58 protein-coding genes (1 of these 58 running past the window's edge) are annotated in these 53,255 nt (G+C 72.3%); 27 read left to right on the forward strand and 31 right to left on the reverse strand.

The window, feature by feature from the left end:
* Positions 1-59: 59 nt before the first annotated feature.
* Positions 60-974: a hypothetical protein gene (locus ACFWYM_RS10300; protein ID WP_384833049.1), complete on the reverse strand. Its 915-nt coding sequence runs from the start codon at positions 972-974 to the stop codon at positions 60-62.
* 147 nt (positions 975-1,121) lie between these two features.
* Here ACFWYM_RS10300 and ACFWYM_RS10305 point away from each other — a divergent pair, with 147 nt between their 5' ends.
* Complete coding sequence (locus ACFWYM_RS10305; protein WP_384833052.1) at positions 1,122-1,664, forward strand: DUF4240 domain-containing protein; 543 nt, start codon at positions 1,122-1,124, stop codon at positions 1,662-1,664.
* A 31-nt stretch (positions 1,665-1,695) separates the two neighbouring features.
* Here ACFWYM_RS10305 and ACFWYM_RS10310 read toward each other — a convergent pair whose 3' ends face one another.
* Both ACFWYM_RS10310 and ACFWYM_RS10315 read right to left on the reverse strand, forming a co-directional pair.
* A complete protein-coding gene (locus ACFWYM_RS10310) occupies positions 1,696-2,139 on the reverse strand; it encodes a hypothetical protein (RefSeq protein ID WP_384833054.1) in 444 nt (147 codons plus the stop codon).
* On the reverse strand, positions 2,136-2,528 hold the full coding sequence (locus tag ACFWYM_RS10315; RefSeq protein ID WP_384833057.1) for a cytosine permease: 393 nt from the start codon (positions 2,526-2,528) through the stop codon (positions 2,136-2,138). The genes ACFWYM_RS10310 and ACFWYM_RS10315 overlap by 4 nt, the downstream gene beginning before the upstream one ends.
* A gap of 885 nt (positions 2,529-3,413) precedes the next feature.
* On the opposite strand from ACFWYM_RS10315, the gene ACFWYM_RS10320 reads away from it, so the two are divergent.
* Positions 3,414-4,700, forward strand: coding sequence for an acyltransferase family protein (locus ACFWYM_RS10320; RefSeq protein WP_384833060.1), 1,287 nt, complete (start codon positions 3,414-3,416; stop codon positions 4,698-4,700).
* Between the two features lie 132 nt (positions 4,701-4,832).
* Here the strand turns inward: ACFWYM_RS10320 and ACFWYM_RS10325 are convergent, their stop codons facing one another.
* From ACFWYM_RS10325 to ACFWYM_RS10335, 3 genes are all read right to left on the reverse strand, one after another.
* Complete coding sequence (locus tag ACFWYM_RS10325) at positions 4,833-5,198, reverse strand: DUF3592 domain-containing protein (protein ID WP_384833063.1); 366 nt, start codon at positions 5,196-5,198, stop codon at positions 4,833-4,835.
* Entirely contained in the window at positions 5,081-6,682 is a 1,602-nt protein-coding gene (locus ACFWYM_RS10330; protein WP_384833066.1) for an MFS transporter, read from the reverse strand. Before ACFWYM_RS10330 ends, ACFWYM_RS10325 begins: the two co-directional genes overlap by 118 nt.
* A 150-nt stretch (positions 6,683-6,832) precedes the next feature.
* A complete protein-coding gene (locus ACFWYM_RS10335) occupies positions 6,833-7,903 on the reverse strand; it encodes an NAD(P)/FAD-dependent oxidoreductase (RefSeq protein WP_384833069.1) in 1,071 nt (356 codons plus the stop codon).
* 98 nt (positions 7,904-8,001) lie between these two features.
* Here ACFWYM_RS10335 and ACFWYM_RS10340 point away from each other — a divergent pair, with 98 nt between their 5' ends.
* Together ACFWYM_RS10340 and ACFWYM_RS10345 are read left to right on the forward strand one after the other, a co-directional pair.
* Complete coding sequence (locus ACFWYM_RS10340; RefSeq protein ID WP_384833072.1) at positions 8,002-8,568, forward strand: helix-turn-helix domain-containing protein; 567 nt, start codon at positions 8,002-8,004, stop codon at positions 8,566-8,568.
* A gap of 61 nt (positions 8,569-8,629) precedes the next feature.
* Positions 8,630-8,989, forward strand: coding sequence for a M15 family metallopeptidase (locus tag ACFWYM_RS10345; protein ID WP_384833075.1), 360 nt, complete (start codon positions 8,630-8,632; stop codon positions 8,987-8,989).
* 40 nt (positions 8,990-9,029) lie between these two features.
* Here the strand turns inward: ACFWYM_RS10345 and ACFWYM_RS10350 are convergent, their stop codons facing one another.
* The 3 genes from ACFWYM_RS10350 to ACFWYM_RS10360 all read right to left on the reverse strand — a co-directional run bounded on the left by ACFWYM_RS10350 (position 9,030) and on the right by ACFWYM_RS10360 (position 10,465).
* On the reverse strand, positions 9,030-9,380 hold the full coding sequence (locus tag ACFWYM_RS10350) for a DUF1036 domain-containing protein (RefSeq protein WP_384833078.1): 351 nt from the start codon (positions 9,378-9,380) through the stop codon (positions 9,030-9,032).
* Positions 9,380-9,649, reverse strand: coding sequence for a hypothetical protein (locus ACFWYM_RS10355; RefSeq protein ID WP_384833081.1), 270 nt, complete (start codon positions 9,647-9,649; stop codon positions 9,380-9,382). Before ACFWYM_RS10355 ends, ACFWYM_RS10350 begins: the two co-directional genes overlap by 1 nt.
* An 84-nt stretch (positions 9,650-9,733) precedes the next feature.
* On the reverse strand, positions 9,734-10,465 hold the full coding sequence (locus ACFWYM_RS10360; protein WP_384833083.1) for a class I SAM-dependent methyltransferase: 732 nt from the start codon (positions 10,463-10,465) through the stop codon (positions 9,734-9,736).
* Between the two features lie 237 nt (positions 10,466-10,702).
* Here ACFWYM_RS10360 and ACFWYM_RS10365 point away from each other — a divergent pair, with 237 nt between their 5' ends.
* From ACFWYM_RS10365 to ACFWYM_RS10380, 4 genes are all read left to right on the forward strand, one after another.
* Complete coding sequence (locus tag ACFWYM_RS10365; RefSeq protein WP_384833086.1) at positions 10,703-11,086, forward strand: hypothetical protein; 384 nt, start codon at positions 10,703-10,705, stop codon at positions 11,084-11,086.
* A 2-nt stretch (positions 11,087-11,088) separates the two neighbouring features.
* Positions 11,089-11,358 (forward strand): terpene synthase family protein, encoded by a 270-nt coding sequence (locus ACFWYM_RS10370; protein ID WP_384833089.1) that lies wholly within the window; start codon positions 11,089-11,091, stop codon positions 11,356-11,358.
* Positions 11,340-11,582 (forward strand): hypothetical protein, encoded by a 243-nt coding sequence (locus ACFWYM_RS10375; RefSeq protein ID WP_384833092.1) that lies wholly within the window; start codon positions 11,340-11,342, stop codon positions 11,580-11,582. Before ACFWYM_RS10370 ends, ACFWYM_RS10375 begins: the two co-directional genes overlap by 19 nt.
* A gap of 330 nt (positions 11,583-11,912) precedes the next feature.
* On the forward strand, positions 11,913-12,794 hold the full coding sequence (locus tag ACFWYM_RS10380) for a hypothetical protein (protein ID WP_384833095.1): 882 nt from the start codon (positions 11,913-11,915) through the stop codon (positions 12,792-12,794).
* A gap of 79 nt (positions 12,795-12,873) precedes the next feature.
* On the opposite strand, the gene ACFWYM_RS10385 is transcribed toward ACFWYM_RS10380, so the two are convergent.
* Positions 12,874-13,557, reverse strand: coding sequence for an alpha/beta fold hydrolase (locus ACFWYM_RS10385; protein WP_384833097.1), 684 nt, complete (start codon positions 13,555-13,557; stop codon positions 12,874-12,876).
* A 287-nt stretch (positions 13,558-13,844) separates the two neighbouring features.
* Between ACFWYM_RS10385 and ACFWYM_RS10390 the strand changes: the two genes are divergently transcribed.
* Together ACFWYM_RS10390 and ACFWYM_RS10395 are read left to right on the forward strand one after the other, a co-directional pair.
* Positions 13,845-16,307 (forward strand): polysaccharide lyase 8 family protein, encoded by a 2,463-nt coding sequence (locus ACFWYM_RS10390; RefSeq protein ID WP_384833100.1) that lies wholly within the window; start codon positions 13,845-13,847, stop codon positions 16,305-16,307.
* A 23-nt stretch (positions 16,308-16,330) separates the two neighbouring features.
* Positions 16,331-17,062, forward strand: coding sequence for a hypothetical protein (locus ACFWYM_RS10395; protein ID WP_384833103.1), 732 nt, complete (start codon positions 16,331-16,333; stop codon positions 17,060-17,062).
* On the opposite strand, the gene ACFWYM_RS10400 is transcribed toward ACFWYM_RS10395, so the two are convergent.
* Positions 17,059-18,006: a LysR family transcriptional regulator gene (locus ACFWYM_RS10400; protein ID WP_384833106.1), complete on the reverse strand. Its 948-nt coding sequence runs from the start codon at positions 18,004-18,006 to the stop codon at positions 17,059-17,061. The genes ACFWYM_RS10395 and ACFWYM_RS10400 overlap by 4 nt on opposite strands.
* A 99-nt stretch (positions 18,007-18,105) precedes the next feature.
* Here ACFWYM_RS10400 and ACFWYM_RS10405 point away from each other — a divergent pair, with 99 nt between their 5' ends.
* Positions 18,106-19,212, forward strand: coding sequence for a diaminopropionate ammonia-lyase (locus tag ACFWYM_RS10405; protein ID WP_384833109.1), 1,107 nt, complete (start codon positions 18,106-18,108; stop codon positions 19,210-19,212).
* Between the two features lie 7 nt (positions 19,213-19,219).
* On the opposite strand, the gene ACFWYM_RS10410 is transcribed toward ACFWYM_RS10405, so the two are convergent.
* Positions 19,220-20,317: a methyltransferase gene (locus ACFWYM_RS10410; protein WP_384833112.1), complete on the reverse strand. Its 1,098-nt coding sequence runs from the start codon at positions 20,315-20,317 to the stop codon at positions 19,220-19,222.
* Between the two features lie 450 nt (positions 20,318-20,767).
* Here ACFWYM_RS10410 and ACFWYM_RS10415 point away from each other — a divergent pair, with 450 nt between their 5' ends.
* The 3 genes from ACFWYM_RS10415 to ACFWYM_RS10425 all read left to right on the forward strand — a co-directional run bounded on the left by ACFWYM_RS10415 (position 20,768) and on the right by ACFWYM_RS10425 (position 22,911).
* The gene (locus ACFWYM_RS10415) at positions 20,768-21,205 is read left to right on the forward strand and encodes a subtilase-type protease inhibitor (protein WP_384833115.1); all 438 of its coding nucleotides are present in this window, start codon (positions 20,768-20,770) and stop codon (positions 21,203-21,205) included.
* Positions 21,206-21,454: 249 nt separating this feature from the next.
* On the forward strand, positions 21,455-22,144 hold the full coding sequence (locus ACFWYM_RS10420; protein WP_384833118.1) for a GNAT family N-acetyltransferase: 690 nt from the start codon (positions 21,455-21,457) through the stop codon (positions 22,142-22,144).
* A gap of 128 nt (positions 22,145-22,272) precedes the next feature.
* Complete coding sequence (locus ACFWYM_RS10425; RefSeq protein WP_384833121.1) at positions 22,273-22,911, forward strand: response regulator; 639 nt, start codon at positions 22,273-22,275, stop codon at positions 22,909-22,911.
* A 183-nt stretch (positions 22,912-23,094) separates the two neighbouring features.
* Here the strand turns inward: ACFWYM_RS10425 and ACFWYM_RS10430 are convergent, their stop codons facing one another.
* The 9 genes from ACFWYM_RS10430 to ACFWYM_RS10470 all read right to left on the reverse strand — a co-directional run bounded on the left by ACFWYM_RS10430 (position 23,095) and on the right by ACFWYM_RS10470 (position 31,338).
* Positions 23,095-24,162, reverse strand: coding sequence for an LLM class flavin-dependent oxidoreductase (locus tag ACFWYM_RS10430; RefSeq protein WP_384833124.1), 1,068 nt, complete (start codon positions 24,160-24,162; stop codon positions 23,095-23,097).
* A gap of 67 nt (positions 24,163-24,229) precedes the next feature.
* Positions 24,230-25,087, reverse strand: coding sequence for a type II CAAX prenyl endopeptidase Rce1 family protein (locus tag ACFWYM_RS10435; RefSeq protein ID WP_384833126.1), 858 nt, complete (start codon positions 25,085-25,087; stop codon positions 24,230-24,232).
* A complete protein-coding gene (locus ACFWYM_RS10440) occupies positions 25,084-25,908 on the reverse strand; it encodes a CPBP family intramembrane glutamic endopeptidase (protein WP_384833129.1) in 825 nt (274 codons plus the stop codon). The genes ACFWYM_RS10435 and ACFWYM_RS10440 overlap by 4 nt, the downstream gene beginning before the upstream one ends.
* Positions 25,886-27,244 (reverse strand): YcaO-like family protein, encoded by a 1,359-nt coding sequence (locus ACFWYM_RS10445; RefSeq protein ID WP_384833132.1) that lies wholly within the window; start codon positions 27,242-27,244, stop codon positions 25,886-25,888. The genes ACFWYM_RS10440 and ACFWYM_RS10445 overlap by 23 nt, the downstream gene beginning before the upstream one ends.
* On the reverse strand, positions 27,237-28,280 hold the full coding sequence (locus tag ACFWYM_RS10450) for a TOMM precursor leader peptide-binding protein (RefSeq protein WP_384833135.1): 1,044 nt from the start codon (positions 28,278-28,280) through the stop codon (positions 27,237-27,239). The genes ACFWYM_RS10445 and ACFWYM_RS10450 overlap by 8 nt, the downstream gene beginning before the upstream one ends.
* Before the next feature lie 23 nt (positions 28,281-28,303).
* The gene (locus tag ACFWYM_RS10455) at positions 28,304-29,557 is read right to left on the reverse strand and encodes a coproporphyrinogen-III oxidase family protein (protein WP_384833138.1); all 1,254 of its coding nucleotides are present in this window, start codon (positions 29,555-29,557) and stop codon (positions 28,304-28,306) included.
* Positions 29,554-30,480 carry a SagB/ThcOx family dehydrogenase gene (locus tag ACFWYM_RS10460; protein WP_384833141.1) on the reverse strand — a complete coding sequence of 309 codons (927 nt, stop codon included), beginning with the start codon at positions 30,478-30,480 and terminating at the stop codon, positions 29,554-29,556. Before ACFWYM_RS10460 ends, ACFWYM_RS10455 begins: the two co-directional genes overlap by 4 nt.
* Positions 30,477-31,097 (reverse strand): VOC family protein, encoded by a 621-nt coding sequence (locus ACFWYM_RS10465; protein ID WP_384833144.1) that lies wholly within the window; start codon positions 31,095-31,097, stop codon positions 30,477-30,479. The genes ACFWYM_RS10460 and ACFWYM_RS10465 overlap by 4 nt, the downstream gene beginning before the upstream one ends.
* A 70-nt stretch (positions 31,098-31,167) precedes the next feature.
* Entirely contained in the window at positions 31,168-31,338 is a 171-nt protein-coding gene (locus ACFWYM_RS10470) for a hypothetical protein (RefSeq protein WP_384833147.1), read from the reverse strand.
* Between the two features lie 243 nt (positions 31,339-31,581).
* Here ACFWYM_RS10470 and ACFWYM_RS10475 point away from each other — a divergent pair, with 243 nt between their 5' ends.
* Both ACFWYM_RS10475 and ACFWYM_RS10480 read left to right on the forward strand, forming a co-directional pair.
* Positions 31,582-32,568, forward strand: coding sequence for an ATP-binding cassette domain-containing protein (locus ACFWYM_RS10475; protein ID WP_384833150.1), 987 nt, complete (start codon positions 31,582-31,584; stop codon positions 32,566-32,568).
* A 1-nt stretch (position 32,569) separates the two neighbouring features.
* Positions 32,570-33,310 carry an ABC transporter permease gene (locus tag ACFWYM_RS10480; RefSeq protein WP_384833153.1) on the forward strand — a complete coding sequence of 247 codons (741 nt, stop codon included), beginning with the start codon at positions 32,570-32,572 and terminating at the stop codon, positions 33,308-33,310.
* A 46-nt stretch (positions 33,311-33,356) separates the two neighbouring features.
* On the opposite strand, the gene ACFWYM_RS10485 is transcribed toward ACFWYM_RS10480, so the two are convergent.
* Positions 33,357-34,208 (reverse strand): SAM-dependent methyltransferase, encoded by an 852-nt coding sequence (locus tag ACFWYM_RS10485; protein WP_384833156.1) that lies wholly within the window; start codon positions 34,206-34,208, stop codon positions 33,357-33,359.
* Between the two features lie 237 nt (positions 34,209-34,445).
* On the opposite strand from ACFWYM_RS10485, the gene lpdA reads away from it, so the two are divergent.
* Together lpdA and ACFWYM_RS10495 are read left to right on the forward strand one after the other, a co-directional pair.
* Complete coding sequence (gene lpdA, locus ACFWYM_RS10490; RefSeq protein ID WP_384833159.1) at positions 34,446-35,849, forward strand: dihydrolipoyl dehydrogenase; 1,404 nt, start codon at positions 34,446-34,448, stop codon at positions 35,847-35,849.
* Between the two features lie 140 nt (positions 35,850-35,989).
* Complete coding sequence (locus ACFWYM_RS10495; RefSeq protein WP_384833162.1) at positions 35,990-38,179, forward strand: MMPL family transporter; 2,190 nt, start codon at positions 35,990-35,992, stop codon at positions 38,177-38,179.
* Here ACFWYM_RS10495 and ACFWYM_RS10500 read toward each other — a convergent pair.
* Positions 38,136-39,506, reverse strand: a complete 1,371-nt coding sequence (locus tag ACFWYM_RS10500; RefSeq protein WP_384833165.1) for an MFS transporter — start codon at positions 39,504-39,506, stop codon at positions 38,136-38,138. The two genes, ACFWYM_RS10495 and ACFWYM_RS10500, sit on opposite strands and share 44 nt — an antisense overlap.
* A gap of 11 nt (positions 39,507-39,517) precedes the next feature.
* Between ACFWYM_RS10500 and ACFWYM_RS10505 the strand changes: the two genes are divergently transcribed.
* From ACFWYM_RS10505 to ACFWYM_RS10515, 3 genes are all read left to right on the forward strand, one after another.
* Positions 39,518-40,081, forward strand: a complete 564-nt coding sequence (locus tag ACFWYM_RS10505) for a GNAT family N-acetyltransferase (protein ID WP_384833170.1) — start codon at positions 39,518-39,520, stop codon at positions 40,079-40,081.
* Positions 40,078-40,365 (forward strand): SgcJ/EcaC family oxidoreductase, encoded by a 288-nt coding sequence (locus tag ACFWYM_RS10510; RefSeq protein ID WP_384833173.1) that lies wholly within the window; start codon positions 40,078-40,080, stop codon positions 40,363-40,365. Before ACFWYM_RS10505 ends, ACFWYM_RS10510 begins: the two co-directional genes overlap by 4 nt.
* 326 nt (positions 40,366-40,691) lie before the next feature.
* Positions 40,692-41,375 carry a glycerophosphodiester phosphodiesterase gene (locus tag ACFWYM_RS10515; protein WP_384833175.1) on the forward strand — a complete coding sequence of 228 codons (684 nt, stop codon included), beginning with the start codon at positions 40,692-40,694 and terminating at the stop codon, positions 41,373-41,375.
* Between the two features lie 12 nt (positions 41,376-41,387).
* Here ACFWYM_RS10515 and ACFWYM_RS10520 read toward each other — a convergent pair whose 3' ends face one another.
* A complete protein-coding gene (locus tag ACFWYM_RS10520) occupies positions 41,388-41,939 on the reverse strand; it encodes a GNAT family N-acetyltransferase (protein ID WP_384833349.1) in 552 nt (183 codons plus the stop codon).
* A 107-nt stretch (positions 41,940-42,046) separates the two neighbouring features.
* On the opposite strand from ACFWYM_RS10520, the gene ACFWYM_RS10525 reads away from it, so the two are divergent.
* A complete protein-coding gene (locus ACFWYM_RS10525; RefSeq protein ID WP_384833178.1) occupies positions 42,047-42,433 on the forward strand; it encodes a VOC family protein in 387 nt (128 codons plus the stop codon).
* Positions 42,434-42,507: 74 nt separating this feature from the next.
* Here ACFWYM_RS10525 and ACFWYM_RS10530 read toward each other — a convergent pair whose 3' ends face one another.
* Positions 42,508-43,887, reverse strand: coding sequence for an FtsW/RodA/SpoVE family cell cycle protein (locus ACFWYM_RS10530; protein WP_384833181.1), 1,380 nt, complete (start codon positions 43,885-43,887; stop codon positions 42,508-42,510).
* Positions 43,888-44,099: 212 nt separating this feature from the next.
* Here ACFWYM_RS10530 and ACFWYM_RS10535 point away from each other — a divergent pair, with 212 nt between their 5' ends.
* A complete protein-coding gene (locus ACFWYM_RS10535; protein ID WP_384833184.1) occupies positions 44,100-45,473 on the forward strand; it encodes an NAD(P)/FAD-dependent oxidoreductase in 1,374 nt (457 codons plus the stop codon).
* An 18-nt stretch (positions 45,474-45,491) separates the two neighbouring features.
* On the opposite strand, the gene ACFWYM_RS10540 is transcribed toward ACFWYM_RS10535, so the two are convergent.
* Entirely contained in the window at positions 45,492-46,313 is an 822-nt protein-coding gene (locus ACFWYM_RS10540) for an SDR family NAD(P)-dependent oxidoreductase (protein WP_384833187.1), read from the reverse strand.
* 17 nt (positions 46,314-46,330) lie between these two features.
* Positions 46,331-47,560, reverse strand: coding sequence for a M20 family metallopeptidase (locus ACFWYM_RS10545; RefSeq protein WP_384833190.1), 1,230 nt, complete (start codon positions 47,558-47,560; stop codon positions 46,331-46,333).
* Between the two features lie 138 nt (positions 47,561-47,698).
* Here ACFWYM_RS10545 and ACFWYM_RS10550 point away from each other — a divergent pair, with 138 nt between their 5' ends.
* The gene (locus ACFWYM_RS10550) at positions 47,699-48,631 is read left to right on the forward strand and encodes an SMP-30/gluconolactonase/LRE family protein (RefSeq protein WP_384833193.1); all 933 of its coding nucleotides are present in this window, start codon (positions 47,699-47,701) and stop codon (positions 48,629-48,631) included.
* A 12-nt stretch (positions 48,632-48,643) separates the two neighbouring features.
* On the opposite strand, the gene ACFWYM_RS10555 is transcribed toward ACFWYM_RS10550, so the two are convergent.
* Together ACFWYM_RS10555 and ACFWYM_RS10560 are read right to left on the reverse strand one after the other, a co-directional pair.
* Positions 48,644-49,192 (reverse strand): MarR family winged helix-turn-helix transcriptional regulator, encoded by a 549-nt coding sequence (locus ACFWYM_RS10555; protein ID WP_384833195.1) that lies wholly within the window; start codon positions 49,190-49,192, stop codon positions 48,644-48,646.
* Positions 49,189-50,856 carry an FUSC family protein gene (locus ACFWYM_RS10560; RefSeq protein ID WP_384833198.1) on the reverse strand — a complete coding sequence of 556 codons (1,668 nt, stop codon included), beginning with the start codon at positions 50,854-50,856 and terminating at the stop codon, positions 49,189-49,191. Before ACFWYM_RS10560 ends, ACFWYM_RS10555 begins: the two co-directional genes overlap by 4 nt.
* A gap of 146 nt (positions 50,857-51,002) precedes the next feature.
* On the opposite strand from ACFWYM_RS10560, the gene ACFWYM_RS10565 reads away from it, so the two are divergent.
* Both ACFWYM_RS10565 and ACFWYM_RS10570 read left to right on the forward strand, forming a co-directional pair.
* Entirely contained in the window at positions 51,003-51,584 is a 582-nt protein-coding gene (locus ACFWYM_RS10565; RefSeq protein WP_384833352.1) for a DUF5134 domain-containing protein, read from the forward strand.
* A gap of 84 nt (positions 51,585-51,668) precedes the next feature.
* Positions 51,669-51,881, forward strand: a complete 213-nt coding sequence (locus ACFWYM_RS10570) for a hypothetical protein (RefSeq protein WP_384833201.1) — start codon at positions 51,669-51,671, stop codon at positions 51,879-51,881.
* Between the two features lie 37 nt (positions 51,882-51,918).
* Here ACFWYM_RS10570 and ACFWYM_RS10575 read toward each other — a convergent pair whose 3' ends face one another.
* Positions 51,919-52,266, reverse strand: a complete 348-nt coding sequence (locus ACFWYM_RS10575) for a VOC family protein (RefSeq protein ID WP_384833204.1) — start codon at positions 52,264-52,266, stop codon at positions 51,919-51,921.
* Positions 52,266-52,583 carry an antibiotic biosynthesis monooxygenase family protein gene (locus tag ACFWYM_RS10580; protein WP_384833206.1) on the reverse strand — a complete coding sequence of 106 codons (318 nt, stop codon included), beginning with the start codon at positions 52,581-52,583 and terminating at the stop codon, positions 52,266-52,268. The genes ACFWYM_RS10575 and ACFWYM_RS10580 overlap by 1 nt, the downstream gene beginning before the upstream one ends.
* 209 nt (positions 52,584-52,792) lie before the next feature.
* Here ACFWYM_RS10580 and ACFWYM_RS10585 point away from each other — a divergent pair, with 209 nt between their 5' ends.
* Positions 52,793-53,255: the 5' portion of a M56 family metallopeptidase gene (locus ACFWYM_RS10585; RefSeq protein WP_384833209.1), read on the forward strand. It continues 473 nt past the right edge of the window; 463 of the gene's 936 nt are visible here — the first part of the coding sequence; the start codon lies at positions 52,793-52,795; its stop codon lies beyond the right edge, outside the window.

Below are 53,255 nucleotides of genomic sequence, written 5' to 3' on the forward strand. Positions count from 1 at the left end.
GCGCGACCGCGCACGGCCCGCACGGACCGCACGGCTCGCATGGCGCAGACCGTCGGCACTCAATCCCGGTCGTCGGGCTGCCAGTTCGGCACGTGGGACGACGCCAGGTGCCGCCATGCCCGCGGGCCGCCGTCGAGGGGCCAGGCGCGGGTCAGCTCCGGGGACGTCGTCAGGTCGCGCAGATCCGTGGCCAGGCGTCGGCTCTCCACGGACATGCGGTGGGCCGCCAACGGGTCGCCCGCGGCGCGCTGTTCACCGAGGACGCGCATGCGGTGTTCGTACGCCGTCACACGCGGGCCCGCCGCCCACTCCGCCCAGCCCTCGGGGCTCGCCCGGCTCAGGACGAAGACGTCGGGGCGGGTCCCTTCCGCCAATGCTGCCGTGATGCGGTCGTGGCCGTCCAGCACGACCAGGGTGTTGAGGCCGCTGATCCACCACAGCACCGCCGGTGGCAGGACGCCTTCGCGGAGCTGTCTGCGATACGCCCGCACGCGCGCCGTGCCGGTCGGCGACAGCGTGCGCAGTGGGAGGACGTCACGGGCCTCCTCGACCGGGTCGCCGTAGCCGAACCATGTCAGGTGGCCTCGGGGCGGGTCGTACGAGAGGAAGCTGTCCCAGTGCGCGTCCACCGACCATGGGGGCATTCCGGACGTCAGCTGCCAACTACCGGCGTGGAGGGGGCCGTTCACCGCGATACGGAGCGCCTGAGCCACGTGGTGGGCCCAGCGTTCGTACCAGTCCTCCTGCGTGGGGCTTGCCTCGCGCAGGGCGCGGGCGGTCGTGGCGCGCGGGGGCGGCACGGGCGAGGTGCAGGTGTCCGTGCGGGCGTAGTGCACGCCGCGGTGGCTTGCTCGTTGCACGGCGAACAGCACCGGCGCCCCGCCCTGCCGCAGCACGAGGCGGCGGCCTTCGGCGGCTTCCACGCGGAGCGGCGGCGGCCGGTCCGGGCCGTTCACGTGCAGGGCCGTCTTCATGGTCGGGAACGGTAGCAAGGGGGTGCCATCAGCGGTTCCCCCCGGGCCTCTGGGGCCTGCGTGACGACCGGCGGTCGTACCCACTCACGACCGGTCGTCATACCCGCTGACGACCGGCTGTCATACCCGCGTGGCAGGCTCTCGCCCATGGATACAGGTGAGTTCTGGGATCTGGTCGAGCAGGCCCGGCGGCAGACGGATGACGTGACGGACACCGAAGCCATGGCCGAGGCGGCGACCGGCCTGCTGGCCGCCCGGCCGGTCGAGGACATCGTCGCTGCCGAGCAGGTCCTCGACCGGTTGCTCGCGGAGTCATATCGCGCGCCTCTGTGGGGCGCCGCCTACATGATCAATGGCGGGTGTTCCGACGACGGCTTCGACCATTTCCGCGGCTGGCTGATCATGCAGGGGCGCGAGGTGTTCGAGCGGGCCGTGGGCGATCCCGAAGCCCTGGCCGACTTGCGCGTCGTCCGCGACGCCGAGGCGGAGGGCTTCGACCTCATGTGTGAGGACGCGCTCGGCATCGTCTGGAACGCCCATCTGTCCGCCACCGGGCATGAACTCCCCGCCGCCGCACCGACGGACGGCCTCCCGGAGCTCGACCCCGCGTGGGACTTCGACTTCGACGACAGCGACGAGCTCGCCCGGCGGCTCCCGCGTCTCTCCGCCCTCTTCGAGCTGGAGCACTGACGGGCGGCGACGGGCGACGGGCCGCGGGACGTCACGGACACGGCCGGTCCGTGGCCGCCAGCACCCGCCAGGTCCGGGCGCCGATGTCTGCCGGTGTTCCGTCCAGGATCCGGGCCGTGCGCGTCGGCGGGTCCAGAGTGACGGTGGCGAGACTGGCCCGGCGTCGGCCGAGGGGCCCCGCCGGGTCGGGGAGCCAGGTCACCGGAGGCTCGCCCGCTCCGGTGATCAGGAGGGAGGCCAACGCGTCCATGCCGTCGGGGAGTTGTGTGATCTCGGCCAGGCGCGCGGCCGTGAAGGCGCGGCGTCCGCAGGAGTCCGGCTGATGGAGCCAGGTCTTTTCGTCGGCGGTGAGGGAGCGGGTCAGGGAGTGATTGGTCCGTGGGAGCGGGTCCGTGCCCGTCCGGTCATGCGTGCCGGTGGGGGCCTCGCCGGGGTGGTCGTGGTGGCTCAGCGTCTCGATGTGACGGGCCGTCACGATGACGTCGGCGTACGCAGGTTCCTGCCTTTCGTGGGGGCTTCGGCGGGCGCGGCGAAGCCGATGGTGCGGAGGGTGCGGGCCAGGCCCCGATAGACGAGGGCGGCGACGCCCATGCCGACCGGGACGGTCGGGTCCACGCCGCCCGTCGCGGTGGCGAGGAGGCCGGTCCAGAGGGTGGCGCTCACCCACATCAGGGCGGCGAGTCCGCCGGTGAGCAGGGCGGACAGGCCCGGCCAGTGCAGGCCGCCGCGGTACCAGAAGGGGCCGCCGCGCTGCTGCTCGAGCAGCTCCTCCCCGTGGTAGCGGTTGCGGCGCAGCGCCAGGCCCGTGGCGGCCACCGCCATCGCCATCGCCGGTCCGGTGATGACGACGATGAGCCGGAGCATCGTGTTGACGCTGGTGAGGAAGTCGAAGACGAGGATCGCCTAGAGCGTCATCGCCGTGCCGAGAGCACCGATCACGAGGACCGCCGGGATCCGGGTGATGCGCACGCCCACCGACCGGATGGAGAGGCCGGTGCTGTGTGCCGTCATCCCGTTGTTCGCGGCCGTGTTGGAGTGACCCACGATGCGCTGGCCGCGCTGATCGACGCGGGCGAATTCGGGAGCGGCGCAGGGGAATTCACGACCTCGCCGACCTGGTCACCGAGACGGCCGAGTCCAGGCTGGGGCTGCCCCGGGGACACTCCGTGACCGGGCGCGGGCACATGGGGTGGAGTGAAGTCCTGCGCCTCCAGGGCGAGTTGCGTGTGCGCGGGACGACATTTCCATTCTTCGTGACACATACAAGTTGTGACGCTCCGTCAGCCACTCAAGAAGGCTGCAATGAACACGGATTCTCGTCCAATTACGAACCATTCTTGAGGGATCACGACGAGGCGCCCTGACGTGGATCACGCAAAGCTCCTTATTGCGCAGAGTTGGCAATAAGAGAAATCCGCGCGCGCTGGCCAATCGGCCCCAAAAGGCTGGATGTTGGTATGTTTCTTGGCAGGTGGCGGCCCGATTCTTCGAATCGTCCGGCCGCCCCGCGTTCCACTGCTCGGAACGAACAGTTGAACTGACGCGTGGCGCTGCCGAGTCATTCGGAATTCGAGATTCGGAATCGACAATTCGGCGACTCTGTCGATGTGCTGCTCTCGCCGCAATCGCGGAACTGTGCCACCGTCATGCCCCTGCTGTTTCGTGCACTTCCCGAACCGAATGACGGCTCTGCCGTCACCGAGTCATGCCCTTTTCGCTTCCCCAACCGATGAACGGGGGTTCATTGTCATGACGAGTTCGATCGAAAAGCCCGTCGTCGCCGAAAGGCCCATGGCCGAAGCGACGGCGAGACCACAGAGCGGCGCAGCGGTTCTGGTCCGCTCCCAACGGAATTTCGAGCCGGCCATCGACGGTCTGCGCGCGCTCGCGACGTTCATGGTCGTGTTCGCGCACACGGCCCAGTGGACGGGCAGCCTGGTCGACAGCACCGGAAAGGAAGGCCCGTTCGCGCCGGTCATGACCGGCTTCCTCTCCGCCATACCGATCTTTCTGATCGTCAGCGGCTATCTGCTCTACCGGCCCTGGGTCGACGCGGCCCTTGGTGGCCGCAGCCGCCCCAAGGCGACGCACTACTACTGGCATCGCGTTCTGCGCATCTTCCCCGCCTACTGGCTGTTCATCCTGACCGCGCTCTTCGTCTTCGACCGCGACGGCATGAGCGACACCTGGCGCACGGTGCGGCTGCTCACCGTGCAGCACGTGCAGCACTGGGCGGACCTGCGCTCCGACCCCGGCGAGCTGAGCAACTGGGCGCAGACCTGGAGCCTGGCCACCGAGGTCCACTTCTACCTGGCCCTGCCCGTGGTGGCGTTCGTCCTGCACCGGATCCTGAAGCTGCGGCACGGGGTGCGCGCCGCCCTCGTCCTGCTCGGCGGCATCGTCGTGGCCGACTTCACCTGGCTGTTCGTGACCACCCCGTCGAGCCCGCTCGCCCCGCCCCACCTGTGGTGGCTGCGCGGCTACCTGGGCTTCCTCGCGGCGGGCATGGCCCTGGCCATCCTCGCCGGGCAGGCCGCGACCGGCCGGGCGTCCGGCTTCGCGCGGCTGGTCGGCCGCCACCCGTGGGCGTGCTGGGGGCTCGCCCTGCTTGCCTTCGCCGTGGCCAACACCGACCACGCCGGCAGCATCGCCTCGATCACGCTCACCCAGAGCGAGGTCACCATCAAGTACATCTGCCATCTGGTGATCGCGGTCGGGCTCGCGGCGCCCCTGATCCTGGCCCGGGGCCGCGGTCCCGAACAGCTCCTGTCCAAGCCGCTGCCACTCTGGCTCGGACGCCATTCGTGCGGGGTGTTCCTCTGGCACCTGATCGTCCTGCAGGTGGCGGTGCGCCACCTCATGGGCGGCCACTTCGCCCAGCTGGGCACCGGGGCGTACTTCGTCCTGCTGCCGTTCGTGCTCGTGCTGTCCATCGCGGCGGGCTGGGCCTCGTACACCTTCGTCGAGCGGCCGGTCATGCGCCGCTTCCGCATCAAACCGCTCGTGGAGGACACCAAGCAGCGACACAAGCAATGACACAAGCAGTGACAACGGCCTGAACCGGGTTCGCATGGGTGGTCTGTGTGCAGGCCACCCATGCGACCTGCATCTTTCTTCCGGCCGGGGGCTCAGGAGCGCGGGAGCCCAGGAGCGCGGGAACACGGGAACCTAGGAGCTGCGCCGCATCGCCACCGCGACGCCCGTCGCGATCCCCGCGATCACCAGCCCGATCCCGCCGAAGATCAGCGGCAGCAGCCACAGCGAGGCGAAGCCGTTGATGCGCGCGTCCTCGGGGGAATCGGCGCGGTACAGCACCTCGACCCGGTCCCCCCTCTCGTACGACGGCGGATTGGAGCCCGTCGGGCTGCGGAACGTGCGTGTCCCCCTCGCTGGTCCGAAGCGAGGGGGACGCTGTCTCAAAGGCCCTGGTCGCAGACCTCCGCCCCCGGCTGGTCGGCCGCGCGGACCGGACGTTCGGGGCCACGGGTGACGATGTGGAGGAAGAGGGCGCCCATGACGATCACGCCCGCCCACATGGCCTGCTGCCAGCCGTCGACGAACGACTGCTGGGCGGCGTGGACCAGGTCCGGTGCGTGGGGGCCCGCCGTGCGGGAGGCGTCGATGGCGTTGGCGACGCCCTCGCGCGCGGTGTCGGCACTGTGGCGGGGGACGCCGTCGAGGCGGGTGTCGATGGCGTTGCGGTATCCGGCGGACAGGAGTGCGCCGAGGAGCGCGACGCCGAGCGCGGTGCCGAATTCGCGGGTGACGTCGTTCAGGGCCGAGGCCACGCCCTGGCGTTCCTGCGGCAGCGAGCTGGTGATGGCCTCGGTGGAGGGGGTCATCGCCAGGCCCATGCCGAGACCCATGGCGAGCATGCCGGGCAGGACGGAGAGGTAGCCGCCGTCGACGGAGACGGTGGCGGCCATCAGGGCGAGACCGGCTCCGGCCAGGGCGATTCCCGTGGCCATCGTCGCCCGGGGGCCGACCCGCACGGCCAGCTTGGGGGCGAGGCCGGAGGCCAGCATCATCAGGACGGCCATGGGCATGAGCGCCACGGTGGACAGCAGCCCCGACCAGCCCAGGACGGCTTGGAAGAAGGGGAAGAGGACGACGAAGATCCCCGCCTGGACGCCGAAGACGGCCAGGAGCGTGATCGACCCCCCGGCGAGACCGCGCTCGCGGAACAGGCGCACGTCCAGGAGTGCGGCGCCCCGGCGGCGCAGCTCCCAGGCCACGAAACCGGCGCCCGCGACGGCCCCGGCGGCGAGGCCGGCGAGCGTGACGGGCGCACCCCACCCGCGCTCGGGGCCCTCCTGGAGGAAGAAGATCAGCCCGACCACGGCGACGACGGAGGTCAGGGCGCCCACGGTGTCGTACGCGTGGCGGGCGTTCTCACGGGAGTTGGGGACCGAGCGCAGCGCCATGGCGAGGGCGACGCCGACCAGGACGACGGGCAGCACGAACAGCCAGCGCCAGTTCGCCACGTCGACGAGGGCGGCGGAGAGGAACATGCCCAGGATGCCGCCGCCACCGGCGACTCCGGTCCACACGCCGATCGCCCGGCCACGCTCCTCCTCGGGGAACGTGGAGGTGATGACGGCGAGGGTGATCGGCATGATCATCGCCGCGCCGACTCCGCTCAACAGCCGTGCGGCGAGCATGACTTCGGACGACGGGGCGAGTCCCGCGACGGCGCCGGCGACGCCGAAGAGGAGCAGCCCTGCGATGAGCATGGGCTTGCGGCCGAAGCGGTCGCCGACGGCGCCGAGCGGCAGCAGCAGCGCGGCCAGGCTCAGCGTGTAGATGTTGATGATCCACAGGATGGTGCTCTGGGTGGCGCCGAACTCGACGGCCAGGTCGGGCTGGGCGACGTTCAGCCCGGACACCGAGGCGATGACGGCCATCAGCGCCACGCACACGGCGATGAGGATCGTACGGCGCTGCCGCGCGTCCGGCCCGCTCTCGGCGGCTGCACCGGCTGGGCCGGTGGCCGCCCGGGGGGACTGGTTCACGCTCATGGGTTCCTCTCGACAAGGCGTCAAGCCATCAACAGGGCAGGGGGGGATCGGCGCCGGTCCGGTCGGGAAGGCGGCGCTGGTACGGCGTGGGTACGGGGAGGGCCGGACGGGCCCCGCGGCGGTGGGAGCGCGCGGCGGGGCCCGGGCGGCTCAGGCGGCGCGGTGCGCGGCGCGGGGAGCGGTGTCGGTGTCGGCTGTGGCGAGGAGGGCGGCGTCGGTGTCGGCCGTGGCGAGGTCGGCGTTCATGCGGGCGCCGGCCAGGGCGCCCGCCGCCGCGGAGGCGCCGACCTGGGCCATCAGGTCGGTGGCGTTCCCGGCGACCCACACACCGGGGACCTCGGTGCTGCCCGCCATGCCGGTGGCGAAGTGGCAGCCCATGCCGCCCGGCAGGTCCTGCGTCGGCAGCTTCAGTTCCTCCAGCCCTTCGGTGCGGGCCTGCATGCGCGTGGCGACCCCGAGGACGCGGCGGGCGACGCGCTTCCCGTCGGCCAGGCGCACGCCCGCGACAGTCCCGTCGGCGGCGGCTTCGACCTCGGTCACCTGGGTGTCGACGACGCGGATGCCGCGTGCGGCGAAGCGTGCCCGGGTGTCCTGGTCCAGCTCGGTCCCGCGGGTGAAGTAGACCAGGTCGTCGGTGAGTTGGCGGAACAGCAGCGCGTGGTGGACCGAGGCCGGTCCCACCGCGAGGATCCCGATGGGCTCGTCCCGCACCTCCCAGCCGTGGCAGTACGGGCAGTGCACCACGCCGTGCCCCCAGTGCTCGGCGAGACCCGGGATGCCGGGCAGCTCGTCGCGCAGCCCGGTGGCCACCAGCAGGCGCCGCGCCCGCACGGACCGGCCGTCGGCCAGCGCGACGGTGAAGCGCAGGTCGCCGTCGGCGGAGGCGGCGGCCGGGGCCGCGGCGGTCACCTGCCCGGACACGACCAGGCCGCCGTAGCGGCGGACCTCCTCGCGGCCGGTGGCCAACAGCTCGGCGGGCGGCGTGCCGTCCAGGCCGAGCAGGCCGTGCACCCCCTCGGCGGGTGCGTTGCGCGGGGTGCCGCTGTCGATGACGACGACCGAGCGGCGGGAGCGGGCCAGCGTCAGGGCCCCGTTCAGACCGGCGGCGCCGCCACCGATCACCACGGCGTCCACGGTCTCGTCCGGCAGCGCGTCGGTCGGCTGCGGAGCGGTGGTCGTGCGCGGAGCGCTGGTCGCGTGCGAAGCGGTGGTGACAGCCATGACGTCGTCCCCTTTTCGTTGCTCCGGCGTTCTCGGTGCCGGATCGGTACGGGTCCCACGCTAAGCACGCCTTGCGGCGGGGACATACAATCTTGCCTATGACGCAAGAAGACGGAGATCTGGACGGCCTGGTCCGCAAACGCATCCGCGCGCTGCGCGTCGCCCAGGGCTGGTCCCTCGAGGAGCTCGCGACCCGCGCCAACGTCAGCCAGTCGACCCTGAGCCGCATCGAGAACGGGCAGCGGCGCCTGGCCCTGGACCAGCTGGTCACGCTCGCCCGCGCCCTGGACACCACCTTGGACCAGCTGGTCGAGAACGCCACGGACGACGTGATCTCCAGCCCGACCATCGACAGCGCCCACGGACAGATGCGCTGGTCCATCAGGGCCGACCCGGGCATGAGCGTGGTGCGCCAGCGCATGACCGAGCCGCCCCCGGACAACCCCTCGCGGCTGCGCGCCCACCCCGGCCGCGAATGGCTCGTCGTCCTGTCCGGCACGGCGGTCCTGCTGCTCGGCAACCGGCGCTTCCGGGTCGAGACCAATCAGGCGGCGGAGTTCCCCACCATGCTTCCGCACGCGATCGGCACTGCGGGCGGCCCGTGCGAGATCATGGGCATCTTCGACCGGGACGCCCGGCGGGGACATCAGCGCGGCGAGGAGTGAGCCGACGGGCCCCGCCCAACCGGGCCCGCCAACTGCCCCAGGACTCGGCTACGTTGCCCGGATGAGAGAGATCATTCTGATGTCCGACCCCCGGGTCGCGGCCGTCCCGGTGCAGGAGTGCGGCGAACGCCTCGTCGACGTACGACAGGAGAGCCGGCTGCTGGCCGACACCGACGGGCGCGAACTCGACCTGGGCACCCCCATGAACGCCAGCCCGGAGGAGAGCTCCGGCACCTGCTACACGGGGGCGCCGGGCGTGAGCGCGACCGCTCGGCGGCATCGCGGGATCCTCGGGGCCGCCCTGGAGAGCGCGGGGCTCGTCAACTACCCCACGGAATGGTGGCATTGGTCGTTCGGCGACCGGTACTGGGCGCTGCAGACGGGCGCCCCCGCCGCGCTCTACGGACCCGTGGAGCGGTGAGCGGCGAGAGGTCGGCGGCGGACGGTGGGCGGTAGCCGGGCTACCCGGTGAGGTTGAGGGTGAAGTCCTCGTGGTCCCCCACGTCGAAGCCGCGGAAGCCGCGGGGGCTGCCGCCCGAGACCGACGGCTTCCAGCACCGGTTGAACGCCTGGTCCGGGACCTGGGTGACGAACTGGCCCGCCCAGACCGGGCCGTTCACGGCCTCGCCGACGAAGAACCACTGGGGACCGTACTTGTTGACGCGGTTGGCGTAGACGAGCGCGCACCGGCCCGGGTCCAGGCCCCACCAGCCCATGATGTGCGGGCCGGTGTCGCGGAGGCAGGTGTCGTCGTAGAAGCCGATGGCGACGTAGACGCGGGCGGAGTAGCGGTTGCAGATGGTCAGGCCCATCAGGCGGCGCCCCCGTCCCGCGGCTGGTCGGCCCCGCCCTGCGGGTCAGGGGCCACGCCCTGCGGGTCGCCGGTTTGCGGGGCGTCCGCGCCCTCCGCCTCCGCGCCGTCGTCGACGATGCCCGGCGAGTACCACGCCTCGCCGTGGCGGCGGCCGGACCTGGCCGCGTTCTCCTCGACCGGTCGGCCGACGGGTTTGTCCCCGATCGCTCCCCGTGGCGCCACGTCCCGTTCCGCGGCGCCGGGCTCCGTCTCCTGTGGATCGCCCATCTCGCACCCCCTGTACGGCAGTTGCTGCGCTCCGTGCGTCGGAGAATGGCAGGTGTGGGGCCGTGCGGGAAGCTTTGGGCGGTACTAAACCGGTTTGCGGGCCACCACGAGGCGCCAGTTGGGGCTGCCGTCGGGGCGGCGGCCGAACTCCTCCAAGGGGTGGAGCGCCACCGTGAAGCCCGCCCGCGCCAGGTCCTCGCGCACACCGCCGAGCGGGAACGTCCGGTAGTACATGACGAAGGTCGGGCGCCACAGCAGGTTGCGCACGCGCATGGCCACGTCGAAGCCGAGGAGCGTCCAGTAGAGCGGGTGGCGGCGCAGCGGGGGTGCGCCGACGGGGAAGGCGAAGAGACCGCCGGGGCGCAGGGCGCGGTGGACTCCGGCGAAGAGGGCGGGCCGTTCGGAGGGCAGGAAGTGCCCGAACGCACCGAAGCTGACGGCCAGGTCGAAGGCCGGGGCGAAGGGGAGGGCGCGGGCGTCGGCGCGCACCCAGGACAGGGCCGGCACCTGAGACTCGCCGTCCGCCGACTCACGCGCGGCGACCAGCATGCCCGCGCTGAAGTCGACGCCGGTGACCCGCTCCCGGCACAGCGGCCGCAGCACCCGCGTGCCCGCGCCCGTGCCGCAGCACACGTCCAGGCCGGAGCCGAACGGGCCGAGCGGGCGCAGGGTTTCCGCGACCGCGTCGAGCATCCGGTCGGGCGTGCGGAACGGGGTGTGGTCGAACTTGGGGGCGAGCAGGTCGTAGCCGTGCTCGATGGAGGAGAGCGCCTGCACGGTGAGCTCGCGGAGCGTGGGTCCCTGGCTGGTGAACACCGGGCCCAGGTTACGCAGGGGGCCGACGCGCCGAATCCGGGGCGCGCCCCGGCGCACCCCGGCCCGCAGCCGCTCGGAGAGCTCCGGTCACGGCACCCCCAATGGTTCCGCTCGCCCCGTGCACGCCGATGCGCGGGCATTTCCTGACTGATCCTCCGGGACGGAATGAAGGGAACAGACGGAACAGACAGAACAGATGGAACAGACGGAAACAGTCCACGGGCACCGGAGGAACATGTGCCTCAAGACGTCGAGTTCGCCATGCCCTATCCGCGCAAGGTGGCGCCGGATCTCTCCACTGCGCTCCCGCGTCACATGACCTGGGCGACGCATCACGCCCTTGTGTCGGGCGACGACGCCACCGCCATGTACCGCTTCTCGCAGCACGCCGAGGTCGGCGCCTGGTTCTGCCCCTCCCCCGAGACGGAGCAGGACCTCGACCTCCAACTCGACATCAACGGCTGGTACTTCGTCTTCGACGACGCCTTCGACGTACCGGCGGGCCGCACGCCCGATACGGCGGTGTCGATCTGCCTGCAGCTCATGGAACGACTCGGCACGCCTCCCGGCGACACCGGCCCCGCCGCATCGCGACCCCGCTCTCCCTCGCGGACTGTCTGAGCGTGCGCCGCCGGTCCGTCGGTGTCCTGCCCGACTTCGACATGCGTGAGTGCATCGGCCCGTACGAGGTCCCGGCGCCGGCCTGGTACAGCAGCCACCTGGAGAAGATGCGCATCAGCACGGTCGAGCACGTCATCCTGGTCAACGACGTCTGCTCGCTGGAGAAGGACGAGGCCCGCGACGACCTCAATCTCGTACGGCTGCTGCAGCACCGGGGCTGGCCCGCGACGAGGCCGTGGCGCGGGCCGTGTCCATGGCCGACGCCCGGATGAACGACTTCCGGAGCCTCGGGCACGGTGTCCCGCAGTTGTGCGACCGGCTGACGCTGTCCGACCACGACCGTGCCGCCGTCGGGCGCCACGTCGACAGCATGGTCGACATGCTGTCCGGCAACTACCACTGGAGCCGCAGCTGCGGCCGCTACAGCCCCGAAGCCGCCGCCCACCTCTCCCCGGACCGCCCAGGTCTCCTCGCCCTGCACGGTCTCGCGCCCTGATCGCGGTGCGCTGCCTCAGAGCCGGATCCCCCTGTCCGAGCCGGCCGTCCGACAGGCCCCGGCCCACCCCGGCCCACCCTGTTCCAGCCATCTCCCCCACCCCCGGGCCCGCTCGCCCTCCCCCGCCCGTAAGCGCGTTGATGTCCCCTGCGCCTGGCAAGGGCCTCTTCAGCCGGGGCCCGTGCGTGGGTGCGGATGGGTGCGGATCCCGGCCGGTCGGGGCCGGGCGGGCTGTCGGGGGTGGTGGGCCTCCGGTAGACGTGCAGCTACCCATCCGCCCCCCTGCGCGCTCCCCCAGCGCACAGACCTGCCCTCCAGGAGACTCGCCCGATGACCGCAGGCCGGACCGGCACGATGCAGAGCCAGATCGCCAACGCCCCGACAGGGCCCCGTCGCGGGCCCGCGTCGGGCAAGACCCGGTTCGACGACATCTACGACCAGCCCGACCCGCGCGCGTACTTCCGCAGGCTCGCCCCGTTCCAGTACGAGATCCCGCACCACGGGCAGCAGGTCTTCCGGCGCGACCGGTCCGAGCGGGGCAAGCTGCCGGGGGCCGCCGGTCCCGTCACGGTGCTCGACCTCTGCTGCTCGTACGGGATCAACGCGGCGCTCCTCAACCACCGGCTGACCCTCGCCGAGCTCTTCGCCCACTACACCAGCCCCGCGGCGCTCGCCATGTCGCGGGCCCAACTGGTCGACCATGACCGGGAGTTCTATGCGGCGCGGCGACTGCCCGACGCCGCCCCCGTCATCGGGCTCGACACCGCGCCGAACGCGCTGCGCTACGCCCTGGACGTGGGTCTGCTCGACGCCGCGTACGCCGAGAACCTGGAACACCACCCGCCCAGCGACGAGTTGCGCGACGCGGTCGCCGAGACCGGGCTCATCACCGTCACCGGCGGCATCGGCTACATCTCCCACCGCACCTTCGACGCCCTGCTGCGCTGCGCCCGCGAACCGCTCTGGGTCAGCGCCTTCGTGCTGCGCACCGTCCCGTACGAGGAGGTCGCCGCCTGCCTGGACGGCCATGGCCTGACGACCCGGACCGATCGCCGACGCACCTATCCCCAGCGGCTGTTCACCAGCATGGCCGAGCAGCGCGGCGCCGTCGAACAGGTGCTGCTCGCGGGCGAGGACCCGGCCGAGCTCGAGGCCGAAGGCCGGTATCACACACGGCTGTATCAGTCGCGGCCGCGCGGGACGGCGCGCTGACGGCCCGGCCACCCGGCCGTACCGCAGCCGTCGCCCCGCCCCACCCGTCTCTCAGCTGCTGACGAACCGGCTCGCCCTCTCAGCTGCTGAAGAACCGGCTCACCAGCTGCGCGAACCTCTCCGGCCGCCGCGCGTGCACCAGATGCCCCACCGGCACGGTGATCGCGCGGCAGTCGGGGATCGCTGACGTCAGGTCCGGGATGCGGTCCTGGGGCATGGTGCTCTCGGGGCCGCCCGCCACGTACAGGGTGGGGGCGACGATCTCGCCGAGGCGGGCCGCCCACTCGGGGTCGGGCTCGCTGAGCCGGCCCTTGATCGCGGGGACCACCGGCCAGTCGAAGGAGAGCGGGCCCTCGGGGCGGACCGCCGGGCGCGGGGCCCGCGGCCAGGGCGGGGGCGCCTCCTCCAGGACCAGGCGCTCCACCCGGTCCGGGTGTTCCTGGGCGAGCAGGTACCCGACGACGCCGCCCATGGAGTGGCCGACCAACCCCACGCGGTCCAGGCCCAGTTCGTCGAGGAAGCCGAGCACGTCGTCGCGCATGAGCTCGAAGGTGTACTCCCCCGGCCAGTCGCTCTCCCCGTGTCCGCGCAGGTCGAGCGCGAAGACCCGCCACTCCTGGCCGAGCAGCTCGCCGACGCGCTCCCAGTCGGCCGCGGACTCGCCGAGCGCGTGCAGCAGCACGACCGGCGCGCCGCCCTCGTCGCCCCACGTCCGGTAGGCGAGCCGCACGTCGCCGACGTCCACCACTGATTGATCGTCCATGGCCCCGACCGTACCCGGCGGGGACGGTCGTGCCCGCCATCGAGGCTGGGCGTCGGCGCAGCCCCGAGGCAGCCACCGCCGCGGCTACTGCCGTGGCCACCGCCACCGTCACCGCCACTGGATCACACCAATTCTGTTGGGGCCATTGAGCGTTGAAGTGACCCCATGCTAGAAAGCGCTTGCCGTCCCGGCCGGCCGGACGCACCAGACGCACACCAGGCGATACCCCTCCCTCACTGCTCACTCCCCCTCCCCCTCACTGATCACCGCAGAAAGGGATCTCCCTCATGCGCACACGCCATCCCTGGTCCCGCCGCGCCTTCCTCCTGACCTCCGGCGGCAGCGCCGCCGCGCTCGCCGCCACCGGGCTGCTGCTCGCCGGGGAGGCCCCGGCCGTCGCGCAGGAGGCGCCGGAGGCCGAGGACCCGTATGCCGCTCTCCGGGCGACCTGGCGCACCCTCATACTCGGCGAGGGCTTCAGCCCCACCGCCGAGCCCTTCAAGACCCGTCTCGCCGAACTCGGCTCACTGGCCAAGGAGTTGCGCGCGTCCATGGCCCCGGCCGAGGGCTCACTGTGGCCCGATGCCCCGTACCACGACCCGGAGCCGGACACCGACCAGGAGTCGTACGGCTACTCGGCCAACATGGTCACCGGCTACACCCGGCTGCTCACGCTCGCGCAGGCGTACGCGCAGCCCGGCACGGGGCTCACCGGCGACGCCGGACTCAAAGCCGATGTCCTCGCCGGGCTCGATCACCTCTGCACGCAGATCTACAACGAGAGGCAGGCCCGGTTCGGGAACTGGTGGAGCTGGCAGATCGGCGCTCCGCAGGCCCTGCTCGACCTGTGTGTGCTGATGTACGACGCGCTGTCCGCCGAGCAGATCGCCGCCTACTGCGCGGCCGTCGACCACTTCGTGCCGGACTCCGCGGTCGGCAGCTACACCGGTACCAGTACCGGGGCGAACCGCGTGGACCTGTGCCGGGTGCTGGCGCTGCGCGGCGTCGTCGGGGGCAAGGCGGCGAAGATCGCCCTGGCGCGCGACGCCCTGTCGCCCGTCTTCCCGTATGTGAGCAGCGGCGACGGACTGTACGTCGACGGCTCGTTCATCCAGCACACCACCGTCCCCTACACCGGCTCCTACGGCTCGGTGCTGCTCGGCGGGCTCGGCATGCTCTTCGCGCTGCTCGCCGACTCCGAGTGGGAGGTGCAGGACCCGAAGAAGCAGATCGTCTTCGACGCGGTCGAGAAGGCGTGGGCACCCTTCCTCTTCAACGGGCTCATCATGGACGGCGTCGCGGGCCGTGCGATCAGCCGGGGGCTCGCCGTCGCCGATGTGAAGAAGATCCAGGCCGACGACCACCGGCGCGGCCATCCGATCCTGGCCGCCATCGCCCTCCTCGGCCAGGGCGCCTCGGACGCCGAGAACGCGCGCTGGCGGGGCCTGGTGAAGGGCTGGATGCGGCGCGACTACTACAGCCCGCCGATGCAGGACCTCTCGCTCGGGCTGACAAGTCTCGCCCGTCTCAAGGCCGTCGAGGACGACGCGTCCGTGGCCGCCGTGCCGGAGCCGGCCGGGCACCGGCTGTTCCCGGGCATGGCGCGGGCCACGCACCGCCGCCCCGGCTGGGCGGCCGCGATCAGCATGGCGGACCGGCGCATCACGTACTACGAGACCGGCAACGGCGAGAATCTGCACGGCTGGCACACCGGCAACGGAATGCTCTACTGGTGGGGCGACACCTTCGCCAACGGCCAGTACAGCGACGCCTTCTGGCCCACCGTCGACCCGTACCGGCTGCCCGGCACCACCACCTCCCGCAAGGTCCTCGCGGACGGGGCGGGCGGCGACTGGGGCGTGGCCCTGCCGGACGTGGAGTGGGTCGGCGGCAGCACGGACGGGAAGCGGGCCGCGCTCGGCCAGCACCTGAAGGGGCTGCAGTCGACGCTGTCGGCGCGCAAGTCGTGGTTCTGCCTCGACGACGAGATCGTCTGCCTCGGCGCGGGCATCAGCTCCGCGGACGGCGCGGCCGTCGAGTCGGTCGTCGACAACCGCAACCTCGGGTCCGCGGGCACCGCGCCGTTCACCGTGGACGGCGCCGCCCAGCCCACCGAGGCCCCCTGGTCCGCGACGCTCTCCGACGCCCGGTGGGCGCACCTGGACGGCCACGGCGGCTATGTCTTCCCCGGTGGCGCCACCGTGCGGGCGCTGCGCGAGCAGCGCACCGGCACCTGGCGCGACATCAACAAGGGCGGCACGACCACCGAGCTGACCCGCGCCTACCTCACGATGTACGTCGACCACGGCAGCGACCCGAAGGACGCCGACTACGCGTATGTGCTGCTGCCGGGCGCGAGCACGCGGCGGACGGCGGCCCGTGCGGCGGCGGGGCGCGCACGCCTGCGGATTCTCGCCAACTCGGGTTCACAGCAAGGCATTTGGGTCCCGCCGATCGGCCTCACCGGGGTCAACTTCTGGGCGGGCGGCACCGTCGGCCCCCTCACCGCGGACGCGCCCTGCTCGGTCCTGGTCACCGAGCGGTCCGACGGCACGGCCACGCTCTGCGTCAGCGACCCCACGCGTGCCCGGAACGGGCTCACGCTCACCTGGCGGCGACCGGTCCGGGCGGTGACCTCGGCGCCGGACACCGTCACGGCAGCGCAGACCGGATCGTCCCTGAAGCTCACCTTCGGGGATCTGAGCGCCGCTGCGGGCGCCACCCAGAAGATCACTGTCCGGCTCGGCTGAAACGGGAGGCTGACATGGCTCACATGACTGACATGGCTCACATGAAGCGCACCCCCTTGATCGCCGCGGTGGCAGGGGCCGCCGCCTGGGGGCTGGTCGTGGCCGCGCCCGCGCAGGCGTCGGTCATCTGGAACGGCGACGCGTCCGGCGGGACCGCCGTCTTCGGCAGCATCCTGTGCGACGCACCGGGCTCGGTCACCGCGCAGGACAACCACGACGGCCGGGGCCCGGTCTTCAAGTTCAACAAGCCGCTGGGGCTTGAGCGTTGTGAGGCGCACGGCCTGAACGTGGGTGGTTCGCGGTACACGTTCCAGAACGACCACACGTACTACCTGGGCTGGGACACCTCCACCAACGCCCCGGACGCGGCGACGATCTTCCAGTGGAAGTCGTACGGCACCGGGGACCAGCAACAGCAGAACTACCCGGTCCTGATGAAGGTCGAGGGCGGTTCGCTGAAGCTCTTCTACATCTCCCCCGGCGAGAACTGGACCCTCAAGTGGTCCACTCCGGTCACCACCAGCACGTACAAGAGGATCGTGCTCGGCATCCACACGTCGAGCTCGGCGTCGGGCGGCTGGGTGGAGGCGTACTACAACGGGGCGAAGGTGGCGTCGTTCTCCGGCCGCACCTGGGACGACCGCGGCAACGACACCCGGTGGGGCAGCTACGGCGCGGAGGTCAAGGACAAGCGGGTCATCAACTGGATCGACGGGCTGAAGGTGGGCACGTCGTACGGGGACGTGGCCGGCTAGCCCCGGGCCGCCCCGGCGTCCGCACCGTTCGCCGCCCCGGGCACGGCCCCGCCCGCCGCCTCCCGCAGCGCCTCGCGGCAGGCCCTGATCGCGGGGTGGGTGCCGTGCCCCTCCCGCACGGCCGTGCTCAGGCTGCGGGCGCGGTGGCCACGGGGCAGCGGGGTCAGGCCGACGGTGCGGGCGGTGGTGCCGCTCCACACCAGGTCGGGCAGGAACGCCGCGGCGTGGCCGCCCTCGACGAGGCGCAGATGGAGCAGCAGATCACTGGACTCGAAGCGGACGTCGGGTTCGAAGCCGGCGCTGCGGCACAGCGCGGTGGCCCAGCGCCGGGCCGCGCTGCCCACGGGCTCCATGACCCAGGGGTGGTCCGCCAACTCCCTTAGGGCGGCGAGAGGTTGGCGGACTCGGGGGCGGTCGGGGCGGGCGAGGCGCAGGGCGTCATCGGCCAGCTCTTCACGCTCGGTCCCGGCCGGGCGCGGCTGGGGCAGGCCCGGGTACTCCTCCGTCACGACCAGGTCGACGTCGCGGGCGAGCAGGGCGGGCAGCGACCGCTCCGGCTCGGCCTCGACGACGTGGACGCGCAGCGCCGGGTGGGCCGTGCGCAGCAGGGTCAGCGCGGTGGGCAGCAGGGCGAGGGCGGCGGTCTGGAAGGCGGCGACGCGCAGCGTCCCGGTCACCTCGCTGAGCGAGTCCGCGATGTCGGCCTCGGCCTGTTCGAGGCGGGCGAGGACCGCTTCGGTGTGTGCGACGAGGATCTCCGCCTGCGGGGTGAGCCGCACGCGCCGCCCCACGGGTTCCAGGAGCGTGACGCCGGCCTCGGACTCCAGCTGCGAGAGCTGCTGCGAGACGGAGGACGGGCTGTACGAGAGCGCGGCGGCGACGGCGGCAAGGGTGCCGCGGTGCTTGAGTTCGCGCAGGAGGCGCAGCCGGTGGAGGTCGAACATGGGCCCGTTCTCCCGAGGTCGATTCATCATGTTCTTCGACGAGTATGCATCGGAAACATGAGCTGGACCAAACATACGGCCGACCCGCACGCTGATGCCATGACGACCTCACGGCCCACTCTTGCCTCTTGGTACGCCCGTCCCGCCGCCCGGGCCTGGACCGGTGCGCCCGCGCCGGACGCGGCGCGCGCCTTCCATGCGTCTCTGCCCGGCTACTCCCCCACCCCGCTGACCGAACTGCCCCCGCTGGCCGCCGAGTTGGGGGTCGGCCGGGTCTTCGTGAAGGACGAGTCGGCTCGGCTCGGGCTGCCCGCCTTCAAGGCGCTGGGCGCCTCGTGGGCGGTGCACCGAGTCCTGGCGGAGCGTGGCGAGGGTGCGCCGCCGGTGCGCCTGGTGACCGCGACGGACGGGAACCACGGGCGGGCGGTGGCCCGCATGGCGCGGCTCTTCGGGCAGCGGGCGCGGGTGTTCGTGCCGGACGGGGTGCACCCGGACGCGGTGGCGGCGATCGTTGCGGAGGGCGCCGAGGTCACGGCGGTCGCCGGGTCGTACGACGCGGCGGTGGAGGTGGCGGCGCGGGCCGCCGATGCGCCGGACGCCGTGCTGGTGCAGGACAGTTCGTGGGACGGGTACGAGGAGATTCCCCGGTGGATCGTGGCGGGGTACGCGACGCTGTTCGCGGAGGTCGACGAGCAACTGGCCGCCCTGGGCGCGCCGTTGCCGGACCTGGTCACCGTGCCGGTGGGGGTGGGTTCGCTGGCGCAGGCGGCCGTCACCCACTACCGGAGCCGGGGCGCCGCGGGCCCGGCCCCGGCGCTGCTCGCGGTGGAGCCGGAGGCGGCCGCCTGTGTGCTGGCGAGCCTGCACCGGGGTGAGCGGGTCAGTGTGACGACCGGGACGACGGCGATGGCGGGCCTCAACTGCGGTACGCCGTCCGCACTCGCCTGGCCCGTGCTGCACGCCGGGCTCGACGCCGCGGTCGCGATCACCGACGCGGCGAGCGCGGCGGCGGCCCGGACGCTCGCCGGGCTCGGGGTCTCCTCGGGGCCCTGCGGGGCGGCCACGCTGGCCGGGGCGAGGGCCGCCCTCACCGGCGACGACGCCGCGGACCGCCGTACCGCCCTCGCCGTGGGGCCCGCCGCGACGGTCGTGCTGCTGAGCACGGAGGGGGCCGCGGCGAACCCGCAGGGGACAGCGTCTTCTTGACGGTGCGTCAGGTCAGGGCGGCCTCGATCAGGCAGAACGTGCTGGGGGCCGGCACCGGTGTCACCGACACGATCGTCAGGCCCGCCTGGCGGCACACCTCGTCGAAGTCGGCGCGGGTGCGCTCCCGGCCGCTCACGTTCGCGAGCATGTTGAGGTCGCTGAGGTAGCTGAACCCCGGGCGGTCGGGGGCGACGACCTCCGGCAGGACGGGCTCCACGATCAGGACCCGCCCCTCGGGGGGCAGCACCGCACTGCAGTGGCGGAGGATCGTCACCACGCGGTCGTCCGGCCAGTCATGGAGGATGCTCTTGATCAGATACGCGTCGGCGCCCTCGGGTACCGACGCGAAGAAGTCCCCGGCGACCAGCGCGCAGCGTTCGTCGAGCCCATGGCGGCGCAGGGTCTCCGGGGCCTGGGCGAGCCCTTCCTCCGTGTCGTACACGACGCCGGTGAGCCCGGGGTTCTGCCGGAGCACGGCGGCGAGCAGTGTGCCGTCGCCGCCCCCGACATCGGTGACCGTGCCGAAGCGCCCGAAGTCGTACACCTGGGGCAACACCTCGGCCGTCGACCGGGTGGCCTGGCTCATCGCGGTGTTGAACTGCGCGGACAGCTCCGGGTGTTCCTTGAGGTGGCTGAAGAAGTCGGTGCCGTAGACGGTGTCGAAGGCGGTCTCGCCGGTCCGGACGCTATCCGCCAAGTGCTCCCAGGCGCGCGTCATCGTGGGGTCGGCGAAGATGCCCACGAGGGCCGTGACCGACTCGGGATGACCGGGGTCGAGATAGGCACCGGCCTCGGTGACCGCGAAGGTTCCGGGCTCCCGCTCGCGCAGCAGCCCGAGGCCCGCGAGGGCGCGCAGCAGCCGGGTCATGCCCTGCGGCTGCGCGTCGGCCTCCGCGGCCAGCTCGGCGGCCGTCCGCTCCTTGCCGCCGAACCGTTCGACGATGCCCAACTGGACCGCGGCGCGCACGGTCTGGGCCGCCAGGCCCCCGAACAGGATCTGGGCGAGCTGCTGCCACCCAGCGCCGCCCCCGCCGGGTTCCCCGCCGTTCCCGGCCGCTGCCGTGCCCGCACTGTCCGCAGCCGTCTCGGCTTCCTCGTTCGCCACGATCACACCTCTTCCGTTCGCCGCGGTGTGCGCGCCCGCCACCGCCCGGTTCGCAAGTTAGGTAAGCCTAACTTTGAGGCGCGGGCACCGGAACAGCGCAATGAGCCACCAGACTTGGGGCTTCCAGGCGGCACTTTCCGGTCGAAGCCCACTCCTCAAGCGCTGAACCAATTTGTCAACACTCCAGCTCAGCACGTTGTTCGCGGTTATACCAATGAATCAGGTCCACATCCTGGACACCTCGCGCGGGCCGGTCGCACCCGTCGCGAGCTGGCCGAATATTCGGTCGTTACCCGTTAACCGAACACACACATCCGGAAATCGACCATCCGCCTGGCCTTCACTCTCCGCACAGGCAAGACTCCTGTCCGCAGCGAACAACACACCGCTGCGAGCACATCACTGCGGGCAACACCCGCATCCTTCGAAGCAGTTGAAGAGGAGTTCCTCGTGCGTTGCGTCCTCACCACGCTGACCGCGGCCGCCACCCTCGCGGTCGGCGCCCTGGCCACGGCGGCGGGCACGGCACAGGCCGAGCCCGCGAAGCCCACCGGCCTGTACGCGCCCTCGGCCCTCGTCCTCACCCTCAGCCAGGGTGACCAGGCCACGGCCCCCGTCAGCCGCGCCGTGACCCTGACGTGCACGCCCAAGGCATCGGGGAGCCACCCCGCGCCCAGCGCCGCCTGTGCCGAACTCAGGGGCGTGAGCGGCGAGTTCGGCCAGCTCGTGAGCGCCGCCCCGGCAGGCTTCTGCACCAAGGAGTGGAAGCCGCAGATGGTCACCGTCGACGGGGTCTGGGAGGGCAGACGCGTCTCCTGGACCACGACGTTCGGCAACGGGTGCGAGATGCGGAACGCGCTCGCGAACGGGGTGGCGCTCTCCTTCTGAGCGGCACGCAGTGAGCGGTACGCACTGAGCGGTACGCACCGGGCGATGCGAACCGAGCGGTACTGATCGACCGGTACGGGCTGACGCAGGCCGACGCCGAACGGCGCCGACCGCGCGGCTCCTGCCGACCCGGGAGCCCCGGCCACCTCTCGTGGGGGGAGGCAGCCGGGCCATGGACCCGCGGGCCCCGTTCCCCGTGCGACGGGGCCCGCGCGGTTCTGCTCCTGCGCCCGGCCTACGATGCCGGGCATGGCATCCCGTTCCCCCGCCCGGGTACGGCCCACCCCGATCCGTACCGGGCGGCTGTACCTCGAGCCGCTGCGCACCGAGCACGCCGAGGACATGGCCGTCGTCCTCGCCGACCCGGCCCTGCACACCTTCATCGGGGGCGCCCCGGACCCCGCCCCCGCGCTGCGCGCCCGCTACACGCGGATGCTCGCCGGATGCCCCGACCCCGACATCTCGTGGTGCAACTGGGTCATCCGCCTCTCTCCCGAGGACGGCGACGAGGCGCGGCTCCCGGCCGAGCCGGCGCATCTCCCGACCGAGTCGGCTCACCCTCCGGCCGGAGCGGGCCATCTCCCGCCCGAGGCAGGCCAGTTGGTCGGCACCGTGCAGGCCACGGTCGGACCGGCCGCTCACCTCGGCCTCGGCCCCGGCACCGTGGCGGAGATCGCCTGGGTCGTGGGCACGGACTGGCAGGGGCGCGGCATCGCGTCGGAGGCCGCGCGGTCCCTCGTCGACTGGCTCGACCACCAAGGGGTGCCCCTCGTCGTCGCGTACATCCACCCCGACCACGCCGCGTCCGCCGCCGTCGCCCGGGCCGCCGGGCTCACGCCCACGGACGACTGGCAGGACGACGAAGTCTGCTGGCGGCGGCCCCCGTCGACCACCCCCGACACCCGGCACGCCGACCCGTCGGACAACCGGTCCGGCTGAGCGGCACGCTGGAAAGCTGAGCGGAACACCCGAAACAGGTGCGCTGTCCGGTGTTGGCCGGATTCGCACGGGCGCCCTCACACGGCGCGTGGCAGCCTTGACAAGGATGTCTTTCGGGGGAGGCAGCGGTGGAGATCAGTGACGTATTACGGACCCGGCAACGCGAGATCACCGTCCTGGTGACGGAGGACGACACACTCGACCGCAGAGCCTTCACCCGGCTGCTGCAGCACGAGCCGGGGCTGCGTCCGGTCGGCGCCGTGGAGGCACCGTCCGACGTGGTGCGGGAGGCCGTGCGGCTCGCGCCCGACGTCGTCCTGGTCGACCTGGAGCGCACCGAACGGGCCCTGGAGACGGTGGCCGCACTCCGCAGGCACTGCCCGCGCGCCCGGTGCATCGTCCTGACCACGGCGGGCGACGTGGCCCAGTTGAGGGCCGCCGTCGCGGCCGGGACCTGCGGATTCGTGCGCAAGACGGTGTCGGTGGCGGGCCTGCGGGAGGTGATCCGACGGGTGCTCGCCGGGGAACGCGTCCTCGACCCGGAGCTCTCGGTGCGCGCCCTGCTCGCCGAGCGATGTCCGCTCACTCCGCGCGAGTGCGAGATCCTCCGCGTCTCCCGGGAGCTTGCGACGGTGGCCGAGATAGCGGCCGCCGTCTCCTTGTCTCCCGGCACCGTGCGCAACTACCTGTCCCGGGCCATCACGAAGACGGGCGCCCGCAACCGCAAGGAGGCGGCGGAGTCGGCCACGCGGCATGGGTGGATCTAGGCCGGGTCCGGCGGATGAGGCCGCGCGATCTCTGCGGCGCGGTCTCGTCGCAGGTGAGCGGGCGGCAGTCGGCGGCCGACGACAACGCCTCACATCGGCGCGCGCCCACGCCCGCGACCGCGGCACGATCCGCCGGACAGGCCCTCACACCTTGCCGATGCACCACGTCGGGGCACCCGGACGTCACTGCGTCCGGCCCGGCAGCTCCGGCAGCACGTCCGCGCAGAACCGCTCCACGCTCGCCCGGGCCACCGCACCGTCGACCGCGCCGAAGTCCACCTGCCACAGGAAGCCGTCGACGTCGAGGATCTCGGCGATGTGCCGGATCCGGTCGGTGACGCGGCGGGCGTCGCCGACGACGGCGCCGCCGAGGGTGCGGAACGACTCGGGGGTCATCGCACGGATGGCCCGGCTCATCCCCGTATAGCCGCGGTAGTCGGTGGAGACCGTCGACGTCCACGCGTCCGCCGACTCCGCCCACACCCGCAGGTAGTGGGCGAGGAGCGGGTCGGCGGTGGCGCCGGCCTCGCGGTCGTCCGAGCCGACGTACAGGGGCAGGCTGGCCAAGACGCGCGGGGCCCGGCCCGGGTGTCCCGCCTGCTCGAAGCTCTCGCGGTACACGGCGATGTGGTCGGCCATCTCCTCCAGCGGGGTCAGCGCCGGGGTCACCAGGAGCCCGTGGCCCTGCTCGCCCGCCCAGGCGAAGCTGGAGCGGGAGCGGACGGCGGCGATCCAGGTCGGCGGGTGCGGGGACTGCACGGGGCGGGGCAGCGTGGTGGCGTCGGCGAACCGGAAGAAGGGGGTGTCGACGGTGACCTTCTCCTCGGTCCACAGGCGGCGGACCGCGTCCAGGGTGGCGGTGAAGCGCTCCCTGCTGCCGTCCATCGGGACGCCGAACGCCTCGAACTCGTACGGGAGATAGGCGCGCGCGAACCCCACGTCGAGCCGTCCGCCGCTGAGCGCGTCCACCATCGCGGTCTCGGAGGCGAGCTGGACCGGGTGGTGGAAGACCGGGAGCACGCAGCCCGTCATCAGCCGCACCCGGGTGGTGACCGCGGTGACCGCCGAGAGGAAGGCGAGCGGGCTCGGACAGTAGCCGCCGTAGGCGCGCAGATAGTGCTCGGTGATCTTGACGTGGCTGAGCCCGGCCTGGTCGGCGTACCGGCTCAGGTCGAGGACCGTGCGGAAGTACTCCGGCGCGGACAGGCCGTGGGGTTCGGCATCGGGCAGGAACGACAGACCGTGCTCCATGACGTACGTACTCCTTCTTCTTCTCAATCACTCCGATTGCCGTGCTCGGGCGCCCGGTCGGGCGGGCTCAGAGCACCGCGAACACGAAGAACACGACGTGCGCCACGACCAGCGGCGCCACGTCCGGGACCGCCCAGAAGACGAGTCCGTGCACGATCCCCATGACCACGCCGCCCACCACGGGGAACATGGCGCCCTGCCAGGACGACATGAAGAACGCCTGCATCACGATGAACAGGACGATCGAGGTGGTGAGGGCGACGACGGGGCCCGCGTCGCGCAGCCAGGTGATCGCCACGCCCCGGAACACCAGCTCCTCGGAGGCCACTTGGACGCCGGTGAGACCGAGCGCCGCCCACAGCGGCAGCACCTTCAGGGCGGTCAGGTGGTGGCGGATCCAGCCGCCGCGCGAGCGGCCGAGCCAGGACCGCAGCGCCATCCCCTGGTCCTCGCGGCCGCCACCGCCGGGGGCCGCCGGGCGGGTGCGGACGGCGGTGCGTGAACGCGCGTCGGCGTGTGGGGAGTTGGAGATCCGGGAGGACGGTGGTGCGGCCGCCCGCCGGGTCGGTTTGCCACGTACGAGGGTCATCTCGATCAGGGCCCGGCACAGCAGCGAGCCGAGCGCCAGTTCTCCGATGCCGAGCAGCACGCCGAGGCCGAGCAGCTGCAGGCTCGCCAGGCCGCTCACCAGCATGCCGGGGCTGATGCCGGTCACCGCGAGGAGCGCGGCCACCACGACGACGTGGCTGGCCCCGGCGACGGCGAGTTCGAACACGTCGGCGCGCTGTGCGGTGCCCCAGCGGGCCGGGCCGATCCGGGTCACCGCCGCCAGGTACCGCGCGGCGCGGAACAGCGCGGCCTTGCCGAGCCAGTAGTAGAGGAGCACCACGGACATGAGGACCAGGACGCGCACCGTGGTGTTCATGGCAGCCTCCGTCGGGTCGACGCGGCGGGCCGCGCCCGGTGGTAGCGCCACACCCCGGCGTTGAACAGGGCGTGCCCGACGACGGCGGGCAGCACCGTCCCGGTGAGCAGCACGGCGGCCGTGCACAGCGCCGCCAGGGGCAGCTTGGAGAGCACCTGTCCCCAGCCGAAGAAGACGTGCGACACGGCGAAGACGAGCTGCACTCCGATAACCGCGGCGATGGCGAGTCCGACGGTGCCGGCGCGCAGGGCGAGGCCCAACAGGGCGCCCCGGTAGACGAGTTCCTCGGCGGCCGCGACGGCGAGCAGGAGCGGCAGGTGCACCCGCAGGTCGGCGGAGGTGGGCGCGAAGTCGTTGCGGGCCTCGATGAGTCCGGTGCGCCGCTCGGCGGGGGCCGCGGCGGCGACGGCGACCCCGGCAGGGCGTGCGGCGCCCGACCGCAGCGCCACGGGCCGGTCGTCGCGCACGGAGTGCCCGGCGCGCCGCCCCCACCACCGGGTGACGGACCGGTCGGCGCGCGTGGCCGCGTACCCGACGAGCGGGCCGAGCAGCAGCCCCGCGGCCAGGCCCGTCGCCCCGGCGTCCCGCACCGGCCTGACCACCCCGGCGCCGAGCAGCGCGGCGCCGCCGAGCACCGTGAGGGCGCAGACCCCTAGGTGCAGGCCGAGCATCGGCAGGCGGCGCAGGGCGGGCCAGCGGGTGTGCAGGTGGGAGGCGAGGGTCATGGAGGCGAGGCCGAGCATGACGACGGTGGCGGCGAGCAGCGGCCGGGTGTCGGCCGGGACGGCGCCGGTGAGTTCAGGGGAACGGATGAGGGGCATGCCGCCGGAACCCTCCGTACGCCGCGAACCGGGGATGGGCCGCCGTGGGTGCGCTGGGCAGCGGCAGCGTGAGCAGGTCGGGGCTCCAGAACCGGGGGACGACGAAGCCGAGTCCGGCGGTGTCGACGGTGGTGAGGTCGGCGCCGTAGAGGCGTTTGCCGGTGTCGTGGAAGGCCCTGATGAAGGACGCTACGGAGCGCTCCGGGTCCGGGTTCCGCGGGTCCGGCGACAGGTCGTCGGCGCTCGCCTCGTCGCAGTCGCCGTAGCGGGCCTCGACGACGCGGGCGCCCTTGGGGGACGCGGCGAGGACGACGTTGCTCTCCAGGTCGAAGATGGCCTCGTCGCTGTCGCCCGCGGCCCCGGTGGCGTGGTCCTGGACGCTGGTCCAGGTGGCGAGGGCGCGGACGCCGACGCCTTCGAGGAACGCCTTGTACATGGCGGACTCCAGGCGTTCGTCGATGCCGAGGCCCACGGCGACGGCGGGTATCTGGCCGCCGGGCTCGCGGATGAGGCAGGCGATGGTGAAGCCGGGCAGGTCGGCGCTGGGCAGCACGTGGAACTCGGGCTGTCCGCCCAGCGGATGGCAGTGCCGGTCGATGAGGCGCAGGAGTGCGGCGCAACGCGCGCCGGGCCGGATCCGCACCGACCGGGTGCCGCCGTACCAGTGCCCGACGGCCGCGTCGATCTGCACCATCTCCTGGAGCGCGCCGAGCGCCGCCTTGTGCGGGTCGGTGTGCGCGGCGGTGCCGGTGGTGACGGCGGGCTGCACCCAGGGCTCGCCCTCGGTGTCGCGCACCACGTAGCCGACGGTCGTCAACTGGGCGGGCAGCCAGGTCTGTTGCCCGTCGCGCAGGCAGGTGAAGCGGCTCCAGCCGATCGGGTCCTCGGCGCGCGGGCGGCGGAAGGGGAAGCCGACGCTCGTCAACTGCTCCTCGGTGTACGGGGTGTAGGCGCCGATGGGGAAGTGCGGCTCGTCGCCGAGGTCGGCCTCGGGGGTGAACCGGACGGGAAACGCCCCGCTGACGGCGGCGACGTATCCGGCGTAGCGCTCGACGACCTCGCCGAGGGTGCGGATGTGGGACTCGTAGGGGCGCACGCCGTAGCCGCCGATGTGGTAGCTGCCGAGTTTGGGGCGGGGCTGGTCGCGCAGGACGTGGACGCCGGTGAGGTCGCCGCCGGAGACCATGAGGCGGGGCGCGTAGCGGGGCCGGGTGAGGAAGCCGAGTTGGGGCATGAGGCCGCACAGCGGGGCGTGCATGCGGCGGCGCAGCCGGCGGGTCTGCACGTCGGGCGGCTCGACCAGGCGGAGCCCGGACTCGGTGCGCAGCTCAGGCATCGATCCACCGCCGCACGTCGAAGTAGACCTCGGTGCCGTCGCGTTCGGGCACGGTGCCGCAGGAGGGGCAGCCGGGCAGGCGGAGCACCTCGGAGTAGACCATCTCCATCGACGGCAGGTAGATGCCGAGGACCTTGCCGACGGTGCTGGTGGCGCCGGTGACCGCCATGTTCAGGGCTTCGAGGGCGGTGTGCGAGGCGAGCAGCGAGGTCAGTACGCCGGTGCCGCCGTCGCCGTGTTCGGCGAGCGGGCCCTCGGCGCTCGCGAGGGCCTTCTTGTAGCGCTGGTAGGCGGCGCCCTCGCGGAGGTTCATCACGACGCGGGTCTCGAAGCAGGTGAAGCAGGCCGTGCTGTCCGGGACGAAGGTCGGGCCGACCAGGAGCAGCGGTCCGTCGAGGGCCGCCTGGATCCAGGGGGTGCCGAGGGCGAGGGCGACGCGGTTGAGGGTGGCGAGGCGCAGCGGGTGCACGGCGTCGCCGATGTGCACGAGGAGGCAGCCGCGCCAGTCCTCGAACTGCTCCGCGAACCGCTCGAAGGCGAGCCCGTCCTCCAGGGTGTCCAGCGGGCACTGGTCGAGCAGGCGCAGCTGTTCGGCGCTGTCCTCGGGGCCGCTGACGGTGAGCTGTTCGTGGGTGCCGAGGAGCGCGGCCACCTGGGCCGCGGAGCTGCCGCCGCCGAGGATGCGCACGGACTCGGTCGCGGCGCGCTCGACGCGGCCGGTCGCGGTGCGGTCGAGGTAGGCGTCGAGCGCCGTGGACGGGCCGTGCTCGAGGACGGCGAGCTGGTCCAAGTGGTCGATGAGCGCCTCTAGTTCGGTGCGGGTGACCCCGGCCTCCTTGGCGAGCTGGGACCGGTCCCGGGTGCCGTCGAGGCCGCTCACCAGGGTGCTGAGGCGGCCGGCGCCGCTGTGGTCGACGAGCGTGATGGACTGGGGGTTCCAGACCCCCGAGCGCAGCTCCACGGTGTTGCGGTCGTGCGGGACCACCGCGTAGACGGACTTGATGCGCACGGTGCGGCTGGTGCGTCGCGTGGACACGGACTTCTCCTCCCGGTTTCGGTTCAGCCCATGAGTGCGGCGGCAGTCACGGACAGGTCGGTGCGCCCCTGGCGGGGTGCGTTGAGGTACTGCAGCTCGATGAAGGCGTCGGCGACGGCGTCGGGCGGCAGGCGCACCCCGTCGTCGTCGCGCACCACGGTCGTGACGGACGCGAAGAACTCCAGGAGGGTGCGGCAGGCCCGCTGGTCGAGGACCTCGTCGAAGGGGAGCCCGGTGCGCTCCTCCCACCAGTCGCGGCGTGCGCCCTCGTACGTCGTGAGGGACTGGTAGAGCATGCGGGGCGCGATGGCCGCGGAGCCGAGGGCGTAGTCCTCCTCGAAGGCGAGCGGGTCGCGGTTGTAGTCGAGGAGGCGGCCGCGGGCGTGCGAGAGGTAGCGGCCGCCGAGCACGGAGGTGGCGCCGGAGCCGAACCCGGCCCAGTCGCAGCGGAGTTGGAAGTAGGCGAGGTCGCTGTGGCAGAGGTGCCGGTCGGCGCCGAAGTGGCTCATGGCGTACTCGGGGAAGCCCGCGTCGGTCAGGAGCTCGGCGCCCACCGCGTAGCCACGCTTCTGTTCGTCGCGGTCGATGTGCCGGTTGCCGCGGCCGAGTTGACGGCGCATCACGGTGCCGTGGGCTGGCCGGTAGGGGTAGAGCGCGACGTGGGTGAGGGGCAGGCCGAGGGCGGTGCGCACGGCGTCGGCGGTCTCCTCGGGCGGCTGTCCGGGGAAGCCGCAGATCAGGTCGATGCTGATGTCCTCGAACCCGGCGTCGGCCGCCGCCCGGACGATGCGCTGGGCCTGGGCGGCGTCGTGGCTGCGGCCCAGGGTGCGCAGGCGCCGGTCGTCGAAGGACTGCACACCGCTGCTGAGGCGCCGGAAGCCGACCTCGCGGAACGCGGCGAGCTTCTCCGGGTCGAGCGTCTCGGGGCTGCACTCGATGGTGGCCTCGCGCAGCCCGTCCCGGAGCGGGAACGCCTCGTGCAGGGCCGTGCTCACCTTGGCGATCTCGTCGAGGGTGAGGATGGAGGCGGTGCCGCCGCCCCAGTACAGGATGGCCGGCCGGTAGCCGGAGGCGGTCAACTCGGCGCCGCGTGCGGTGATTTCGTGGCAGAGGGCGTCGATGTAGCGCAGCCGCGGCTGGTCGGTCTCCTTGAGCAGGAGCTCGGCGGTGGGGACCTCGGTGACCCAGTCGCAGAAGTGGCACTTGGAGCGGCAGAACGGGATGTGCAGATAGACCAGGAGCTCGCGCTCCGTCCCCTTGTGCGGGCCGCTGTTCACTCCAGCCTCCCCAGGACCACCGTGTGCACCGCGGCCCGCAGCACCCCGTCGACGCCGAGCGCCGCGTGCAGGTCGTCGTCGACGAAGCTGGCGCAGTCGGTGGAGCCGAGGCCGAGCGAGGTGACGGCCAGGTGCATGTTCTGGGCGATGGCGCCGGACTCGTGCAGGACGAAACGCAGGCCGCGCGGCCCGTACTTGCGCATGCTCCGCCAGGGGCTCGCGACCAGCACGACGAGCGCGGCCGCGGTGTCGAAGGCGATGGAGGTGCCCGGTGTGGTGAAGGCGTCGAGGACCCGGTCGACCCCGGCCTGGCCGTCCTCCTTGACCAGGACGTCCCGCACCGGCTGGTAGCGGTACACGCCGATGTCGAGCCCGGTCACGTCGAGGGCCACCACGTGCAGCGCGACCGGGAAGAGGCCGCCGCCGCTGGGCGCGGTGCGGAAGCGGAACGTCTCGTGGCCGCCGCGCAGCAGCTCCACGTCGGCCTCCGCCGTCAGTCCGTCGGCGAGCCGGAGGACGGTCGCCAACTCGGCGGCGGCGATGGGGTCTCCGCTGTAGCGGCGGACGCTGCGGCGGCGCATCAGGGCCTCGCCGAGCTCCATGGTGGCGGGCACCGAAGCGGGCAGCTCGGTGCGCTGATGGCTCGCCACCGGGTCGTCGTCGAGCTGGGCGAGGGTGGTGACCATGGGGTCGCCGAAGTAGTCGGTGGCCGACAGGACGCCGTCGCGGTCGTGGGCGCGCAGCCTGCTGGCCGTCAGGAACTCCTCGGCGACGCGGCTGCCGGTGGCGCCGGGCGGCTCGGCGCCCAGGTTGTCGAAGCGGAGCTGGTGCGTGCGCACCCCCACGGCGCGTGCCTCGGGTGCCAGTACGCGGTAGGCGTTGATGCCGAGGCTGAACTGGGTGAGACCGGAATCCTCGTTCATGTCCTTGTCCCTCCTGCCGGGTCCGCTCGGCCGTCGTCGGATGCCGCGGCGTCGTCGGCGGCGTCGGGTCCGTCGAACATCTCGGTGGTGGCGGGCACGCGGCGGGCGAGCGCGATCGACTGGTCCTTCAACTGCTCCTCGCTGACCGGGTTCGCGTAGGTGCCGAGCGCGAAGGTGGCGTGCGCCCACTCGCTGAGCTCGACGATCCCCATGCGGTTGCCCTCGGCGTCATTGAGGCTCGCGCCGCGGCCCATGGAGTCGCCCGCCTCGCCCCGGTAGAAGGGGCTGTCCCGGAATTGATCGCGGAACTCGTCGCGGATCTTCTTGGGCAGCGGAAGGTCATAGGGACCGGCCACGACGGTGCCGCCCGCCGCCTTCCACGCGGCGAGCGCCGCGTCTATGTCGTCGACCGCGAACATCACGGTCACGCCCTCACCGGGGAAATGCCGCTTGTTCACGGTGAGCAGGATCCCGTCACTCGACACCGGCGCATGGAAAGAAATCTGTCCGGGCGCGAGCGAGCGGGCGAGCCGAAGACCGAGAAAGTCCTCGTAGAACTCAATTCCGGCGTCGACGTCATCGACGGGCACATTGATGATGACTGGTTTGGGAATCATCTCTTCTCCTCACGGCGGCGGGGTGCCCAGGCAGGTGCCGGGCGCAGCGCTGCGCCCGGCACCCCTTCACTCAGCTCAGCGGCCGCACAACGGCGCCGCAGGACGTGGACGTGCACCCCGCGCAACAGGACGACGCCCCCGGCACGACGACGCCGAAGGCGCCGCTGTCCGCGGCCGACACCAGGCCGGGCTGGAGAGCCGAACTACGGTGCTCGACGACGATCACACTCTCGATCTTCATCAGAATTCACCTCCTGGATCATTTATCGATGGACGCACGGAGCGTGAATTCAGAATGCCCCGCACAAGTGCCAAAGTATGGGAAGCGAGAACGTCGACTGTCAATGTCTGGATTCTTGAACGGGCGTCACCAATAAACGATTACAAATGTCATTGGTAAGTGATTACACACCTGTTTTGGAGAATGATCTACTGCTACGCTGGCGCGGCTTACGAGCGTCGAATGAGGCGGGATGGGGGCGGGATGACAGCGGCGGCAACGGCGGAGATCCTGGTGCGCATTCGGGAGGTCGACGTCGTCCGGCGGCGCGGCTCCACCCGGGTGCGGGCCCTGTCCGGGGTCAGCCTCGACGTGCGGCGCGGCGAACGCGTGGCGCTCCTCGGCGCCAACGGCGCGGGCAAGACGACGCTCACCCACGTCCTGCTGGGGCTGCTGCCGCCGCAGACCGGCACCGTCGAGGTGCTCGGCGGCTCCCCCGCCCCGGCGCTCGCGGCCGGCGAACTCGGCGCGATGCTCCAGGAGGCCGGACTGATGCGCAACGTGCGCGTCGGTGAACTCCTCGCCCTGGTCACCGAGTTGTACGGGCGCCGCGCCAGCGCCGACGTCCTCGCCGAGACCGGGTTACGGGAGTTGCGCAAGCGGCCGGTGGAGCAGCTCTCCGGGGGAGAGCGGCAGCGGCTGCGCCTCGGCCTCGCCCTCGCGGGGCTGCCCCGGCTGCTCTTCCTCGACGAGCCCACCGTCGCCCTGGACGTCGCGGCCCGGGCCCGCTTCTGGGACATCCTCAACGAGCGTGCGCAGGGCGGCGCCACGGTCCTTTTCACCACGCACTACCTGCACGAGGCGGAGCAGTTCGCCGACCGCGTCGTGGTGCTGCGGGCGGGCCGGATCGTCGCGGACGGCACGGTCGACGAGCTGCGCTCGGCCTTCACCGAGAGCCGGATCTCCTTCCGTACGGACGAACCGCTCGCCGAGGGGTGGCTGCGCGGACTGCCCGGAGTTCGGACAGTTGAACAGCGCGCCGCCGCCGAACAGCGCGCCGCCACCCATGTGTTGACGACCGTCGACAGCGACGCGACCCTCGCCGCGCTCTACGCGAAGGTCGCCGGGGCGGGCGGGATCGCGCTGCGCGGCGTCACGCTGACCTCCGCGTCGCTGGAGGACGCCGTGTCCGAACTGCTCACGCCGCCCCAGGACGAAGAGGGCGCACCGATGCCGGAGGGGACGGCCTGACATGCTGCGCTACGCGAAGCTGGACACGCTGTGCCTCATCCGCAGCGTCTACTTCCTCACCTTCTCCGTGCTGTTCTCGGCGGGCTTCTACCTGATGTTCACCGTGGTGGCGTCCGACGCGCTCTCCGACAGCCCGCGGTTCGCCCGCGACTACATGCTCTCCATGTCGGTGTCGGGCGCCTTCTTCGGAGCGCTCAACGGCGCGGGCATCCGCCTCGGCGCCGAACGCGGCGAGGGCTGGGCCCGCCAGGTGCTCCTCACCCCGCTGACCGGCCCCGCCTACCTCGGCGCGAAGGCCCTCACGGCGTGGCTGGCCACCCTGCCCGCGACCGTCGTCGTCTTCGCGCTCGGCGCGCTGGTCAACGACGTGTCGATGCCCGCGGGCGACTGGCTCGCCGCGCTCGGCGTGATCTGGGGCGCGAGCCTGGTGTTCGTGGTGGCGGGGCTCGCGGTGGGTCTTGTCGCGGTCGGCGAGGCCGCCCAGTTCACCTGCCTCGGCGTCTTCTTCCCGCTGGCGCTGCTCGGCGGACTCTGGTTCCCGCTCGACGACTTCCCGGCCGGACTGCGCCGCGCCGCCGACTACTTGCCGACGCGCGCCCTGGACCAGCTGGCCACGCTCGTCACGCCCGGCGACGCGGGCACGTCGTGGGTGCGCCCGCTCCTGGTGCTCTTCTGCTGGGGCGCGGTGCTCGCCACGGTGGTCGTGAGCCGGTCCCGGCCCGCCGTGCTGGCCCGGGTGTAGCCCTTCTCCGCCCCTGTACGGGTTTACGGGTCTTACGGCTTACGGCTTACGGCTTACGGAGCACTCCCCCGTACTCGTAGATCCCCGTCTTCGCGTCGGTGGCCCCCAGGTAGGGGCGCAGCTCGTCGTGGACCGGGGCGAGGGCGGGCTGTTCGGGGTCGGGGCGCCAGTCGACGAGGTCGACCAGGCCCGGGTCGAGGGGTTCCAGGCCGTCGAGGAGGGCGTCGACCTCGGCGGGCGTGCGGGTCTGCCAGGGGACGCCGCTGCCGGAGATGTGCGCCGTCATCGCGGCGCCCCTGGCCGGGTCGTCGGCGACCACCTGGGAGAGGCCGAGCAGACTGCCGGGCGCGGCGCGGTCGAGGACGGTGCGCAGCACGCGCCGGGGGTCGTCGGCGTCGGTGAGGTGGTGCACCACGGACAGGAACAGCACCGCGACGGGCTCGTCGAAGTCGATCAGGCGGGCCACGTCCGGGTGGGCGAGGACGGCCTCCTGGTCGCGCATGTCGGCGGTGATCACGGCGGTGCTCGCGTCGTCGGCCAGCAGGGCGCGGCCGTGGGCGAGGACGATCGGGTCGATGTCCACGTAGACGACGCGGGCGTCGGGCACGAAGCGCCGGGCGACCTGGTGGACGTTGTCGTCGGTGGGCAGCCCGCAGCCCATGTCGAGGAACTGGCGGATGCCCGCCTCGCGGGTCAGATGGCGCACCGCGCGGTAGAGGAACTCACGGTTCTGCCGGGCGATGTCGACGCACTCGGGGAAGTGCGGGAGCGTGGAGAGCAGGAAGTTCCGGTCGACCTCGTAGTTGTCCTTGCCGCCGAGCATCCAGCCGTAGGCGCGCGCCGACGTCGGTATGTCGTAGGGAATGGACGGCTCCTCGGCCGCGCTGTCACTGACCATGGCGCGACACTATCCCGTGATCCACGTTCGGGTGAACCCGTCCCGGAGTCGCCAACACCCGGGCGGGGAACGGGGGTTGGGGCGCCCGGCGGTACGGTCGCACGGTGTCCCGGACATGCGGAGTGCCGCACTCCCGAACTCGCCACCGTGGCGTACGCCACCCGGCCGCCATCCGGGCCGCCCGATGACGGATGATCTACGCATAGGGCCAACCGAATCACCAGAGAGGACCTCCCTATGGAAGAGCGCTTCGACGTCGTCGTGCTCGGAGCAGGACCGGGCGGCTACGTGGCCGCGATCCGCGCCGCCCAGCTGGGCAAGCGCGTAGCGGTCGTCGAGGAGAAGTACTGGGGCGGTGTCTGTCTCAACGTGGGCTGCATCCCGACCAAGGCCCTCCTGCGCAACGCCGAGCTGGCGCACATCTTCAACCACGAGGCGAAGACCTTCGGCATCAAGGTGGACGGCCAGGTCTCCTTCGACTACGGCCAGGCGTACAGCCGCAGCCGTGAGGTCGCGGACGGCCGGGTCAAGGGCGTCCACTTCCTGATGAAGAAGAACAAGATCACGGAGTTCGACGGCCGGGGCACCTTCCTGGACGCCAACACCCTCCAAGTCGCGAAGTCCGACGGCACCACGGCGACGATCTCCTTCGAGAACTGCATCATCGCCACCGGCGCCACCCCGAAGCTGCTGCCCGGCACCAGCCGCAGCGACCGCGTCGTCACGTACGAGGAGCAGATCCTCGCCGAGGACGTGCCGCAGTCCATCGTGATCGCGGGCGCCGGCGCCATCGGCATCGAGTTCGCCTACGTCCTGCACAACTACGGCGTGAAGGTCACCATCGTCGAGTTCCTCGACCGGATCGCGCCGCTGGAGGACGCCGACGTCTCCAAGGAGCTCGCCAAGCAGTACCGCAAGCTCGGTATCGACGTGCTGACCTCGACGCGCGTCGAGTCCATCGACGAGTCGGGCCCGCAGGTGCGTGTGACGGTCACCGGCAAGGACGGCGCACAGCAGGTCCTGGAGGCCGACAAGGTCCTCCAGGCCATCGGCTTCGCACCGAACGTGACGGGCTACGGCCTGGAGGCCACGGGTGTGGCGCTGACCGAGCGCGGCGCGATCGACATCGACGGCCGCGGCCGCACCAACGTGCCGAACATCTACGCCATCGGCGACGTGACCGCGAAGCTGATGCTCGCGCACACCGCCGAGTCCATGGGCATCGTGGCCGCCGAGACCATCGCGGGCGCCGAGACCATGGAGCTCGACTACCCGATGATCCCGCGCGCGACCTACTCGCAGCCGCAGATCGCCAGCTTCGGCTGGACCGAGGCGCAGGCCAAGGAGAAGGGCTTCGACGTCAAGGTCGCCAAGTTCCCCTTCACCGCCAACGGCAAGGCGCACGGCCTCGGCGACTACGTCGGCTTCGTGAAGGTCATCGCCGACGCCACGCACGGCGAGATCATCGGCGCCCACCTGATCGGCCCGGACGTCACGGAGCTGCTTCCCGAGCTGACCCTGGCCCAGCAGTGGGACCTGACCGTGCACGAGGTCGCGCGCAACGTGCACGCGCACCCGACGCTCGGTGAGGCCGTCAAGGAAGCGGTGCACGGCCTGGCCGGACACATGATCAACTTCTGACCCGGCGCGGGACCGGTCCTGGACCGGAGCCCGCTCCGCCCACCGGCCCCGTCACTGCTCCAAGTGGCGGGGCCGACCGGTCCGGAAGATCATGGCGGAACGCGACTGAATGCCTCGGGGGCGAGGAGAGGCAGTTCCGCATGTTTGCTGGCCTGGGCCGATTCGTCGTCCGCCGCGCCTGGTGGATCATCATTGCGTGGGTGGTGGCGGCCGGCGCCGTGATCTCGCTGGCGCCGAAGCTCACCTCCAGCTCCGACGAGGCGAGCTTCCTTCCCGACCACTACGAGTCGATCCGCGCCGCCGACGTCCAGGAGAAGGACTTCCCCAAGCAGGAGAACATCGGCGCGGTCATCGTCTTCGAGCGCTCCGACGGCGGGAAGCTCACCGAGGCCGACTCCGCGAACGTGGTCCGCATCTCCAAGGACCTCCAGGCGAAGAAGATCCCGGACGTCCAGCAGATCGTCCCGGGCGAGGTCTCGCCCAACAAGCTGGTGCAGACGGCCATGGTGGCGATGCCGAAGGTCACCAACCCCGAGGACACCAAGCAGCAGGACGCGGTCAAGGACCTGCGCGCGGACCTGAAACCGGAGTTGAAGGGCACGGACCTGTCGGCCGGGATCACCGGCTCCGCCGCCCAGGCCCTGGACGAGAGCGACGCGTCGAAGAAGGCGGGCATGCTCGTCGGGGTCGGCACGATCGTGATCATCATCGTGCTGCTCCTCGTGATCTTCCGGAGCCCGATCATCGCGTTCCTGCCCGTCGTCCTGATCGGCCTGATCTCGCCGATGGCGACCGGTCTGATCGCCGCCGCCAACAAGGCGTTCGACATGAAGGCGGACTCCTCGATCCAGGAGCTGCTGACCGTCGTCCTGTTCGGCGTCGGCACGGACTACATCCTGTTCCTCCTCTTCCGCTACCGGGAGGCGCTGCGCGCGGGCGAGGACCCCAAGGGCGCGATGGTGCACGCCGTCGAGCGGGTCGGCGAGGCCATCACCTCGGCGGCGGGCGCCGTCATCGTCGCCTTCGCCGCCCTCACGCTCTCCTCCCTCGGCATGCTCCGCTCGATGGGCCCCGCCCTGGCCATCGCCGTGTTCCTGACCCTGCTCGCCGGGCTCACGCTGGTGCCCGCGGTGGTCTCCAAGCTCGGTACGAAGGTCTTCTGGCCCTCGAAGTCCTGGCAGCGCGAACCGCACGGGACGGGCTTCGCCAAGCTCGGCGGCTCGATCGCCCGCAAGCCCGCCGTGTGGGCCGTCGTCTCCGCCCTGTTCATGGGCGCCCTGGCGCTCGGCGCGCTCGGCTACCAGGCCAACTTCGACCTGGCCGGGTCCTCGCTGCCCAAGAACAAGGAGTCGATGGTCGCCCTGAAGAACCTCCAGAAGGGCTTCCCGGCGGGCACCACCGACCCGACCTCCGTCTATCTGACCTCCACCACCGACAAGCCGCTCACGGACGCGGAAGCCGACGTCTTCCGCACGAAGCTCGCGGACGTCAAGGGCGTGGGCCAGGTGGCCGAGCCGGTCCTGAGCCCGGACAAGTCCACCGCCTCGTACTCCGTGGTCCTCGCCGATCCGCCCGCCTCCGACCAGGCGCTCGCGACGGTCAAGGACAAGCTGCGGCCGGCCGCGCACGCCGATGCGCCACCGGGGACGAAGGCCCTCGTCGGCGGGATCACCGCGGTGTACGTCGACATCAACAAGGCCGTGGACCGCGATTATTCGGTGGTCTTCCCGGTGGCGGCACTGGCCATCATGGTCATCCTCGGCCTGCTGCTGCGCAGCCTGGTGGCGCCCTGGTACCTGATGCTGTCGGTGGCTCTCGGCTTCGGCGCGACGCTGGGTGCGACCTCGCTCCTGTTCACGAAGATCGGCAGCCAGCCGGGCCTGATGTTCATGCTGCCGGTGATCATGTACTTGTTCGTGGTCGCGCTCGGCACGGACTACAACATCCTGATGGTCTCCCGCCTGCGCGAGGAGGCCCGCGAGGGCCGCAGCCCGCACGACGCGGCGGGCACGGCGGTACGCCACTCCGGGCCGACCATCGGCTCCGCGGGCGTCATCCTGGCGGGCACCTTCGCGACGCTGATGCTGGCGGGCAACTCGACGCTCTCCCAGATGGGTTTCTCGCTCTCGTTCGGCATCGCGATCGCGGCGTTCATCATGGCGATGCTCTTCACCCCGTCGCTCACGGCCCTCATCGGCCACGCGGCGTGGTGGCCGGGGCACGGGGACCAGAAGCGCAACGGGTCGTCGGGGACGCCGAGTTCGGGCCCCACGCCGCCCGCTCCGGCTACGGAGCCGGGGCCGTCCGACGGGAGCGCCCCACCCCGGTGAACGCGCCGAGCAGCGCGATCGCCATCACACAGCCGCCCACGGCCAGACACACCGCGGCGACCCCGAACCCGGCGGCCGCCGCGGTGACGGCCGCGGCACCGAGCGGCCCGAGCGCGGAGTGCAGGGTCCAGAACGCGGCGGTGACCCGGCCGAGCAGATGCCCCGGTGTCACCTCCTGGCGCAGCGACATCGAGCTGATGCCCGCGACGCCGGTGCCGCACAGCATCCCGGCGGCCAGCACACCGAGCACCACGACGCTCGACGAGAGGCCGAGCACGGCCACACACGCGCCCGTCACCGTGGTGGCCCCGATCCACACCACCCCGAACCCGCCCCGCTCGCGCAGCCGGGCGACCGCCAGAGAACCGACGAAGGTGCCGAGGGTACCCGCGGCCAGGACATAGCCGACGGTGCTCTCCGCATGCCCGAGATCCTCTTTCACGCGGAAGATGAGCACGTCGGTGATCCCGTACGTGAGAAAGGTGATCCCGGACAGCAGGACGGTGAGGGGACGCAGCACCGGATGCCGCCACAGGAACCGGGCGCCCGCCAGGAACTCCCCCTTCACACCGCCCTGTTGCCCCTCGGGCCGCCCCGCGGCCCGGACCTTCACGAAGAGGATGCCGAGGGCCGAGACCGCGAACGTCGCCGCGTCGATCCCGATGGCGGCCGCCGCCCCGAACGCGGCGGCGACCAGCCCCGCGAGGGCCGGCCCGGCCACGCCCACCACGGCGTACGAGGCGTACAGATGGCCGTTGGCGCGGGTGATCTGGCCCGGCTCCACGATGCCGGGCACCACGGTGACGTACGTGACCTGGAAGAGCATCGAGAAGACCCCGGCGACCGGGACGACGGCGTACAGCAGCCACACCGGGCTCGCGAAGAGCCAGACCAGCGGGATCAGCGCGTACAGCACACAGCGCACCGCGTCGGCGGCCATGAGCAGCCGCCGCCGGTCCACGCGGTCGGCCACCACCCCGGCGAAGATGCCCGTCACGATCGAGGCGACCCCGGTGAGCGCGGTGACCAGTCCCATCTGCAGGACGGATCCGGTGCTGTGCAGCACCAGGAGCGGCACGGCCACCGCGGAGAAGGAGTCACCGAGAGCGGAGAGGGTCTGAACACCGAGGAAGACACGGTAGTTGGGGTTGCGCCACAGAGAACCGCGCGCAGCCTCGGGCAGCTGCCCGAGGGCTGCTTCCGCCGCCGCCACGACGTCATCGCCCTCGGACTTCTCCCCCGCCGCCATGGCCGCCGCCTCCCGCTGCTGGACCGCCCCGATGCGCACGCGAGGGGACCACGCCGAGCCGACACCTGTCCAGGCCATAGCCTCACCCCATGACGCCCCAGACCGACCCCGCTGCCCCCACCACCTCCCCGGCGCTCCCCCACGTCCGTCCGCGCGCCGACCCGGACCTGGACGCCTGCGTCCAGGTCCTCGCCGCCGTGCACGCCCACGACGGCTACCCGGTGAACTGGCCCCTGCGGCCCCGGGAGTGGCTCGCCGGGACGGCGCAGAGCGGGGCGTGGGTGGCCGAGCTGGACGGTGCGGTCGTCGGGCACATCGGGCTCGCGCGGGCCGACGACGGCGACGCGGCACCCGGCCTGTTCAGCAGCCGTACGGGGATGAGCACGGCCGAGACCGCCGTGGTGAGCAGGCTGTTCGTGTCCCCGGACGCACGGGGCCACCGCATCGGCGCCCTGCTCCTCGAACACGCCGTACGGGAGGCACACGGCCTCGGCCTGCATCCGGTGCTCGACGTCGTGGCCACGGACACGGCGGCGGCCGCGCTGTACGAGCGGCAGGGCTGGGAGCTCCTGGCCACGACCGAGCAGCAGTGGGCCCCGGGCCGGACCGTCGTGTTGCACAGCTACGCGGCAGGGCGAGACGGCGACGCGTGAACCTCGTCGGGCGGCGCCTCTTCGGACGTGCCGCCTTCGCCGCGGCGATGACCGAAGCGGTCGCCTCCCCGCTCAAGGACATCCGGACCGTGCCGGAGATCGACGACATCCGGTTCGCGACCCCGGACGTCGCCGTCGTGAGCCTGACCAAGACGGTCCACGACGGGCGCCCCGCCGCCCGGCGGACCTCCGAGCCTCCCGCGCAGGGCGTCCTGACCTTCGTGATGACCCGGGAGACGGGCGACCGGCGCACAGCCCTGGCCCGGACGACACCCCTCGCCTGACCGGTCAACACGCAAGAGAATCGCCCACGCCAGGGTGACAGAGCTCGCGGCGGCGGGTGCCCGGCCGGTAGGACGGGGCGGGTCAGCCGGTCGCCCCGTCGAGGAGCCGCACACCCGTGAGTACCCGCGCAGTTCTGGTCGCCGCCGTCATCACCGGGATCCTTCTGGGGATCGTGGGAACCAGAGCGGAGGGCACCGGATCGGCCGGTCCGCCACGTCACAGTGGTTCCTTCGCCGAGTCGGGCCATTAGGCTGCGGGCTTGCCGCGTGGCATCCGTCCCCGCCACCCGGCAGCCGAGCCGCCGTCGACGGAAGCGAGTGGACCTTTGAACTTCCTCACCATCGGTCATCGCGGAATCATGGGTGTGGAGCCCGAGAACACCCTGCGTTCCTTCATCGCCGCGCAAGCCGCGGGCCTCGACCTCATCGAACTCGACCTGCACCTGAGCAAGGACGGCGCCCTCGTCGTCATGCACGACGCCCTGGTGGACCGGACGACGGACGGCAAGGGCCCGATCGCCGAGAAGACCCTCGCCGAGCTCCGTGAGCTGGACGCCGGGCGGGGCGAGCGCATCCCCGTCTTCGAGGAGGTCCTGGACGCGGTGCGGGCGCCGCTCCAGGCCGAGATCAAGGACGTGGCGGCGGCCCGTGCGCTCGCCGAGGTCATGCACCGGCGCGACCTGGTCTCCCGGGTCGAGGTGATCTCCTTCCACGACGAGGCGATCGCGGAGATCGCCCGCCTGGTGCCGGGTGTGCGCACGGCGCTCGTGGCCAGCCGCTACGGCACGGACGTCGTGGAGCGGGCCACCACGGTCGGCGCCACGGCTCTCGTCCTGAACATCCGGCGGCTGACCCTGGAGATCGTCGAGCACGCCCGCAAGGCCGATCTGCGCATCATCGGCTGGGTCGTGAACACCCAGGACGACCTGCGCCTGGTCCGCGCGCTGCAGCTCGACGGCGCGACGACGGACTACCCGGAGATCAAGCGCACGGGCCGCTTCACCGCGTGACGCCGGACGCCGCTACGCGAGCGGCTTGACCAGCAGCTCGAACTGCAGGTCGTCGCGCTGCGGGATGCCGAAGCGCTCATCGCCGTACGGGAACGGGGTCATCTGTCCCGTACGGCGATAGCCGCGCCGCTCGTACCAGGCGATGAGTTCGCCCCGCACCGAGATCACGGTCATATGCATCTCGGTCACGCCCCAGGCGGCGCGGGCGGTCCGCTCGGCCTCGGCGATGATCTCCTTGCCGAGGCCCGCGCCCTGCAGCGCGGGGCTGACCGCGAACATCCCGAAGTAGGCGTGCGCGCCCCGGTGTTCGAGCTGGCAGCAGGCGACGACGGCGCCGTCCCGCTCGACGGTGAGCAGCTTGCTGTCGGGCGCCTTGATGACGTCGAGGACACCCTGCGGGTCGGTGCGCTGCCCCTGCAGGATGTCGGCCTCGGTGGTCCAGCCCGCCCGGCTCGAGTCCCCGCGGTACGCCGACTCGATGAGCGCGACCAGGGCGTCCGCATCGGCGTCGGTGGCGTCCCGGTAGGTCAGGGCGCCGGTGGCGGGGGTCGGGGCGGTGTCCATGGGGCGGTACTCCGGTCTCTCGGCGAGCATGGCGGACCCCGCCGGTGCGCGGTCCACGGCACGGCAGGGCACCGCCGAGCCTAACCCCGCCACTAGGCTGCGGGCGCATGGTGCACGTACTGAGCAGCAGGACCCTCCTCACACCCACCGACCCCGAGCGCTCACGGGCCTTCTACGGCGAGGGCCTCGGCCTCGCCGTGTACCGCGAGTTCGGCACGGGCCCCGACCGCGGCACCGTCTACTTCCTCGGCGGCGGCTTCCTCGAACTCTCGGGCCGCGCCACCGCACCGCCCTCCCCCGGGCTCCGCCTCTGGCTCCAGGTGGCCGATGTGGCGGCGGCGCACGCGGAGCTGGCGGGACGCGGGGTGCCGGTGGTGCGGGAACCGGTGAAGGAGCCGTGGGGGCTGGTGGAGATGTGGCTGGAGGATCCGGACGGGGTGCGGATCGCGGTGGTGGAGGTGCCCGAGGACCATCCGCTGCGGTATCGGCCGTAGGCGTCCGGGCCGCCCGGATCAGACCGGAGCAGCCGATCAGCCCGGATCAGAACGATCAGCCCGGATCAGCCGGATCAGTCGGCCACCCCGTCGAGCCGCCCCCGCTCCGCCCGGTCACTGAGCCTCAACAGGAGCGCGATCATCAGCCAGTTGGCGATCAGCGACGAGCCGCCCTTGGCGAGGAACGGGATGGCCTTGCCGGTCAGCGGGACCAGTCCGGTGACGCCGCCCGCGACGACGAAGACCTGGAGGGCGAGCGCGCCCGCGAGGCCGCAGCCCAGGAGCTTGCCGAAGGGGTCGTTGAGGCGGACGGAGGCGGCGAAGCCGCGCTGGACGAGGAGGGCGTACAGAAGGAGGACCGCCAGCATGCCGGCCAGGCCGAGCTCCTCCCCGACCGTGGTGAGGATGAAGTCGCTGCGCCCCGCGAAGCCGATCAGCTCGGGGTGGCCCTGGCCGAGACCCGAGCCGGTCAGGCCGCCGCTGCCGAAGGAGAAGAGGGCCTGGGCCGCCTGGTCGGAGACGAGGCCGGGCGGCCGCTGGTCCGGGGGCAGGAACACCGCCATCGGCTCCAGCCACGCCGCGACCCGGCCCCGGACGTGGGGCTGGGTGGTACCGACGACGGCGGCGCCCACGACCGCCATCGCGAGGCCGCAGACGATCCAGCTGGTCCGGGACGTGGCCACGTACAGCAGCATCACGAACAGGCCGAAGAAGATCAGCGAGGTGCCCAGGTCCCGCTCGAAGATCAGCACGAGCAGGCTCAGGACCCAGATCACGACGATCGGCGCGAACTGCCGGGCGGGCGGCAGCCGCATGCCGAACACCTTGCGGCCGGTGAGCGCGAGGGCGTCGCGCTGGGTGGCGAGGTAGCCGGCGAAGAACACCGCCAGCATGATCTTCACGAACTCGCCGGGCTGCATGGACAGGGGCCCCAGGTAGATCCACCGCTTGGCGCCGTAGGTGTCGCCCGGGAAGAACGCCGGGGCCATCAGCAGGACGAGGGCGACCGCCATCATCACGTACATGTAGCGCCGCAGCACCCGGTGGTCGCGGATCAGCGCGAGCGTCCCCGCGCACACCCCGACCCCGATGACCGTCCACATCAGCTGTCCGGGAGCCGTCTCGACCGCGTTCTTGAACTTCTTCGCGTACGTCACGTCGAGCCGGTAGAGAAGGACCAGGCCGAGGCCGGACAGGAGGGCGCCCAGGGGCAGGATCAGCGGGTCCGCGTACGGGGCGTAGCGGCGGACCGCGATGTGCGCGACGAAGAGGAACAGCAGCACGCTCGCCGCGAACCCGGAGATCCCGTTCGGCAGTTGGCCCGTCATGGACAGGCCCGTGTAGATCTGTCCGCCGATCGTGACCGCCGCGACGAAGCAGAGCAGCAGCGCCTCGGTGGTGCGGCGGTGCCGGGCCGAGGCACGGCGGTTTTCCTTGGTCAGTTCCTCCGCCATGCTCCGCCCCACGTGAAATGTTCCGTTCTGTCGTACGCAGGGAGAGAGTGCGTTTCTTCATCATTCGTTCCGAATGATGAAGAAAGTGACCAAGAGAAGGCCATCTCTGTTCAGGACCTGACCGTTCCGGTCGTGAGCGGCGAGCGGATCGCCTACGTTGATCCAAAGGCCCTGGCGCCAGTCGTCCGCCTCAATACCTGGAGAGACTTCTCATGGCTGCTCCTCGGATCCTGGTCGTCGGCGGTGGTTTCGCCGGCATGGAATGCGCGCACAAGCTCGAGCGGATCCTCAAGCCCCACGAGGCCGAGCTGCGCCTGATCAGCCCGCAGGCCCACCAGCTGTATCTGCCGCTGCTCCCGCATGTCGCCTCCGGTGTGCTCACCCCGCAGTCGGTGGCCGTGCCGCTGCGCCGCATGCTGCACCGCACGGCGATCGTGCCCGGCGGCGCGGTCGGGGTGGACCCGAAGGCGAAGGCGGTGGTCGTCCGGAAGATCAACGGCGAGACCGTGGTGGAGCGCTACGACTACCTGGTCCTCACCCCCGGCAGCGTCACGCGGCAGTTCGACATCCCCGGCGTCGAGACCCACGCGGTGGGCGTCAAGACGCTCGCCGAGGCCGCCTGGATCCGCGACCACGTCATCGCCCAGCTCGACCTCGCGGCGGCCACCTCGGACCGGGCGGAGCGGGAGTCGCGGCTGCAGTTCGTGGTGGTCGGCGGCGGCTACGCGGGCACGGAGACGGCCGCCTATCTGCAGCGTCTGACCGCCGCGGCGGTGAAGCGCTACCCGGGCCTCGACCCGACCCTCATCACCTGGCACCTCGTCGACCTCGCGCCCCGCCTCATGCCGGAGCTGGGCGAGCGGCTCGGCGACAAGGCGATGCGCATCCTCCAGCGGCGCGGAGTGAAGGTGTCCCTCGGGGTGAGCGTCGAGAAGTGCACCGAGGACACGGTCACGCTCACCGACGGCCGCTCCCTGCCCTGCCGCACCTTGATCTGGACGGCGGGCGTCGCACCCAGCCCGCTCGTCGCGACGCTCGCCGCCGAGACGAACCGGGGCCGCCTGGTGGTCCGCCCCGACCTGACGGTGCCGGGCCTCGACGGAGTGTTCGCGCTCGGCGACGCGGCGGCGGTGCCGGACGTCGTCAAGGGCGGCGACGCCGTCTGCCCGCCCACCGCCCAGCACGCCATGCGCCAGGGCTGGGCCGCCGCGTCGAACGTCGCCGCCGCGCTGCACGGCGAGCCGCTCGCGCCCTACCGTCACAAGGACATGGGCCTGGTGGTGGACCTCGGCGGCATCCAGGCGGTCTCGAAGCCGCTGGGCGTCCAGCTCTCCGGCCTGCCCGCCCAACTCGTCGCGCGGGGCTACCACTTGGCGGCGCTGCGCAGCGGCACGGCACGGTTCCGCACCGTCGCCAACTGGGGCCTGAACGCGGTGGCGGGCGACGACTACGTACGCACCGGCTTCCAGGCCGGGCGGCCCGCCACGCTCGCGTCGTTCGAGCGGACCGATGCGTACATGACGCCCGAGGAGATCGCCGAGACGGTGTCGACGTACCACTACGCGCCGACGCGCCCCGAGCTCTGACCCGCGCCGCGGACCGCCTCACACCGAGGGGTCGAACCGGCCGTCGACGGCGGTCCAGCCGCCGTCGACCGTCAGCACGCTCCCGGTGACGAACGTCGAGGCGTCCGAGACGAGATAGGCGACGGCCCCGGCGATCTCGTCGGGCCGCGCCCAGCGGCCGAGCGCGGACGCCTGCGCGTAGGCGTCGTACCAGGCGGGGTCGGCGGCGATCTGGTCGGTGAGCGCGGTGCGCACCACACCCGGCGCGACCGCGTTGAACCGCACGCCGCGCGGCCCCCACTCGGCGGCCGCCGTCCGCAACAGCTGGACGAGCCCGGCCTTGGACGCCGCGTACGCCCCCTGCCCCGGCTCGACCTGGAAGGCCCGCATCGACGCGAAGCCGACCACGCTGCCCAGGCCGCGCTCGGCCATGCCGGGGGCGACCGCCTGGATGAGGGTGAGGTAGGCGCGCAGGTTGAGGGAGAGGACCCGGTCGAAGTCGGCGAGGGTGTAGTCGGCGATGCGCTTGCGGACGTTGACGCCGACGGTGACGACAAGACCGTCCAGGGGGCCCCACGCGTCGACGGCCGCGAGCACGGCGTCGGGTTCGAGGACGTCGAGGGTGTAGGGGGTGGCGCTGCCCGCCCCCTCCCCCTCCCGCTGCCCGTGCCCCTTGTCCTTCCCCTCCACCTCGCTCGCGAGCTCCGCCGTCTCGACCGCGCCCGGCCCGTCCCGGTCCGCCACGATCACCTGCGCGCCGAGGGCCACCAGGGCGCGGGCGGCCTCGCGGCCGATCCCGTTGCCCCCGCCCACCACGGCGACGCGCCGCCCGTCGAGCCGGAACAGATCGGCGTACGACATCTCAACTCCCTTTCCCTTCACGGTGATACGGATGGGTTCGCGGCCGTCCGGGTCAGGTACTCCCGCGCGGCGTGGGCGTAGACGCGCGCGTACTCGCCGATCTCGTGCACCTCGACGTACTCGTCCTTCTGGTGCGCGATCCACTTTCCGCCGGGGCCGTACACGACGGTCGGCAGGCCCGCGTCGCGGGTGAGGACCGTGCCGTCGGTGGTGCCGGGCACGGTGCCGAACGGGGGCGGTGTGCCGTGGACGCGGCGGTGGGCGTCGACGAGGGCGGTGACGACGGGATGGGTCTCGGGGAGTTCGATCGCGGGGCGGTCGTCGACGACGGTGAGCCGCACCGAGACGCCCGCGCCGGCCGCGGCCTCGGCACTGAACTCCCGTACGGTCTCGATGAGTTCGTCGTGATCGGCGCCGGGCATGGTGCGGACGTCGACGCCGACGACGGCGTGCGCCGGGATGACATTGAACTGATCCGGGTCGCCGCCGCGCACCACGGTCGGTGTGACGGTGACGCTGCCGGCGCGCGTATGGGTGCCGTAGCGGTCGCGCGCCCACTCCTGGGCGCGGGCCAGCGAGTCGACGACGCGGGCGGCCGCGACGAGGGGGTTGCGGGCCTGCTGCGGCATCGCGCCGTGCGCCATCGCCCCGTCCAGGTCGAGGCGGAGCCGGATCCCGCCGCGGGCGGAGGCGCACACCTCGTACCCCTCGGGCTCGCACACGATCACCGCGTCGACGCGCCGGGCGAGCGCGGAGGCCGCGAACGCCTTCGCGCCGAGCATCAGCCCTTCCTCGTCGCAGAGCACGCCGACCACGATCCGCCCGGGGAACGGCCCGGCGCGCTGCAGCGCCCGCACCCCATGGATCATGGCCGCCACACCGGACTTCATGTCGGCCGCGCCCCTTCCCCACAACCGCCCGTCGCGGATCTCCCCGCCGTAGGGGTCGACGCTCCAGTCCGCCGGGTCCCCTTCGGTGACGACGTCGACGTGCCCCTCGAACATCAGGGTCGGCCCGAGGCCGCCGCCGCCCTCGACTACGGCCACGACGTTCGGGCGTCCCGGGGCGATCTCGGTCACCTCGCAGGGCCAGCCGAAGTCGTCGAAGAGCCGCCGGACCAGCGCGACGGCGGGCCGCTCGACCTCCGTGGCCCCGGCGGCGTCGACGGTGCGCAGCCGGACCAGGGCCTGCGCGAAGGAGACGGCGGCTTCGATGTCGGGTGCGATGCCGGATGCGACGTCGTCCATGGCCTCATACATGGCACCCGGCGGGCGTCCTCACACCTGCATGCCTCAACTCGCTGCCGCGGATGGCTGGTTGGCAAGGCGCGGGTTGGCAGATGAGGTACTGGTGGGCCGAGGAACGGGGGCGGTACAACGACCCGCATGGGCATACGGATGCGGGTGCGCTCGCTGGCTGTCGCGGTAAGTCTGCTGTCGCTGTGCGGAGTCGAGGGTGCGGGGGCGGCCGCCGCGGCCCCGGCGGGGCTCGGGCCGTGTGCGGAGCGCGGGCGGGTGGCGGTGTTCCATGAGGGCGGCATTCCGCTCGTCGACTGGCGGGAGAACCTGGAGTTCGACGGGCGGGGCACGCTGTGGGTGGCGCATGTGACGCAGAACCGGGTGGAGGGGTACGCGCCCGACGGGTCGCTGCGGGCGAGCTTCGCGGTGAGCGGTCCTGGCGGGATCCGGCGCGGGCCCGACGGGATGATGTACGTCAACTTCGGCGTGAATCCGCTGTCCCCGAGCGGCGGCATCGCCCGCTTCGACCCGGCCGCCGCGCACCCGGAGCCGGAGACGGTCGTGGACGGCCTCTCCGGCGTCAACGGCCTCGCCGTCGACGGGCGCGGCAACTTCTACGTGAGCCGTGAACTGGCCACCGGCGTCCTCAAGTTCGGCCCGGACGGCACCCCGGACACGGAGTGGACGAAGAAGGCGGACGTCTTCGGCACGAACGGCCTGCAGATCGTCGGCGACCAGCTCTACGCGAGCGTCATCACCAGCACCGAGTCCCCCGTCGTCCGCATCCCCCTGGACGACCCGGCCCGCCACTCCGTCGTGACGCGGCTCAGCGCGCACCCCCTGGACGTCAAACTCCTCGACGACCTCACGGAGTTCGAGGGCGACCTGGTGGTCGCCACGTTCGGCAGCGGTGAGCTGATCCGGGTCGACCCGGCGACGGGCCGGTCCTGTGTCCTGGTGTCCGGGCTGCGCATGCCCACGAGCGTCCGCGTCCCGCGCGGCTTCGGGGACCACGACGGGCGGCGTGAGCTGTACGTGGTCGAGGCGTCCGGGCGGATCCTGAAGGTGACGGTGGGCTGAGCGGCCGCCGACTCAGGCCCGCACCCCGCCCAACTGTCCCTCCAGTTGCCCCAGCAACGCGCCCAACAGGGCGGCCAGCTGCCCCTGTTCAGGGCCGTCGAGCCCGGACAGCGCGTCCGTCTCGTACGCGAGCTGGTCGGGCATGAGCGCGTCGACGAGCTCCCGGCCCGTGTCGGTGAGGCTGAGGTGGGCGACGCGGCGGTCGCGGGTGTCGACGCGGCGGTCGACGAGGCCGCGCTCCTGGAGCTGCTTGAGCCGCTTGGTGACGGCGGCTCCGGAGGAGAACGTCTCGCGGGCCAGCTCGCCGGGGGTCAGCTCGTGGCCGGTGCGGCGCAGGGCGCCGAGGAGGTCGAACTCGGGGCGGGTGAGCCCGGCGCGGCGCAGCGGGGCGTCCTCGGCCTGCTGGAGGAGGGCGGCGCAGCGGTTGATGCGGCCGATGACCTCCATGGGCGCGGTGTCGATGTCGGGGCGCACCGCCTGCCACTGCCGCACCACGGCGGCCACGGTGTCGCGCCGGTCCGCGCCGCTCGCGCCCGTCCCCCGGCCGTTGCCTGTCGTCATCCTCGTATGCCTCCGCTGCGCTGTGCCGTCGCTATGGCCGTCGCTGTTGCCGCCGCCGCGAGCGTACGGTGTCCGGCCTGCTCGGCGACGAGCACCCGGTGCTCGGGCAGGGCGCGCTGCCACCACTCCCCGGCGGCGGCGTCGGCGGCGGCGCGGAGATCGACGAGGGCGGCGGCGAGTCCGCGGCGCGCGTGCGCGGAGGCTCCGTGGCCGTCCACCCGCGCCCGGGCCCGCTCCGTGGCGTCGATGGCCTGCTCGATGCGGTCGGTGGCGCGCCGGTTGGTGACGGCGATGGCGGCCACGACGCCGAGGAGCGCGCCGAGAAGGGTGTCCACGACCCGGTCGAGGATGAGCGCCCCGGGCTCCTGGAAGCGCGCGAACTCCGTCACGAGGAGCGCCATCGGGGTCACGCAGACGGTGCCGAGCCAGTAGTTGCGGGTGATCAGCGCCTCCGCACCGAAGGCGAGCGCGAGGCAACAGGCGATGAGCAGCGCGTGGTTGAGGTGGGCGAGCGGCACGATCGCGGCGAAGGCGAGGACGCCGACCAGGTTCCCGACGACGCGCTGCACGCCCCGGTTCCAGGTGAGCGTCACGTTGGCCTGGTAGAGCGAGGCGGCGGTGACGAGGGCCCAGTAGGGGCGGCCGATGCCGAGGGCGAGCGAGGCGTACCCGGCGAGCGCGCAGCCGACGGCGGTGCGCAGCGCGATGGGCAGGACCGGCGATCCGGGCCCGATACGCCGCCACCACGACGACCGCGCCCCGCTCAACTCCATCTCGAGCCCGAGCAGTTCCTCCTCCTCCCCACGGCGTACGTCCCGGGGGCGCGGCACGGCCCCGGTCCCCCGCAGCCCGGCGGCCCACGCCCGTAGCTGCCCGGAATCGGCGGCACCCGGGCCGGCGAGCGCGTCCTCGGCGCGGACGACGAGCCGCTCCAGGGCGCGGCGGGCGGCGGTGCGCTCTCCGGCGGCGAGCAGGGACTGCCAGGCGGCGTGCACGGCGGCGGCCGCGGCACCCCGGGTCCGTACGACGGCGGGGGTGTCGCCCGCCGCGGCGCTGTCGGCGTGGGCGGCCGCGGCCAGCAGGGCGCGGGCGGTGGCGCGCCGCTCGGGCCCGTGCGGGCGCAGCACGGCGGGCGCCATGCCCACGACCCAGGCCACAGCCGCCGCGCCCAGGGTGAGCGCGAGGTGGCCGGGGACCTGCCCGATGGTCTGCGGCGCAAAGAGACTGGCGGAGCTGATGAAGGTGAAGATCAGGTGGCCGGGCGGCCCGATGCGGGTCGCGTCGCACAGGGCCTTCTGTGCGGCGGCGAGGAGCGCGCCGACGGCGACGAGCACGACGGCGGACCCGGCGAGCGAGGCCGCGACGAGCGCCACGGCCATGCTCCCCAGCATCCCGGCCCCGACCCACGCGAGGGCCCGCCCCCGCGCGGCGTACGGGAGGTTGTGCGCGTACAGCGCGCAGAACGACCCGGCCATCGTGTACATCACCAGGTCGAGCCGCCCGATGACGAGCAGCGTCACGTTGGGTATCGCGGTGGCGACGACGACGCTCAGCGCGGACTTGAACCAGATGTCCGAGGGCTTCACCGGCCGCAGCACACCGGCGAGCGGGAGGGGGCGGGCGAGGGGGCGACGGGGGCGGGAGGGGAGGGTCGGGCTGCTCATGAAGAGAAGATTAGCAAGTGTTTTACCCGTGAATAATCTACCCCCACTCCCCCGGTGTGCTCCCCGTGTACACCCGTGCGCTCGCGTACGACTCCGCGTGCACGGGCATCGACCCGACGACGCCGTCGATCAGGGGGAGGTGTGCGGTGCACGGACCGGCGCAGGCCGGGTGGCTGCTCGTGGCGCTGTGCGCGGCGACCGGGGCCTACTGTCTGCTGAGGATGCGCAGCACCGTCGAGGAACAGCGCCGCACGGCGGGCGGCGAGGCCCTCATGGGCTTCGGAATGGCGGTGATGGCGCTGCCCGCGGCCGTCATCACACCACCACGCTGGCTGTGGCTCGCCTACGCCGCGGTCTTCACCGCGGCACTGCTGCACGCGCTCTGGTCGTCCCTGAGCAGCACCCACCACATCCACCACGTGCTCGGCTCCTTCGCCATGGCCTACATGTCCGTGGCGATGTCCGCGACCCCGGCCGCCCACGCCCACCACGGCGGAGCGGGCGTCCCGGCACTGACAGGCGCACTCCTCGTCTACTTCACGGGCTTCGTCCTGTGGTCGGGCACGCGGCTCGCCCCGGCGGGGACGGGGACCGGGAAGGGGGCGACGGGCGGCGGTGGCGCTGGCGGTACGGCCGTGGCGCTCAGCTGGGGGGACCGGGCCGAACTGGCGCTCGCGTGCCGGCTGTCGATGGGGATCGGGATGGTGGCGATGCTGTTGACGCTGTAGCCACCGACGGCCGACGTCCACGCACCACGCCCCCGCGACGGCGGTGCGTGCCGCACTCGCAGGAGTCGCTTAATATTCAACGACGTGGCCGATATTGACTTTCCCGATGACTTGATCGAGCTGGAACGTTCCGCCTGGACCGAGATCCAGCGGGGCGAACTCACCCTGGACACCGCGCAGGCGGTCCAGGCACGCATCACAGAATTCGCCCGAGAGGCCGAGCTGTCACGGCTCGACGTGGAGACGGGACTGAAGAAGCTCGTACGACATCCGGAGCCGGAGGCCGAGGGGGCCTGAGCCCTGGCACAGGCAGGCCCCCTCGGCTCTGCTCGGGTCAGCGGTGCGACAGCACGTTGACCACCTTGCCGTCGGGGTCGCGGACGAAGAAGCGGCGCACGCCCCACTCCTCGTCCTGGAGGGGGTGCACGATCTCCGCGCCGCTCGCGCGCACCGTCTCGTACGCCGCGTCGACGTCGTCCACCTCGATGCTCAGGTCCGGGGTGACGGGCGCGGTCTTGTCCTCGGTCATCACGCTGACCTGGGCCATCGGGTTCGACGGCGCGGCCAGCGTGGTGATCCAGCCGTGGTCCATGACCACCTCGAAGCCGAGGCGGCCGTAGAACGCGCGGCTCTCCCCGACGTCCTGCGACCGGACGATGGGCATGACGCGGCGGACGCTCATCAGGCGTTCTTCGGGGCCGCGTGCTGAGCCACCTCGAAGGACCACACCTCCGCGCCCGTCGCGGCCGGCTTGGGGCGGTCGCCGCCGCCCTGGTGGGCCTGCTTCATGGAGCCCTCCATCCACGCCTTGTACGACTCCTCGTCGCGCCAGCGCGTGTAGACCATGTACTTGTCGGTGCCGTCGACGGGACGCAGCAGCTCGAACCACTCGAAGCCGTCGGCGTTCTCCACGACGCCCGCGCGCGAGGCGAAGCGCTGCTCGAGGGTCTCCCGCTGCTCGGCCGGGACGGTCAGGACGTTGATCTTGACTACGCTCATGCGTCCATCCTGCCTCAGGCGTCCGCCACTTCCCGGCGCCGGTCGGGGTGCGGGTGTCCGGCGACGGCAACTTCCCCGTTCGGTGGTGGAGTTCGCCGCACGGCCGGGGCGAGGAGGTGTCGTCGCCCCGGCCGTCGCGCCACGTGGCGTGCGTCACTTGCGGCGGGCGGCCATACCCTCGGGGAGCGGGCGCCTCATAGGCTGGGGACATGATGGTCCCCGTCGCGCTGTTGCTGCTGGGCGCGCTGACCGCTGTCCTCGCACCGAAGCTGCTCGCCCGGGCCGACTGGGTGGAGCGCGAACCGGTGGTCGCACTTTGGGTGTGGCAGTGCGTCGTCGCCGGTGTGCTGCTGTGCTGTGTCCTGTCGATGACGCTGAGCGCGGCCGCGGCCTGGCAGGCGGTCCGGGGGCATGTCTTCGCGCCCGCGCCGCACGACGTCGTCGAGGCGTACGCGCTGAGCGCCACCGGCCCCTGGGCCGCGGCCACCGCCGTGGCGCTCGCGCTCGGGGGCGTCTGGACCGCGGCGATGCTCACCCGCGAGATCGTCCGGGCGCGGGCCCGGCGGCTGCGCAGCCGCCGTGAACTCGTCGTCCGCGCCCCGCTGTTGCCCGGCGAGGAGCCGGGGCCCGAGCGGCTCGTGGTCCTGGAGGGCGAGCGTCCCGACGCCTGGT

Origin of the sequence: Streptomyces sp. NPDC059009 (assembly GCF_042740175.1) — a bacterium.
Lineage (GTDB): Bacteria > Actinomycetota > Actinomycetes > Streptomycetales > Streptomycetaceae > Streptomyces.

Excerpts from the sequence above, each read along its gene's own strand:
- ACFWYM_RS10300 (WP_384833049.1), bottom strand. The coding sequence starts at position 974 with ATGAAGACGGCCCTGCACGTGAACGGCCCGGACCGGCCGCCGCCGCTC.
- ACFWYM_RS10305 (WP_384833052.1), top strand. The coding sequence starts at position 1,122 with ATGGATACAGGTGAGTTCTGGGATCTGGTCGAGCAGGCCCGGCGGCAG.
- ACFWYM_RS10315 (WP_384833057.1), bottom strand. The coding sequence starts at position 2,528 with ATGCTCCGGCTCATCGTCGTCATCACCGGACCGGCGATGGCGATGGCG.
- ACFWYM_RS10320 (WP_384833060.1), top strand. The coding sequence starts at position 3,414 with ATGACGAGTTCGATCGAAAAGCCCGTCGTCGCCGAAAGGCCCATGGCC.
- ACFWYM_RS10330 (WP_384833066.1), bottom strand. The coding sequence starts at position 6,682 with ATGAGCGTGAACCAGTCCCCCCGGGCGGCCACCGGCCCAGCCGGTGCA.
- ACFWYM_RS10335 (WP_384833069.1), bottom strand. The coding sequence starts at position 7,903 with ATGGCTGTCACCACCGCTTCGCACGCGACCAGCGCTCCGCGCACGACC.
- ACFWYM_RS10340 (WP_384833072.1), top strand. The coding sequence starts at position 8,002 with ATGACGCAAGAAGACGGAGATCTGGACGGCCTGGTCCGCAAACGCATC.
- ACFWYM_RS10345 (WP_384833075.1), top strand. The coding sequence starts at position 8,630 with ATGAGAGAGATCATTCTGATGTCCGACCCCCGGGTCGCGGCCGTCCCG.
- ACFWYM_RS10350 (WP_384833078.1), bottom strand. The coding sequence starts at position 9,380 with ATGGGCCTGACCATCTGCAACCGCTACTCCGCCCGCGTCTACGTCGCC.
- ACFWYM_RS10355 (WP_384833081.1), bottom strand. The coding sequence starts at position 9,649 with ATGGGCGATCCACAGGAGACGGAGCCCGGCGCCGCGGAACGGGACGTG.
- ACFWYM_RS10375 (WP_384833092.1), top strand. The coding sequence starts at position 11,340 with ATGGCCGACGCCCGGATGAACGACTTCCGGAGCCTCGGGCACGGTGTC.
- ACFWYM_RS10380 (WP_384833095.1), top strand. The coding sequence starts at position 11,913 with ATGACCGCAGGCCGGACCGGCACGATGCAGAGCCAGATCGCCAACGCC.
- ACFWYM_RS10385 (WP_384833097.1), bottom strand. The coding sequence starts at position 13,557 with ATGGACGATCAATCAGTGGTGGACGTCGGCGACGTGCGGCTCGCCTAC.
- ACFWYM_RS10390 (WP_384833100.1), top strand. The coding sequence starts at position 13,845 with ATGCGCACACGCCATCCCTGGTCCCGCCGCGCCTTCCTCCTGACCTCC.
- ACFWYM_RS10395 (WP_384833103.1), top strand. The coding sequence starts at position 16,331 with ATGACTGACATGGCTCACATGAAGCGCACCCCCTTGATCGCCGCGGTG.
- ACFWYM_RS10400 (WP_384833106.1), bottom strand. The coding sequence starts at position 18,006 with ATGTTCGACCTCCACCGGCTGCGCCTCCTGCGCGAACTCAAGCACCGC.
- ACFWYM_RS10405 (WP_384833109.1), top strand. The coding sequence starts at position 18,106 with ATGACGACCTCACGGCCCACTCTTGCCTCTTGGTACGCCCGTCCCGCC.
- ACFWYM_RS10420 (WP_384833118.1), top strand. The coding sequence starts at position 21,455 with ATGGCATCCCGTTCCCCCGCCCGGGTACGGCCCACCCCGATCCGTACC.
- ACFWYM_RS10430 (WP_384833124.1), bottom strand. The coding sequence starts at position 24,162 with ATGGAGCACGGTCTGTCGTTCCTGCCCGATGCCGAACCCCACGGCCTG.
- ACFWYM_RS10435 (WP_384833126.1), bottom strand. The coding sequence starts at position 25,087 with ATGAACACCACGGTGCGCGTCCTGGTCCTCATGTCCGTGGTGCTCCTC.
- ACFWYM_RS10440 (WP_384833129.1), bottom strand. The coding sequence starts at position 25,908 with ATGCCCCTCATCCGTTCCCCTGAACTCACCGGCGCCGTCCCGGCCGAC.
- ACFWYM_RS10445 (WP_384833132.1), bottom strand. The coding sequence starts at position 27,244 with ATGCCTGAGCTGCGCACCGAGTCCGGGCTCCGCCTGGTCGAGCCGCCC.
- ACFWYM_RS10460 (WP_384833141.1), bottom strand. The coding sequence starts at position 30,480 with ATGAACGAGGATTCCGGTCTCACCCAGTTCAGCCTCGGCATCAACGCC.
- ACFWYM_RS10465 (WP_384833144.1), bottom strand. The coding sequence starts at position 31,097 with ATGATTCCCAAACCAGTCATCATCAATGTGCCCGTCGATGACGTCGAC.
- ACFWYM_RS10470 (WP_384833147.1), bottom strand. The coding sequence starts at position 31,338 with ATGAAGATCGAGAGTGTGATCGTCGTCGAGCACCGTAGTTCGGCTCTC.
- ACFWYM_RS10475 (WP_384833150.1), top strand. The coding sequence starts at position 31,582 with ATGACAGCGGCGGCAACGGCGGAGATCCTGGTGCGCATTCGGGAGGTC.
- ACFWYM_RS10480 (WP_384833153.1), top strand. The coding sequence starts at position 32,570 with ATGCTGCGCTACGCGAAGCTGGACACGCTGTGCCTCATCCGCAGCGTC.
- ACFWYM_RS10485 (WP_384833156.1), bottom strand. The coding sequence starts at position 34,208 with ATGGTCAGTGACAGCGCGGCCGAGGAGCCGTCCATTCCCTACGACATA.
- lpdA (WP_384833159.1), top strand. The coding sequence starts at position 34,446 with ATGGAAGAGCGCTTCGACGTCGTCGTGCTCGGAGCAGGACCGGGCGGC.
- ACFWYM_RS10495 (WP_384833162.1), top strand. The coding sequence starts at position 35,990 with ATGTTTGCTGGCCTGGGCCGATTCGTCGTCCGCCGCGCCTGGTGGATC.
- ACFWYM_RS10500 (WP_384833165.1), bottom strand. The coding sequence starts at position 39,506 with ATGGCCTGGACAGGTGTCGGCTCGGCGTGGTCCCCTCGCGTGCGCATC.
- ACFWYM_RS10505 (WP_384833170.1), top strand. The coding sequence starts at position 39,518 with ATGACGCCCCAGACCGACCCCGCTGCCCCCACCACCTCCCCGGCGCTC.
- ACFWYM_RS10520 (WP_384833349.1), bottom strand. The coding sequence starts at position 41,939 with ATGGACACCGCCCCGACCCCCGCCACCGGCGCCCTGACCTACCGGGAC.
- ACFWYM_RS10525 (WP_384833178.1), top strand. The coding sequence starts at position 42,047 with ATGGTGCACGTACTGAGCAGCAGGACCCTCCTCACACCCACCGACCCC.
- ACFWYM_RS10530 (WP_384833181.1), bottom strand. The coding sequence starts at position 43,887 with ATGGCGGAGGAACTGACCAAGGAAAACCGCCGTGCCTCGGCCCGGCAC.
- ACFWYM_RS10535 (WP_384833184.1), top strand. The coding sequence starts at position 44,100 with ATGGCTGCTCCTCGGATCCTGGTCGTCGGCGGTGGTTTCGCCGGCATG.
- ACFWYM_RS10540 (WP_384833187.1), bottom strand. The coding sequence starts at position 46,313 with ATGTCGTACGCCGATCTGTTCCGGCTCGACGGGCGGCGCGTCGCCGTG.
- ACFWYM_RS10545 (WP_384833190.1), bottom strand. The coding sequence starts at position 47,560 with ATGGACGACGTCGCATCCGGCATCGCACCCGACATCGAAGCCGCCGTC.
- ACFWYM_RS10550 (WP_384833193.1), top strand. The coding sequence starts at position 47,699 with ATGGGCATACGGATGCGGGTGCGCTCGCTGGCTGTCGCGGTAAGTCTG.
- ACFWYM_RS10555 (WP_384833195.1), bottom strand. The coding sequence starts at position 49,192 with ATGACGACAGGCAACGGCCGGGGGACGGGCGCGAGCGGCGCGGACCGG.
- ACFWYM_RS10560 (WP_384833198.1), bottom strand. The coding sequence starts at position 50,856 with ATGAGCAGCCCGACCCTCCCCTCCCGCCCCCGTCGCCCCCTCGCCCGC.
- ACFWYM_RS10575 (WP_384833204.1), bottom strand. The coding sequence starts at position 52,266 with ATGAGCGTCCGCCGCGTCATGCCCATCGTCCGGTCGCAGGACGTCGGG.
- ACFWYM_RS10580 (WP_384833206.1), bottom strand. The coding sequence starts at position 52,583 with ATGAGCGTAGTCAAGATCAACGTCCTGACCGTCCCGGCCGAGCAGCGG.